This window comes from Mordavella massiliensis, from assembly GCF_016901695.1.
Lineage (GTDB): Bacteria > Bacillota > Clostridia > Lachnospirales > Lachnospiraceae > Claveliimonas > Claveliimonas massiliensis_A.
Genome location: NZ_JACJKS010000001.1, coordinates 113701 through 170814 on the forward strand (window position 1 = coordinate 113701; position 57114 = coordinate 170814).

General features: G+C 58.7%; 53 protein-coding genes and 1 other annotated feature (2 of these 54 cut by a window edge). Of the genes, 8 read left to right on the top strand and 45 right to left on the bottom strand.

The genetic code is table 11. The annotated features are described in order from the left end of the window. From gnpA to proS, 14 genes are all read right to left on the bottom strand, one after another. Nucleotides 1-70, bottom strand: the 5' portion of a protein-coding gene (gene gnpA, locus H6A20_RS00600; RefSeq protein WP_204905215.1) for a 1,3-beta-galactosyl-N-acetylhexosamine phosphorylase. The gene continues 2138 nt to the left of window position 1, outside the view; the window shows 70 of its 2208 coding nt (coding positions 1-70); its start codon is at nucleotides 68-70; the stop codon falls past the left edge of the window. A gap of 156 nt (nucleotides 71-226) precedes the next feature. Beyond that, nucleotides 227-2269, bottom strand: coding sequence for a glycoside hydrolase family 13 protein (locus H6A20_RS00605; protein ID WP_204905216.1), 2043 nt, complete (start codon nucleotides 2267-2269; stop codon nucleotides 227-229). 17 nt (nucleotides 2270-2286) lie between these two features. Continuing rightward, nucleotides 2287-4089, bottom strand: a complete 1803-nt coding sequence (ftsH, locus tag H6A20_RS00610) for an ATP-dependent zinc metalloprotease FtsH (protein ID WP_338106536.1) — start codon at nucleotides 4087-4089, stop codon at nucleotides 2287-2289. 62 nt (nucleotides 4090-4151) lie between these two features. Continuing rightward, nucleotides 4152-4679, bottom strand: coding sequence for a hypoxanthine phosphoribosyltransferase (gene hpt, locus H6A20_RS00615; RefSeq protein ID WP_204905218.1), 528 nt, complete (start codon nucleotides 4677-4679; stop codon nucleotides 4152-4154). A 42-nt stretch (nucleotides 4680-4721) separates the two neighbouring features. After that, complete coding sequence (gene tilS / locus H6A20_RS00620; RefSeq protein ID WP_204905219.1) at nucleotides 4722-6092, bottom strand: tRNA lysidine(34) synthetase TilS; 1371 nt, start codon at nucleotides 6090-6092, stop codon at nucleotides 4722-4724. A gap of 77 nt (nucleotides 6093-6169) precedes the next feature. Continuing rightward, entirely contained in the window at nucleotides 6170-7576 is a 1407-nt protein-coding gene (locus H6A20_RS00625; RefSeq protein WP_243426070.1) for a SpoIIE family protein phosphatase, read from the bottom strand. Nucleotides 7577-7657: 81 nt separating this feature from the next. Beyond that, nucleotides 7658-7981, bottom strand: a complete 324-nt coding sequence (locus H6A20_RS00630; protein WP_204905220.1) for an FtsB family cell division protein — start codon at nucleotides 7979-7981, stop codon at nucleotides 7658-7660. 37 nt (nucleotides 7982-8018) lie between these two features. Continuing rightward, on the bottom strand, nucleotides 8019-8384 hold the full coding sequence (yabQ, locus tag H6A20_RS00635; RefSeq protein ID WP_204905221.1) for a spore cortex biosynthesis protein YabQ: 366 nt from the start codon (nucleotides 8382-8384) through the stop codon (nucleotides 8019-8021). 3 nt (nucleotides 8385-8387) lie between these two features. After that, nucleotides 8388-8678 (bottom strand): sporulation protein YabP, encoded by a 291-nt coding sequence (yabP, locus tag H6A20_RS00640; RefSeq protein ID WP_476739001.1) that lies wholly within the window; start codon nucleotides 8676-8678, stop codon nucleotides 8388-8390. 51 nt (nucleotides 8679-8729) lie between these two features. After that, nucleotides 8730-8969: an RNA-binding S4 domain-containing protein gene (locus H6A20_RS00645; protein ID WP_204905222.1), complete on the bottom strand. Its 240-nt coding sequence runs from the start codon at nucleotides 8967-8969 to the stop codon at nucleotides 8730-8732. 120 nt (nucleotides 8970-9089) lie between these two features. Further along, nucleotides 9090-9398 carry an HU family DNA-binding protein gene (locus H6A20_RS00650; protein WP_204905223.1) on the bottom strand — a complete coding sequence of 103 codons (309 nt, stop codon included), beginning with the start codon at nucleotides 9396-9398 and terminating at the stop codon, nucleotides 9090-9092. Nucleotides 9399-9588: 190 nt separating this feature from the next. Continuing rightward, on the bottom strand, nucleotides 9589-10653 hold the full coding sequence (locus H6A20_RS00655; protein WP_204905224.1) for a protein kinase family protein: 1065 nt from the start codon (nucleotides 10651-10653) through the stop codon (nucleotides 9589-9591). A 74-nt stretch (nucleotides 10654-10727) separates the two neighbouring features. Further along, a complete protein-coding gene (locus H6A20_RS00660; protein ID WP_204905225.1) occupies nucleotides 10728-12086 on the bottom strand; it encodes a CCA tRNA nucleotidyltransferase in 1359 nt (452 codons plus the stop codon). Between the two features lie 111 nt (nucleotides 12087-12197). Continuing rightward, nucleotides 12198-13640: a proline--tRNA ligase gene (gene proS, locus H6A20_RS00665; protein WP_204905226.1), complete on the bottom strand. Its 1443-nt coding sequence runs from the start codon at nucleotides 13638-13640 to the stop codon at nucleotides 12198-12200. A gap of 122 nt (nucleotides 13641-13762) precedes the next feature. Further along, nucleotides 13763-13975, bottom strand: a binding site (T-box leader). Nucleotides 13976-14132: 157 nt separating this feature from the next. On the opposite strand from proS, the gene H6A20_RS00670 reads away from it, so the two are divergent. Continuing rightward, nucleotides 14133-14831, top strand: coding sequence for an RluA family pseudouridine synthase (locus H6A20_RS00670; protein WP_204905227.1), 699 nt, complete (start codon nucleotides 14133-14135; stop codon nucleotides 14829-14831). Between the two features lie 10 nt (nucleotides 14832-14841). Here the strand turns inward: H6A20_RS00670 and H6A20_RS00675 are convergent, their stop codons facing one another. From H6A20_RS00675 to H6A20_RS00690, 4 genes are all read right to left on the bottom strand, one after another. Continuing rightward, the gene (locus H6A20_RS00675; protein WP_204905228.1) at nucleotides 14842-15135 is read right to left on the bottom strand and encodes a hypothetical protein; all 294 of its coding nucleotides are present in this window, start codon (nucleotides 15133-15135) and stop codon (nucleotides 14842-14844) included. 186 nt (nucleotides 15136-15321) lie between these two features. Further along, complete coding sequence (gene spoVG, locus H6A20_RS00680; RefSeq protein WP_204905229.1) at nucleotides 15322-15615, bottom strand: septation regulator SpoVG; 294 nt, start codon at nucleotides 15613-15615, stop codon at nucleotides 15322-15324. A gap of 48 nt (nucleotides 15616-15663) precedes the next feature. After that, entirely contained in the window at nucleotides 15664-16782 is a 1119-nt protein-coding gene (gene glgD, locus H6A20_RS00685; protein WP_204905230.1) for a glucose-1-phosphate adenylyltransferase subunit GlgD, read from the bottom strand. After that, a complete protein-coding gene (locus H6A20_RS00690) occupies nucleotides 16779-18053 on the bottom strand; it encodes a glucose-1-phosphate adenylyltransferase (RefSeq protein WP_204905231.1) in 1275 nt (424 codons plus the stop codon). The genes glgD and H6A20_RS00690 overlap by 4 nt, the downstream gene beginning before the upstream one ends. 208 nt (nucleotides 18054-18261) lie before the next feature. On the opposite strand from H6A20_RS00690, the gene murC reads away from it, so the two are divergent. The 4 genes from murC to H6A20_RS00710 all read left to right on the top strand — a co-directional run bounded on the left by murC (nucleotide 18262) and on the right by H6A20_RS00710 (nucleotide 23048). Then, complete coding sequence (murC, locus tag H6A20_RS00695) at nucleotides 18262-19641, top strand: UDP-N-acetylmuramate--L-alanine ligase (protein ID WP_204905232.1); 1380 nt, start codon at nucleotides 18262-18264, stop codon at nucleotides 19639-19641. Between the two features lie 144 nt (nucleotides 19642-19785). Continuing rightward, nucleotides 19786-20820: a DnaD domain protein gene (locus H6A20_RS00700; protein WP_204905233.1), complete on the top strand. Its 1035-nt coding sequence runs from the start codon at nucleotides 19786-19788 to the stop codon at nucleotides 20818-20820. Between the two features lie 15 nt (nucleotides 20821-20835). Beyond that, a complete protein-coding gene (locus H6A20_RS00705; RefSeq protein ID WP_204905234.1) occupies nucleotides 20836-21825 on the top strand; it encodes an ATP-binding protein in 990 nt (329 codons plus the stop codon). A gap of 41 nt (nucleotides 21826-21866) precedes the next feature. Then, nucleotides 21867-23048 (top strand): ribose-phosphate diphosphokinase, encoded by a 1182-nt coding sequence (locus H6A20_RS00710; protein ID WP_338106537.1) that lies wholly within the window; start codon nucleotides 21867-21869, stop codon nucleotides 23046-23048. 75 nt (nucleotides 23049-23123) lie between these two features. Here H6A20_RS00710 and H6A20_RS00715 read toward each other — a convergent pair whose 3' ends face one another. From H6A20_RS00715 to asnS, 5 genes are all read right to left on the bottom strand, one after another. Continuing rightward, entirely contained in the window at nucleotides 23124-24692 is a 1569-nt protein-coding gene (locus tag H6A20_RS00715; protein ID WP_204905236.1) for an ATP-binding protein, read from the bottom strand. Next, nucleotides 24689-25732: a metallophosphoesterase family protein gene (locus tag H6A20_RS00720; RefSeq protein WP_338106538.1), complete on the bottom strand. Its 1044-nt coding sequence runs from the start codon at nucleotides 25730-25732 to the stop codon at nucleotides 24689-24691. The genes H6A20_RS00715 and H6A20_RS00720 overlap by 4 nt, the downstream gene beginning before the upstream one ends. Next, nucleotides 25629-26864: a sensor histidine kinase gene (locus H6A20_RS00725; RefSeq protein WP_338106522.1), complete on the bottom strand. Its 1236-nt coding sequence runs from the start codon at nucleotides 26862-26864 to the stop codon at nucleotides 25629-25631. The genes H6A20_RS00720 and H6A20_RS00725 overlap by 104 nt, the downstream gene beginning before the upstream one ends. Nucleotides 26865-26889: 25 nt before the next feature. After that, nucleotides 26890-27579, bottom strand: a complete 690-nt coding sequence (gene vanR / locus H6A20_RS00730) for a VanR-ABDEGLN family response regulator transcription factor (protein WP_204905238.1) — start codon at nucleotides 27577-27579, stop codon at nucleotides 26890-26892. 87 nt (nucleotides 27580-27666) lie between these two features. Continuing rightward, nucleotides 27667-29058, bottom strand: coding sequence for an asparagine--tRNA ligase (asnS, locus tag H6A20_RS00735; protein ID WP_204905239.1), 1392 nt, complete (start codon nucleotides 29056-29058; stop codon nucleotides 27667-27669). Between the two features lie 178 nt (nucleotides 29059-29236). Here asnS and H6A20_RS00740 point away from each other — a divergent pair, with 178 nt between their 5' ends. After that, nucleotides 29237-29788: a DUF6512 family protein gene (locus tag H6A20_RS00740; protein ID WP_204905240.1), complete on the top strand. Its 552-nt coding sequence runs from the start codon at nucleotides 29237-29239 to the stop codon at nucleotides 29786-29788. 112 nt (nucleotides 29789-29900) lie between these two features. On the opposite strand, the gene H6A20_RS00745 is transcribed toward H6A20_RS00740, so the two are convergent. From H6A20_RS00745 to H6A20_RS00785, 9 genes are all read right to left on the bottom strand, one after another. Next, entirely contained in the window at nucleotides 29901-31154 is a 1254-nt protein-coding gene (locus tag H6A20_RS00745) for a DUF1002 domain-containing protein (RefSeq protein WP_243426072.1), read from the bottom strand. Nucleotides 31155-31321: 167 nt separating this feature from the next. Continuing rightward, nucleotides 31322-31636 (bottom strand): thioredoxin family protein, encoded by a 315-nt coding sequence (locus H6A20_RS00750; RefSeq protein ID WP_204905241.1) that lies wholly within the window; start codon nucleotides 31634-31636, stop codon nucleotides 31322-31324. A 4-nt stretch (nucleotides 31637-31640) separates the two neighbouring features. After that, nucleotides 31641-31790 (bottom strand): hypothetical protein, encoded by a 150-nt coding sequence (locus H6A20_RS00755; protein ID WP_204905242.1) that lies wholly within the window; start codon nucleotides 31788-31790, stop codon nucleotides 31641-31643. Nucleotides 31791-31826: 36 nt separating this feature from the next. Beyond that, the gene (gene trmB / locus H6A20_RS00760; RefSeq protein WP_204905243.1) at nucleotides 31827-32483 is read right to left on the bottom strand and encodes a tRNA (guanosine(46)-N7)-methyltransferase TrmB; all 657 of its coding nucleotides are present in this window, start codon (nucleotides 32481-32483) and stop codon (nucleotides 31827-31829) included. A gap of 169 nt (nucleotides 32484-32652) precedes the next feature. After that, on the bottom strand, nucleotides 32653-34572 hold the full coding sequence (gene glgB / locus H6A20_RS00765; protein ID WP_204905244.1) for a 1,4-alpha-glucan branching protein GlgB: 1920 nt from the start codon (nucleotides 34570-34572) through the stop codon (nucleotides 32653-32655). A gap of 124 nt (nucleotides 34573-34696) precedes the next feature. Next, nucleotides 34697-37570, bottom strand: coding sequence for a hypothetical protein (locus tag H6A20_RS00770; RefSeq protein ID WP_476739002.1), 2874 nt, complete (start codon nucleotides 37568-37570; stop codon nucleotides 34697-34699). Nucleotides 37571-38528: 958 nt separating this feature from the next. Beyond that, the gene (locus tag H6A20_RS00775; protein ID WP_204905246.1) at nucleotides 38529-40481 is read right to left on the bottom strand and encodes a beta-propeller domain-containing protein; all 1953 of its coding nucleotides are present in this window, start codon (nucleotides 40479-40481) and stop codon (nucleotides 38529-38531) included. Nucleotides 40482-40497: 16 nt separating this feature from the next. Then, nucleotides 40498-40977, bottom strand: a complete 480-nt coding sequence (locus H6A20_RS00780; RefSeq protein WP_204905247.1) for an RNA polymerase sigma factor — start codon at nucleotides 40975-40977, stop codon at nucleotides 40498-40500. A 188-nt stretch (nucleotides 40978-41165) separates the two neighbouring features. Next, a complete protein-coding gene (locus tag H6A20_RS00785) occupies nucleotides 41166-43445 on the bottom strand; it encodes a hydratase (RefSeq protein ID WP_204905248.1) in 2280 nt (759 codons plus the stop codon). 241 nt (nucleotides 43446-43686) lie between these two features. On the opposite strand from H6A20_RS00785, the gene H6A20_RS13470 reads away from it, so the two are divergent. Continuing rightward, nucleotides 43687-43782, top strand: a complete 96-nt coding sequence (locus H6A20_RS13470; RefSeq protein WP_243426073.1) for a putative holin-like toxin — start codon at nucleotides 43687-43689, stop codon at nucleotides 43780-43782. A gap of 159 nt (nucleotides 43783-43941) precedes the next feature. Here the strand turns inward: H6A20_RS13470 and H6A20_RS00790 are convergent, their stop codons facing one another. From H6A20_RS00790 to H6A20_RS00850, 13 genes are all read right to left on the bottom strand, one after another. Beyond that, nucleotides 43942-45036: a PucR family transcriptional regulator gene (locus tag H6A20_RS00790; protein WP_204905249.1), complete on the bottom strand. Its 1095-nt coding sequence runs from the start codon at nucleotides 45034-45036 to the stop codon at nucleotides 43942-43944. Nucleotides 45037-45040: 4 nt separating this feature from the next. Beyond that, nucleotides 45041-45199 carry a hypothetical protein gene (locus tag H6A20_RS00795; protein WP_204905250.1) on the bottom strand — a complete coding sequence of 53 codons (159 nt, stop codon included), beginning with the start codon at nucleotides 45197-45199 and terminating at the stop codon, nucleotides 45041-45043. A gap of 83 nt (nucleotides 45200-45282) precedes the next feature. Next, nucleotides 45283-45705, bottom strand: coding sequence for a sigma factor-like helix-turn-helix DNA-binding protein (locus H6A20_RS00800; protein ID WP_204905251.1), 423 nt, complete (start codon nucleotides 45703-45705; stop codon nucleotides 45283-45285). A 172-nt stretch (nucleotides 45706-45877) separates the two neighbouring features. Beyond that, complete coding sequence (locus H6A20_RS00805; protein ID WP_204905252.1) at nucleotides 45878-46990, bottom strand: ABC transporter ATP-binding protein; 1113 nt, start codon at nucleotides 46988-46990, stop codon at nucleotides 45878-45880. A 153-nt stretch (nucleotides 46991-47143) separates the two neighbouring features. Then, nucleotides 47144-47986 carry a 16S rRNA (cytidine(1402)-2'-O)-methyltransferase gene (gene rsmI, locus H6A20_RS00810; protein WP_204905253.1) on the bottom strand — a complete coding sequence of 281 codons (843 nt, stop codon included), beginning with the start codon at nucleotides 47984-47986 and terminating at the stop codon, nucleotides 47144-47146. A gap of 3 nt (nucleotides 47987-47989) precedes the next feature. Next, nucleotides 47990-48748, bottom strand: a complete 759-nt coding sequence (locus H6A20_RS00815; protein ID WP_204905254.1) for a tRNA1(Val) (adenine(37)-N6)-methyltransferase — start codon at nucleotides 48746-48748, stop codon at nucleotides 47990-47992. Then, nucleotides 48738-49646: a PSP1 domain-containing protein gene (locus H6A20_RS00820; protein WP_204905255.1), complete on the bottom strand. Its 909-nt coding sequence runs from the start codon at nucleotides 49644-49646 to the stop codon at nucleotides 48738-48740. The genes H6A20_RS00815 and H6A20_RS00820 overlap by 11 nt, the downstream gene beginning before the upstream one ends. Before the next feature lie 3 nt (nucleotides 49647-49649). Further along, complete coding sequence (holB, locus tag H6A20_RS00825) at nucleotides 49650-50639, bottom strand: DNA polymerase III subunit delta' (RefSeq protein ID WP_204905256.1); 990 nt, start codon at nucleotides 50637-50639, stop codon at nucleotides 49650-49652. After that, nucleotides 50626-51213, bottom strand: coding sequence for a guanylate kinase (locus H6A20_RS00830; RefSeq protein ID WP_204905257.1), 588 nt, complete (start codon nucleotides 51211-51213; stop codon nucleotides 50626-50628). The genes holB and H6A20_RS00830 overlap by 14 nt, the downstream gene beginning before the upstream one ends. Continuing rightward, nucleotides 51206-52624, bottom strand: a complete 1419-nt coding sequence (locus tag H6A20_RS00835; RefSeq protein ID WP_204905258.1) for an aminotransferase class I/II-fold pyridoxal phosphate-dependent enzyme — start codon at nucleotides 52622-52624, stop codon at nucleotides 51206-51208. Before H6A20_RS00835 ends, H6A20_RS00830 begins: the two co-directional genes overlap by 8 nt. 15 nt (nucleotides 52625-52639) lie before the next feature. Then, a complete protein-coding gene (locus H6A20_RS00840) occupies nucleotides 52640-53989 on the bottom strand; it encodes a glucose-6-phosphate isomerase (protein ID WP_204905259.1) in 1350 nt (449 codons plus the stop codon). An 87-nt stretch (nucleotides 53990-54076) separates the two neighbouring features. Next, on the bottom strand, nucleotides 54077-55111 hold the full coding sequence (locus H6A20_RS00845) for a hypothetical protein (RefSeq protein WP_204905260.1): 1035 nt from the start codon (nucleotides 55109-55111) through the stop codon (nucleotides 54077-54079). Nucleotides 55112-55239: 128 nt separating this feature from the next. Further along, entirely contained in the window at nucleotides 55240-55947 is a 708-nt protein-coding gene (locus tag H6A20_RS00850) for a 5'-methylthioadenosine/adenosylhomocysteine nucleosidase (RefSeq protein ID WP_204905261.1), read from the bottom strand. A gap of 370 nt (nucleotides 55948-56317) precedes the next feature. Between H6A20_RS00850 and H6A20_RS00855 the strand changes: the two genes are divergently transcribed. Continuing rightward, on the top strand, nucleotides 56318-57114 hold the 5' portion of the coding sequence (locus tag H6A20_RS00855) for a hypothetical protein (RefSeq protein WP_204905262.1). It continues 16 nt past the right edge of the window; only the first 797 of its 813 coding nucleotides appear in the window; it begins with the start codon at nucleotides 56318-56320; its stop codon lies beyond the right edge, outside the window.

The following is a 57114-nucleotide window of genomic DNA, read 5'->3' on the forward strand; positions in this document are numbered from 1 at the left end:
CCCTTCCCTTTGTGTTCTCTTTCACGTCTGTTCTCCTTTCTTCCGGTTCAGTCTTGCTTTTCTTTCCCATGCACATATTTGTACATTTTTCTTAAAACAAGCATAGGCGAAAAGAGGATAACCGTCAATTTGCATATTGCTCACATTTTTAGGATTCTTGCTTTTGTGCGACAAAGTTAATTTTTTCACTAAAAAAGAAGTCCCCGCAGGAGACTTCTCTTTCCTCTTAAAATTCCTTATTCTTCGCGATCAGGACGGAATGGCTTCCCATGTTCACCACGATCTCCCCGTCGATCACGTGGATCTCGTCGTACTCAGTCGTGTACCCCTCCTCGTAGGAGTACATGACCCGGCGCATCCGGCTGTCCATGGGCAGGCCCAGCACCCACACCGGCACCCGCACCTCCGCCAGCTCGCTGCCATGGTTGACCACGATGACGAACTGGTCCTCGTCGTTGAACCGCCCGTAGGCCAGGATATTTTCCCTCTTTACAAGCCACTGCAGGGAACCGGTGCGGAACACCTCGTAGTTTTTGTGTATCCGGATGAGCTCCCGGTGGTAGGCGATGAGCTCCCGGTTCTCCCTTCCCCACGGGTACGTCCGCCTGTTGTCCGGATCCGTAAACCCGCACAGGCCGGCCTCGTCGCCGTAGTAGATGGTGGGCGCGCCCACCCAGGTCATCTGGATGGCCACCGCCTCCCGCATCACGGGAAGGCTGACATACTCCTCCGCCTTCTCCGGCCCCAGGTCCTTCGCCCGCCCCACCATGTGGTTCGTCCTCGTGAGGAACCGGGAATGGTCGTGGTTGGACAGCTCGTTCATGGCCACCTGCTGGGACGGTGTGAGCATATGCGACGCGTGGTGGAAGATGGACCGCAGGAAGCTGTCCGTGTTGCCGTGAAGCTCCTCCCGGTCCTCCTCGCTGTGCTTCTCCATGCCGGTGAGGAACCAGGTGACCGGCTCCATGAACGCGTCATAGTTCATGACAGAATCCCACTCGTCCCCCTGCATCCACTCCTTGGGATCCCCGTAGTGTTCTGCCAGGATGAGGGCGTCCGGGTTCGCCTTTTTCACCTCCCGGCGGAACTTCTTCCAGAATTCATGGTTGTACTCTGTGCTGTGGCCCAGGTCCGCCGCCACATCCAGGCGCCACCCGTCCACATTGTAGGGCGGGGACACCCACTTGCGGCCGATGGCCAGGATGTACTCCTCCAGCTCCTTTGATCCCTCGTAGTTGAGCTTCGGCAGGGTGTCGTGCCCCCACCAGCCGTCGTAGCTTCCGTTGTAGGGCCAGCATTCGTCCCTGTTTTCAAAAAACTCAAAGAAATCCCGGTAGGGACTGTCCGCGCTGACAAAAGCCCCCTTCTCATATCCGGCCTGGTTCTCATAGATCCGCTCCCGGTCCATCCATTTGTTGAAGGACCCGCAGTGGTTGAACACGCCGTCCAGGATCACCTTCATCCCCCGCCGGTGAAGCTCCTCCACCAGCTCGATGAACAGCTGGTTGCTGGCCTCCAGGTTCCGTTTGTCCGCCACGCGCTTCTGGTACTTTGCAGCGTGGGCATTGTCCGTGTCGCCCGCCGCCAGCGGCTCGCCGCCGTCCTCCAGGATCACCCCGAAGTGAGGGTCGATGTAGTCGTAGTCCTGGGTGTCGTACTTGTGGTTGGAGGGGGAGACGAACAGCGGGTTGAAATAGATCACTTCCACCCCCAGGTCCTGCAGATAATCCAGCTTCTCCATGACGCCCTTCAGGTCGCCGCCGTAGAAGGACCGCACATCCATGGCGGAGGGGTATTTCCCCCAGTCCTTCACCTGGACGGTGGGCTCCCCGATGTAGGCGTACTCGCCGTCCACCACGTCGTTGGAGGGATCCCCGTTGCAGAACCGGTCCACAAAGATCTGGTACATGACCGCGCCCTTGGCCCAGTCCGGCGTGGAGAACCCGGGCGCCAGCTGGAATTCGTACTCCTCCACCCGCCATCTGCTGACGCCGAACTGGTTGTAGTACCAGACCTCGGTGCCGGAGCTGATCCGGAAGCTGTAGCGCAGGTTCTCATTCCCAAGCGTAAAGGTCACCGCATAGAAATCAAAGATCCCCGCCGTGCCCCGCTTCTCCATCTCGTACTCCCTGCCGCCCGCCAGCAGGCAGACGCTGTCCACGTCGTCCGCCGCGGTCCGGAACTGCAGCGTGACCTGCTGCCCCGGAAGCGGTTCAGGCGGGAAGACATAGTTTCCCGTCCCGTCACAAAATAATGCAAGTAAATTCATTCTATCGCCGCCTGCCTTTATATTTCCGAGACTTCGATCCCCTCAAACAGGGATTCGAACTCCTCTCGCGTAATCTTTTCCTTCTCAAGCAGAAGCTGCGCGCACCCGTCCAGAACGCCCTGGTACTTGCGGATGATATGCTTCGCACGCCTGTAGCAGACGTCGATGATATCCTTGACCTCCTGGTCGATGGCGCTCGCCACCTGCTCGCCGTAGCCTCTGGTCGTGTGCGCCAGATCCCGCCCGATGAACACTTCGTCGCTGTCGTTGTCGTAGTTCACAAGGCCCAGCTTCTCGGACATGCCGAACTTCGTGACCATGGACTTGGCCAGGCTGGTCGCCTGCTTGATATCCTGGGACGCTCCCGTGGTAATATCGTTGAAGATCTCCTCCTCCGCCACGCGGCCGCCCAGGGCCACCGTGATATCCTGGAGCATCTTGCCCTTTGTGTTGAACATCTCATCCCGCTCCGGCAGAGGCATGGTGTAGCCCGCCGCCCCGGCTCCCGTGGGGATGATGGACACACTGTACACCGGCCCCACATCCGGCAGGACGTGGAACAGGATGGCATGCCCCGCCTCGTGGTAGGCCGTGATCTTCTTCTCCTTCTCCGAGATCACGCGGCTCTTCTTCTCCGCGCCGATGCCCACCTTCACGAAGGCCTTGCGTATGTCTGTCTGCTGCAGGTAGACCCTGCCCTCCTTGGCCGCCAGGATCGCCGCCTCGTTGAGGAGGTTCTCCAGGTCGGCGCCGGTAAATCCGGCTGTCGTCTGGGCGATCTGTTTCAGGTCCACATCGTCGCCGAGAGGTTTGCCCTTGGCGTGCACCTTCAGGATCTCCTCCCTGCCCTTCACATCCGGGCGTCCCACCACGACCTTGCGGTCGAAGCGGCCCGGGCGCAGGATGGCCGGATCCAGGATATCCACCCGGTTCGTGGCCGCCATGACGATGATGCCCTCGTTGACGCCGAAGCCGTCCATCTCCACCAGAAGCTGGTTCAGCGTCTGCTCCCTCTCATCGTGGCCGCCGCCCATGCCGGTGCCTCTTCTTCTGGCCACCGCGTCGATCTCATCGATAAAAATGATGCAGGGCGCGTTTTTCTTGGCGTCCTCAAACAGATCCCGGACGCGGGACGCGCCCACGCCGACGAACATCTCCACGAAATCCGAGCCGGATATGCTGAAGAACGGCACGCCCGCCTCGCCGGCCACCGCCTTCGCCAGCAGCGTCTTGCCGGTTCCCGGAGGGCCCACCAGAAGGACGCCCTTGGGGATCCTGGCCCCCACCTGGATATACTTTCTGGGGGATTTCAGGAAATCCACGATCTCCTCCAGCTCTTCCTTCTCTTCCATGAGGCCCGCCACCTGGGCGAACGTGATCTTCTTATCCTGGTCCGTGCTCATCCTGGCCCGGCTCTTCCCGAAGCTCATGGCCTTGGCGTTTGCACCGGCCCCCTGCCGGTTCATCATATAGAAGAACAGGAGGCAGGCCGCCAGCACGAGGAGCGTCGGGAGCAGGCTCGTCATGAACCAGTTCTCCTGGGGCACGTCCTCCAGCGTGTACGCCACGCCCCTCTCATCCAGATCATCCTGCACCTCGTTCACGTCCGAGACATAGACGGTCTTCACGCCCCCGTCCTCCTCTGTCCCGGATGTGATCTCCAGCCGCCCGGTCGGAACGTCCCGGTTCTGAATGATATCCACCTCCGTCACGTCCCCGCTCTCCACCAGGCTCTCAAATTCCTGATACGTGATCTGCTTATCCCGCTGGTCGATCTGGTTGGTAAACCAGAGCGCCACGAAAAGCAATGCCACAAACATGAGCAGCGTCACGCCGCTCAGTCCTCTTCCCCGTCTGTCGTTCAAATCTTTGCTGCTCCTTTCTACTGGGCTCCTTCCACTACACCGATGTAGGGAAGGTTTCTGTATTTCTGCGCATAGTCGAGTCCGTATCCCACGACAAATTCATCCGGGATGTTAAAGCCCACATAGTCTACCTTCACCGGCTTTACCCTGCGCTCCGGCTTGTCAAGGAGCGTGCACAGGCGAATGCTCGCCGGCCCTCTCTTCTCCAGGATCTGGATCAGGTAGGACAGCGTGCGCCCGGAGTCGATGATGTCCTCCACGATGAGCACGTCCCTGCCCTCCAGGGGCTCATCGAGATCCTTCGCGATCTTCACCACGCCGCTGGACGAGGTGCCGTCCCCGTAACTGCTGACGCTCATGAAATCCATGGATACCGGGACCGTGATCCGCTTCGCCAGCTCGCACATGAAGAACACGCCTCCCTTGAGCACGCAGATGAGATGCACATGCTTCCCCGCGTAATCCTCGCTGATCTGCCGTCCCAGCTCACACACTCTCTTTTCCACTTCCTCTTCTGACACAAGCTCTCTGATCGTCTCTGCCATGTCTGATTTCCTCCCTTGTCTTCCGTTTCTTATATCTGCCCTCTACATGCCGGGCTCTTCCACCGTAATCTCCAGGATCCGCTCTGTCTGTGCCGTCACCTCGTACCCGCAGCCCTGCCGGTACCCGATGACCCACATGATGTGGTTCCCGTCCGCCGCCAGAAGGATCTGCCCCCGCCGGCCGGCCGGGATCTTCTCGTCGATAAAATACCGGTTCAGCTTCTTCGTACCGCCGCTTCTGCTGACGGTGATATAGTCCCCGGGGCGGTATGTCCGGATGATAACACTGTCTTTTATTATATCATAGTCAAACCATTTCGTGTAGGGGGTTTTGGGAATTGACGCCTCCAGAGGCCCCCGGATCCCGGACGCCTCCAGCACGCGCATCCGCACCCGGTCCGCACCCGGTCCGTCCGGCTCCTCAAAGTCCGCGTCCTGCAGCTGCACCCCCGCGTAGGTGCGCCGCGCCGTCATGCCGCAGGGGAGGGCGCTCCTGCGCCCCACCTGCCTGCCAAAGAGGGCGTCCACCTGCTCCAGATGTACGGTCTCCAGGTCCTTCGCGCGGCCGCACGTCTGTTCCAGCGCCCAGGAAAGGAGATAGGGGCGGACCGCCGGGTCCGTGCGCCTGTATGCATCCCCGTCGATCTCCAGCGCCCGGCCGCTCTTTCCGGGCAGGAAGCGGACCGCCTCCTTTGCAGCCTGCGCCCGCTGTCTGTCCATGTAGTCCCAGAGCAGGGACATCTGCCGGGCCGTCTCACACACATGGTCCACGACCTTTGTGTTGACCGCCTCCTCCATATAGGGAATTATATGATTGCGGATGCGGTTCCGTGTATAAGTATCCTCCGAATTTGTGCTGTCCATACAGTAGGTTCTGTTTTTTTCCGCCAGGAACTGCTCGATCTCCTCCCTGGACACAGCCAGAAGGGGCCGGATGTAGCGGCCCGTCACCGGCCGGATCCCGCCCAGTCCCCGCAGGCCGGTCCCCCTCGCAAGATGCAGGAGCACCGTCTCCGCGTTGTCGTTCCTGTGATGGGCCAGGGCGATCTTGCCCGCGCCGTGCCGGCTGGCCGCCTCCTCGAAGGCGCGCCGCCGCGCGAGCCGGCCGGCCTCCTCCCCGGAGAGCCCCTCCTCCCTGGCCAGGCGGGCCACATCCACGCGGACCACATCCAGGGGGACGTTCTCCCTCCGGCACAGCTCCTCCACAAACGCCTCGTCCGCATCGGCCTCCTCCCCCCGGAGGCCGTGATTGACATGGATCGCAAAGAGCCGCAGGCCGTATTCCCGCTTCAGCATAAGAAGCACGCAAAGCAGGCATACGGAGTCCGCGCCTCCCGATATGCCTGCGATCACAGTATCCTGTTCCTCCAGCATCCCATGCTCCCTCACATAGGCCCTTATCTTTTCATACATGTTCTTCTCTCCCTCTTCCGGGCAGGTAGTCTTATCGTACTAACTATATAGAATCTGCGTGCAAAAAGCAAGTTTTCCTATACGCGCCAGATGGCCGCCGCCAGAATGGTCATGTCGTCCGCCGGCTCCCCGCCCGACAGTTCCAGCACCTGCTCCAGCAGATAGTGGGCCAGCTCCTGGGGGTTGCGGATCGCCGTCCCGCCGATGAGCGCCGCGAGCATGGCCTCCTGGTTGCCCACAGGCAGCGCGTCCAGCACGCCGTCCGTCACAAGGACGACGAAGTCCCCGTCCTCCAGCTGGCGGTGCACACGCATCAGCTCCAGCTCCTGCACCACGCCCACCGGCAGGGTGGCGGAACTGATCTTCTCCACCCCGTCCTGTCTCCGGATAAAGGTGGTGGACGCCCCCGCTTTCAAGAGATCGCAGGTCCCACGGTAGAGATCAAAGACGCACAGGTCCACGGTGGAGAAAAACAGCTCCTCCCGCCCGGCCACCAGCGCCGTGTTGATCATCTGCACCGCCGTCTGGGGCGGGAACCCCGCTTCCAGGAGCTCCTCCAGCATCTCCACCACCATGGCGCTCTCCTGGAAGGCCGCCTCCCCGGAGCCCATGCCGTCCGAGAGCACCACGGCCTGGCAGCCTCCCGGCAGCCTCGTCATGGCAAAGGTATCCCCCGAGATCTTCTGACACCCTTTCCCGATCTTCGCCACCCCCTGCAACGTCTGGAAGGCCGGCCCTTCCATGAATACAAGGGTGCTGTACTGCTCCGTGACGACCGGGCTCTCCCCTGCCACGAGCAGCATGCTGCGCCCCATGGCCTCCGAGAGCGCCCCGGCGGCCTCCCGGGATGCCACGCACTCCCCCCGCGGGGCCTTCACGGTCAGATGCACCTCATACCGCCCCTGCTTGGTCATAAAGAACACGCCGGATAAAAGTTTCAGACCCGACCGCTTCAGCCTCGCCTTCACCTTCTTCTGCAGGCGGGCGTCCACGCAGATCCCGGCGTCCAGCTCCCTGGCCGCATGCTGCACCAGCTCGGCGAACGCGTTCATGGAAGCGGCGCACCCCTCCCGGTTCATCACCATCTTCCGGCTCCAGACCATCTTCTGCTTCTCCATCTGGAAGACCTCCAGCGTCTCCCGCAGGAACCGGGGCGCCATGACGCACTTCTTCTGCAGCCCCCGCTTCAGTTCAATGTTCAGCTCCGCTCCGTACTCCTCCGCGGCGGCGATGATCTCGTAGACCATCCGGGCCGCCTTCTGCGGGTCCTCCTTTCCGCAGGCATCCCGCCTCTCACAGCCCGCGCACACCTTCTCCGACACGCCGGCAGCCATGCCGTCGATCTCCTCCCCCGTGAAGGTCCGCCTCTTTTTCTCCAGACCGAGAAACACGTCGGACAGATGCTTCAGCGATCCGGCGAACCTGTCCATCTGTGCAACATACGGGTTGACAAACAGATCTTTCCCAGCAGCAGTCTCTCCCATGCAACGCTCCCCTCCCGCGCAGAATCCAAAGTAATAAAAAAGCTTCGGGATGCCTGCTCCCAAAGCTCTTCTTCTGCATGATTATTTCGCTTTAAAAATGATCTCGTTCTCGTGGACGAGCCCCAGCCTGTCCTTGGCCTGCTGCTCCACGTACTCATCCGTACCTACGTACTCTTCCAGATCACTGATCTCCTCTGCGCGTTCCTTCTCCGCCTGGATGTCCGCCTCCAGCTCCTGCTCCTGCTCTATGTAGGCATTGTTCTTTGCCCGCAGCTCCACGCTGCTCACAGTGACCATGACAGCCAGAAGCAGGATCACCGCGCTGATGCCCAGCATGCTTCTCCTGTGCTGCTGCACCTGCTTCTTCCGGCGTCTCGCCCTGCTCTTTTGTCTGATGCTTCCCATATTAATTACTCACCCATCTGCCAGCTGCGGCTGGTTATTATTTTTTATCATAGCTTTTTTCTCCTCTTTCTTCAACAGTTTTTGACGAATTTCTCTTCCGCTTCCCGTATAATTTTTCAAGCAGTTTTTTCGGAATTTTCGACACAAAAGAGAAAAAAGCGCTTCCCAGCACAACACCTAGTATAAAATACCACCGGATACTACCATTAGTGGTATGGTGAATTTGCACAAAGACATAAACGGCTGCCCCCGGCCAGAACAGAAGATCCTCCGCGGCAATGGCGGCCGGAGTATGCCGGACGGCCCGGCGCAGCAGGCACAGGCATGCATAGGCGCAGCAGACGGTCATCCCGGTCAGCAGCGCCTCCAGGAAGGAGAGCCCCTCCACGCGGATCCCCTGCATGCGCTACCGGAACAGCCTGCTCAGGATCGTCTCCCCCGTCTTTGCCGCGGGGTGTACTTCCGAGTAGGCCACGCTGTCGATGGTGCCCGACAGGTCCACCTCCCCCTTCTCCAGACTCAGCCTGTTCACATGCAGGTCAGACCCCTTCACCATGAGCATACCCTGCTCCGTCTCCAGCAGGATCTCATTCAGGTCAAACGAGAGCACATCCAGCACGCCCGTCACCGTGCCTGTCTTCCGGTTATTGAGCACCAGCCTGTGGGCCCGCGGCGTCTGCTTTTCTTCCATTGCCATCACAACCTTTCTTGATAATCATATGAAAGGCCGGCTTATTTTATTACAGGATCACAGATATTTGAAGAGATCCTTTGCCTCCTCCTTCTTTGTCGTGTCCCGGATATCCAGCACTTCCACCTTCACGGCCTTTGTGCCGAACTGTATCTCTATGACGTCCCCGGGCTTCACCTTCACGGACGCCTTGGCCACCGCGCCGTTCACCAGGACCCGGCCCGCGTCGCACGCCTCGTTAGCCACGGTCCGCCTTTTGATCAGGCGCGAAACCTTCAGGAATTTGTCCAGTCTCATCTTCTCACCTCCCGGCTTTCTTCCCGGCGCTCCCGCCAGGGCGCGCCAATGGAAAAACGGCGCTGCAGCCATCCGGCCGCAGCGCCGCTTCTATCATCCCGTATGAATTCCAAACGAAACTTATGCGTTTACAGCATCCTTTAAAGCTTTTCCGGCTTTGAACTTCGGAGCCTTGCAGGCTGCGATCTTCATTGTCTTGCCTGTCTGAGGATTTCTTCCCTCTCTTGCGGATCTCTTGCTCACCTCGAATGTGCCGAAGCCAACAAGCTGTACCTTCTCCTCTTTCTTCAGCTCATCTGTCACAACATCGACAAATGCCTTTAAAGCCTTCTCTGTATCCTTCTTGGATAACTCTGCCTTCTCAGCGATTGCTGCTACTAACTCTGTTTTGTTCATGGATAATTCCTCCTTAGACTTCCGATAGAACATCCTGTTCTATTCTATTCGTTGATTATGTGGCCTTACCTCCCCACCGGGATCAGGCGCATCTTTCAATAACGTTATACAGGGTTTCCCACTGTTTGTCAAGTAGAAACGCCCGAAAAACAGGGGTTTGCACGCTTTTTTGGAGGGATTTTCCATTTTTTGCCGGATCCGGGCCCTGCGCCCCGTCTTTCTCTCACATGCGGACCCGGAAGATCTGCTCCAGGAAGCGCCCCTTCTCCTCCGTCTGCATGACCGCCGTCCGCAGCTTCTCCACGCTCTTGACCGGGATCCACGCCTTGCCGGACCGGTAGTAGGCGTCCGCCAGCTTCCAGAATTTTTCCGGGTAGATGAGCCGGACCTTCAGGTAGTCCGTCTCCGCCGCCGAGAGGGGCCGGATGGCGCTGTACGCATCCAGCATATGGTCCGCGCACCGCACGTTCCAGCCGTGCTTTTCCATGGCCTTGCGCAGGAAATAGTACAGGTCCTCCGCCTGCACGCCCGGCCGGCACCGGTCAAAATTCGTGGTGGCGCAGCCCGCGTCCGTCAGAAGGATGTTGTGGTAGTTGTAGTCCCCGTGGAGCATGGTGTTCTCCTGCCGGCTCTTCCGGTCCAGTTCCCCGCAGTCCGTCCGCTCCAGTTCCTCCATGGCCCGCCGGGCCCAGGCGAACATGCTGTCAAAGCAGCCAAGGAACGCCAGCTCGAACTCGCCCCTGGACGGTTTCTCCCGGATGAACCGGCGGATCTTCCGAAGCTCCCGGTTGTGGCTTTCATACTCCTTCCCAAGGCTCCTCCTTGGCGGCTCCTCCACGGGCCCTCTCTCCTTCTGCGCCTCCCTGTCTTCCCCCGGTCCCGGCTCTTCCGGCTCCGGCTCTTCCGGCGCAGGGCAGGGCGGGACACGCTCCATGAACCGGTGCAGGTGGGCGAGGTTGGCCGTCCCCTCCAGGAGCTCGCGGGTCCTGCGGACATCGCACTCCCTGCCGGCGTACCACTCCTTCAGGATATAGCTCCTTCCGTCCGGGGAGACTGTGACATACTCCCCGTCCCGGTTGGCCACGGGCAGGTCCGTCCGCAGGCCGCCCTCCCGGAGCAGATGAAGGCCCACATGCCGCATCAGGAGCACGCGCCGCCTGGACACGCCCGCCTCCCGGAGCAGAAAAAGCCCCTGGTCTGTATCGCAAAAAAATGCACCCCTCATCTTGCGGGTGCTTTTCACAGTGACTGGATACTGCTCCAGTATACTCAGTTCGTAGTCCTGCATATTACCGTCCCCTGCACTTTTCCGTTATCCTGTTCTGTTCAATGTATGATGCCGGAAACGGTAATATGACAGTCTCACTGTCCCTGTATCCTCTTTCCCTCTGCCAGGGCGAGAAGCTGCTCCTTCGTGTTGAGGGCCGGCTCCTCGATCACGGCGTCCAGAAGCTCCCGCAGAAGCTCCCCCATCTCCTTTCCGGGGGCGAACCCGGCCTCCATCAGGTCCCTGCCGTTCACTGCCAGGTCCTTCTGGGTCACGCACTCCGCCCGGTCCAGGATCTCCCGGTACAGCCGCGCGGCCCCCTCGATGTCGGCCAGCTTCTCCTCCCGCATGTAGAGGCTCTGGGCCAGCACATCCGCCCGCCGCACTTCCAGGTAGAGGGGGAACAGATCCGGCCCGATCCGGTGCATGGCCCTGCGCACGCTGGCAGGGCGGACCGGCATCCGGTAGTCGTGGTAGTACACGAGGGTAGTCACCTTCCGGAGCGTGTCATTGTCGAATTTCAGGCGGCGCAGGACCGCCCGGGCGATCTCTTCGCTGCGGACCGCGTGCTTCTTAAAGTGGGCCACCCCGTCCGCGTCCACGGTCTTCAGGTCCGGCTTCCCCATATCGTGCAGCAGCATGGCAAGGCGGAGCACCCGGTCCGGGCGGATGTGGAGGAGCGCCTGGAGCGTATGCTCCCCCACCGTGTACATGTGGTGGGGCGTCTCCTGGGTGGTCTCCATAATCCGGTCAAACTCGGGGAGGAACCACTTTGTGATCCCCAGCTCCCAGGCGGTGCGCAGCAGGTCCGGCCGGTCGGACAAGAGGGTCTTCACAAGCTCCGTCTGGATCCGCTCCGCGCTGATCTTCTGCAGGGTGGGCGCGAGGGCCCGCATCCCCTCCCGGGTCTTATCCTCCAGCGCGAACCCGAGCTGAGCTGCGAACCGGATCCCCCGCAGGATCCGCAGGGCGTCCTCCGAGAAGCGGGCGCGCGCGTCCCCCACGCAGCGGATCACGTGGTCCGCAAGATCCGCAAGCCCGCCGAAGAGGTCCACCAGCCCTTCCTCGTCGCTGTAGGCCATGGCGTTGATGGTGAAGTCCCGGCGCAGCAGGTCCTCCCGCAGGCTGCGTGTGAAGGTCACTTCCCGCGGGTGCCTGCCGTCCTCATACACCCCGTCGATGCGGTAGGTCGTCACCTCAAAGCCTTCCCCGTCCAGGAGCACCGTCACCGTGCCATGCTCGATCCCCGTGTCAAACGTCCGGTCAAAGAGCGCCTTCGTCTGCTCCGGCATGGCCGAGGTGGTGATATCCCAGTCCTCCGGCGTCCGCCCGAGCAGGCTGTCGCGGACGCAGCCTCCCACGGCCCAGGCCTCAAAGCCTGCGCCACGCAGTGTTCCGATGATCTGTTTTACCCTGTCCGGCATGGCAATGTACAGCCGCCCGCTCTTACTCATACTCTGTCCTGTCCTTTCCCTGTGTTTCTTCTATCATAGTCCAGCCCCCGGCGCAAATGCAAGAAAAAAGGGAGCAGAAGTCTTCCTTCTGCCCCCTTTTGCCTCTGCGTTTTAGTAGGATTTGCCCCAGTAAGCCATGTGCTGGGCCGGCTTGCCGCACCAGATACACTTGTCGGAGATGAACTCCTCATCCTCGATCAGGCATCTCGTGGCCGCGCCGCCTGTGGCGTACTTCACTTCGCCCTCGCACTCCGGATCTCCGCACCAGCATGCCTTTACAAAGCCTCTGTTCGCCTTGAACTTCTCCACCATCTCATCCATGTTTGTGGCTGTGTCGATGTGGTCGTTCAGGAACTTCTCCGCCTTGTTGTACATATCCTGCTGGATCGTCTCCAGGATGTCACGCAGCCTGCCTGCGATCTCGTCCAGGGATACGACGATCTTCTCTCGGGTATCGCGGCGGACGACTACGACCTGGTTCTTCTCGATATCCTTGGGGCCGATCTCGATACGGGTGGGGATGCCCAGCATCTCCTGCTCGGAGAACTTCCAGCCTGTGCTCTTCTCGGAGTCGTCGATCTTCACCCGGTAGCCGGCCTTCTTCAGCTCGTCAAGCAGCGCGCACGCTCTGTCCAGGACACCCTCCTTGTGCTGCGCGATGGGGATGATGCGGCACTCTACAGGAGCTACGTGAGGCGGGAGCACAAGTCCGCTGTCGTCTCCGTGCACCATGATGATGGCGCCGATGCTACGCGTGGACCATCCCCAGGATGTCTCGTACACGCTCTGGAGCTGGTTGTTCTTATCCAGGTACTTGATGCCGAAAGCGTCCGGGAATCCGCTGCCGAAGAAATGGCTGGTAGCGGACTGCAGCGCCTTGCCATCGTGCATCAGCGCCTCGATGGTGTAGGTGTCCTGCGCGCCGGCAAACTTCTCATGCTCCGCTTTCCTTCCGGATACAAACGGGATCGCCAGCGTCTCGCGGTAGCAGTCCTCATATACATGGAACATCTGGATCGTGCGGGCCTCGGCCTCCTCGTAGGTGGCGTGGATCGTGTGTCCCTCCTGCCACAGGAACTCTCTGGAGCGGAGGAAGGGGCGCGTCGTCTTCTCCCAGCGCAGCACGGAGTTCCACTGGTTCCATACCTTGGGAAGGTCGCGGTAGGATTTGACTGTCTTGGACCAGAGGTCGCAGAACAGCGTCTCAGATGTGGGACGGATGCAGAGCCTCTCCTGGAGTCTCTCCATGCCGCCGTGGGTCACCCAGGCCACCTCGGGGGCGAATCCCTCGATGTGGTCCGCCTCCTTCTCCAGAAGGCTCTCCGGGATCAGCATGGGCAGGCATACATTCTCCACGCCCGTCTCCTTGAAACGTCTGTCCAGATCCGCCTGGATCAGCTCCCAGATCGCGTAGCCGTTGGGAAGGTAGTTCAGGCAGCCCTTTACGCTTGAGTAGTCGCACAGCTCCGCCTCGCGGACCACATCCGTGTACCACTGGGCAAAGTTCTCATCACGGGAGGTGATGTTTTTTACTAATTTCTTTTCGTTAGCCATGATTTCTTTTCTCCTTTTTCCTGAATTTTCTCCGAAGCACCGTGCTCCGTGTGTCTGTGGGAAAGAATACTCCGGACGACTTTTTTATCTCATAAAAAAATCGCCGGACTTTCGTCTCCCCGAAAAGGGACCGAAAAGTTCGGCGGTACCACCCTAATTAACTGCAGCCCATCTGCAGTTCTCTCTTAGCCATTAACGCTGACACCACGCTGCGCTTTCGCGCAGAGGCTCCAAGGTGGGTTCGTGAAAGCCGATACGCAGGGACCTTTCAGCCGGTGAGTCCCCTCTCTGCGCGCGCCGTGCGAATCAGTACTATTCCTCTTCACTGCCAGTCCCGCCTTCCGCAGCCATCACTGCCGGCAGGTATGCTTTTGTCTGAATATATCAGTTAACCGTAATTGTAGCGAATACACTTCCATTTGTCAAGGCCGAATGTGATAAAATGTGGTATAATGATTACCATACACCTTTCACGAAAGCGAGGAGCACCCCATGCAGCAGGATCCCTTTACTATATTATATGAGGACAGAGACATCATCGTGTGCACCAAGCCCCACGGGCTTCCTGTGCAGAGCCGCCGGCACGGCACGCCGGACCTGGAGAGCATGCTGAAGACATACCTGGCCCATCAAAACGCCGGAGCAGGCACAGGCGGCCGGGAACCCTACCTGGCCGTCATCCACCGGCTGGACCAGCCCGTGTCCGGCATCCTCGTCTTCGCCAGGACAAAGAAAAGCGCCGCCTCCCTGAACGCGCAGCTTCAGACAGACGGCTTCGGCAAGTACTACCGCGCCCTTGTAGACGGGACGCCACCTGCGCCCGCAGGCACATGCACGGACTATCTTGTCAGGGACGGCCGCACGAACACCTCCCGCGTCTGCAGCCCGGATACGCCCGGGGCCAGAAAGGCCCTGCTGGAGTACCGCGCCGTCGCAGGGGAAGCTCCCTTCTTTCCCGGAGCCGGGGAGGGACAGACCGAACTGGAAGTCCATCTGCGGACCGGACGCCACCACCAGATCCGGGTGCAGCTTGCCCACATGGGCTGCCCCATCAGCGGGGACACAAAGTACGGCCGCCAGGCCCCGGCAGGCGGATGGCAGACGCTGAAGCTGTGCGCCTGCCGGCTGTCCTTCTCACATCCTGCGACAGGCAAGCCCATGGCCTTCCATCTGACAGAGGATATCTGTTAGGCGCCCGCGGCTACTTCTCTTCCTCCAGCGCGGCAAAGAACAGCTCATAGGCGTCATCCTGCCCCTCCAGCAGCGGGGAGTTCTCCCCGCCGCCGTTGGTGCTCCGCTTGATCTGCGCATAGAATTCCTCCCCCGCACTCACCAGCTCCATCTCGTATATCTCATATCCCAGCTCCCGGCACGCCCGGCAGAAGCTGCCAAGCGGGTCGGCGCTTTTCTTTGTGTCCAGAAGCCTGCGCCGCAGCCGCGGGTCACGCAGCGCCCGGTCCCGGAGCTCTTCCAGTATTTCCATTGTTGAAGCCATATATCTTCCTCCTTCTTCTGTCCGCCGCCTTTCCTGCAGGACGGCGCGCCGGGCAAGCCCGGACTTTGGCTCGTCGCCAGTACAAAAACGTCAGGGACGCCGTAGGCACACCCTCTCCCGGGCTTCCCTCACGACGTCCCTGCCGCTTACGGTTTTCCTTTTACTTTGCGTGGATCCTGTCAGTTCCTAGTTCAGATACGTATCTGTCTCCGCCTCCAGCTCCTGTGCCAGCGCCTCCTCGTACTTCTCAAGGATGATGTTCTGGATCCTCTCTCTTGTGGAAGAGTTGATCGGATGGGCGATATCACGGTACTCTCCGTCCAGCGCCTTCTTGCTGGGCATAGCGATAAAGAGTCCCTTCTCCCCTTCGATGACTTTGATATCATGTACAACGAACTCCTCGTCCATGGTGATGGACACTACCGCCTTCAGTTTCCCTTCCTTCGCAACTTTCCGCACGCGTACATCTGTGATCTGCATGTTCCTAGCCCCTTTCTTCTCCGTCACTGTATCTCTTTACTCTTACGCTTACAGTGCATACCTCTCATTTTTTTCGACTACTATCTTGATGCCGTTCTCGCCTACGTGGCGCGTATTAGCCCGGATCGTGTCCCTGCTCTCCACGATGCAGTTCTCAATGTACGTGTTGTCTCCAAGATACACGTCATTGAGGATGATGGAGTTCCGGATGACACAGTTATTCCCCACGAAGGTCTTCTTGAACAGCACCGAGTTCTCCACCGTTCCGTTGATGATGGATCCGCTGGCGATCAGGCTGTTCTTCACCGATGCTCCCGGATTGTACTTGGCCGGGGGCAGGTCGCTGACCTTGGAATAAACGCCCGGATATTCCTTGAAGAAGTAATTTCTTACTTCCGGTCTCAGGAAATCCATGTTGGTCTTGTAATACGCGTCAACTGTAGCGATATTGCTCCAGTAGTCTTTGATCTTGTAGCCGTATATCTTTTTCAGATTCTTGTATCTGATCAGGATATCGGTGACGAAGTCATGCCGCTCCTCCTCTGCGCAGTGCTCGATCAGGTCGATGAGCTGGCGTCTTCTTATAATGTAGATGCCGGTGGAGATCGTATTGTAGGCAGCCATCATGGGCTTCTCCTCGAACTCCTCCACGCGCATGGTCTCATCCATCTTCAGGGTGCCGAAGCGGGTGGCGTCCTCTCCCGGCTGCAGGTCCCTGCACACCACCGTGATGTCCGCCTTCTTCGCGATGTGGTACTCAAGCACCTTGTTGTAGTCCATCTTGTAGACCGCGTCGCCGGATGTGATGATCACATAGGGCTCGTGGCATTTCTTCAGGAAATCCAGATTCTGGTAGATAGCGTCCGCCGTCCCCCTGTACCAGTAGCCGTTGTCCGCGGTGATGGTGGGGGTGAACACGTAGAGCCCTCCCTGCTTTCTTCCGAAATCCCACCACTTGGAGGAATTCAGATGCTCATTTAAGGAGCGGGCGTTGTACTGGGTCAGCACGGCCACCTTCTGGATGTGAGAGTTGGTCATGTTGCTGAGGGCGAAATCAATGGCCCTGTAGCTGCCCGCGATGGGCATGGCCGCCACGGCTCTCTTCTGGGTCAGTTCCCGCATCTTGTTGCTGTTCCCGCCTGCTAAGATAATTCCTACTGCTCTCATACTCTCTCACCCGCCTTTATCAATGTCTCTCCGCTCTCCAGCATGCCGCCCGGGTAGTCCTCCTTCACGGTGACGCCGCTGATGGCGGTGTTCTTTCCGATCTGCACACCCGCCGGGATGACGGAATTCTCCCCGATCGTCACAAGGCCGAAGGAATAGATATTCGGCTTGATCCGGTTGGGGATGTCCGCTCCCGTGCCAAGCGTCGCGCTGTCATGGATCTGCACGCCCTCCGCGATGATCGCCTTGTCGATGACGCAGCCCTTTCCGATCTCCACGTCCTTCATGATGATGGAGTCCCGGACCACGCTGCCCGCGCCGATGGTCACGCCGGAGCCGATCACGCAGTTGTGGACCTCCCCGTATATCTCAGCCCCGTCGCCAATGATGCTCCGGTCGATGATGGCCGTGTCCGCTATGTACTGGGGCGGGATGATGTCGCTGTTCGTGTAGATCTTCCAGAACTCCTCGTAGAGGTTGAACTCCGGAATGATGTCGATGAGCTCCATGTTGGCCTCCCAGTAGGAGCCCAGGGTGCCCACATCCTTCCAGTATCCGTTGTACTCGTAGGCGAAGAGCCTCTTGCCGTTCTCGTGGCAGTAGGGGATGATATGCTTGCCGAAATCGCAGCCCGGCACATCTTTGAGATCCATCAGCGCCTTTTTGAGCACCGGCCAGCTGAAGATGTAGATCCCCATAGACGCCAGGTTGCTCTTTGGCTGCGGCGGCTTCTCCTGGAATTCCGTGATGCGCCCCTCGTCGTCCGCCACCACGATGCCGAAACGGCTCGCCTCCTCCATGGGCACAGGCATGGCCGCGATGGTCACATCCGCCTCGTGCTCCTTGTGGTAATCCAGCATCACTTCATAGTCCATCTTGTAAATGTGGTCGCCCGACAGGATCAGCACATAGTCCGGGTTGAACGTGCTCATGTAATCCAGGTTCTGATAGATCGCGTTCGCCGTCCCGGTGTACCACTCGCTGTTTGAACTCTTCTCATATGGCGGAAGGATCGATACGCCTCCGATATTGCGGTCCAGATCCCACGGAATGCCGATCCCGATGTGCGTGTTGAGCCTCAGAGGCTGATACTGCGTCAGAACGCCCACCGTGTCGATCCCTGAGTTGATGCAGTTACTGAGCGGAAAGTCTATAATTCTGTATTTCCCCCCGAATGCAACGGCCGGCTTGGCGACTTTCGCCGTGAGGACTCCAAGTCTGCTGCCCTGTCCTCCTGCCAGCAGCATTGCTATCATTTCTTTCTTAATCATGCCATCACCCCTTCTCAGCAATTTTAATGTATACCATTATACCATACTTCCGTATCTAAGTGAACATATTTTACAAAAAAAGTGTAATTTCTCTCATTTTTTTATCAAATTATCACAAAAAATTGTTTCTTGGCTTTTCCCGTATATCTGTTTATAATAAGATAGACAGGATAAAGGCTGTATTTTTACACAGAAAGGTATGTCTATCATGTATAAAATCAATTTTGAAAAACCGGTACATGTGCATTTCATCGGGATCGGCGGCATCAGCATGAGCGGCCTGGCCGAGATCCTTCTCAAGGAGGGCTTTACCGTGTCCGGCTCCGACGCGAAGGAGTCGGCCCTGACGGACCATCTCGCCTCCCTGGGCGCGCAGGTCTTCTACGGGCAGAAGGCATCCAACGTCGTCCCGGGGATCGACGTGGTCGTCTACACGGCCGCCATCCACGAGGACAATGAGGAGTACGCCGCGTGCGTGAGCCGCGGGCTCCCCATGCTCAGCCGCGCAGAGCTCCTGGGCCAGCTGATGCTCAATTACCGGACGCCGGTGGCCATCTCCGGCACCCACGGCAAGACGACCACCACGTCCATGCTGTCCCACATCCTCCTGGCAGGCGAAAAGGATCCGACTATCTCGGTGGGCGGCATCCTCAAGGCCATCGGCGGGAACATCCGCGTGGGCAGCTCCGACGTCTTCGTCACCGAGGCGTGCGAGTACACGAACAGCTTCCTGCACTTCTTCCCGAAGATCTCCGTGATCCTCAACATCGACGCGGATCACCTGGACTTTTTCAAGGATCTGCAGGATATCCGCAGTTCGTTCCGCAGGTTCGCGCAGCTTCTGCCAAAGGACGGGGTTCTTATTATTAATAAGGAAATCGAGCATCTGGAGGAGATCACGGACGGGCTTGCCTGCCGCGTCATCACCTTCGGCCTGGATCCGTCCGCGGACTACAGCGCGGCCGGCGTGTCCCACGACGACAAGGGGGACGCCTCTTTCGACCTGATCCGCCGCGGGGAGAACTGCGGCCGCATCCGCCTCTCCGTGAAGGGCGACCACAACATCTGCAACGCCCTGTCCGTCATCGCTGTGGCGGATCTGCTCGGCGTCTCCCTGGAGGATACGCAGAAAGGCCTCGCCTCCTTCACAGGCACGGACCGGCGGTTCGAGCTCAAAGGGGACTGGAACGGGGTCACGGTCATCGACGACTACGCCCACCATCCCACGGAGATCCGGGCAACCCTCCGGGCGGCGAAGGCCTACCCCCACCGGGAGGTCTGGTGCGTCTTCCAGCCCCACACCTACACCCGCACAAAGGCTCTCTTCGACGACTTCGCAGAGGTGCTGACCCTGGCGGATCACGTGGTGCTGGCGGATATCTATGCCGCCCGCGAGACGGACACCCTGGGCATCTCCTCCTCCCTTCTTGCTGACGCCGTGAAGGAGAGAGGCGGCGACTCCTACTACCTGCCCTCCTTTGAGGCCATCGAGGAATTCCTCGCCTCCCACTGTGAAAAGGGGGACCTGTTGATAACTATGGGCGCCGGAAATGTTGTAAACATTGGGGAAGATCTTCTGAAAGGCTAGTTATCCACAATTTCCACAGGATTTTATCCACGAAAAAGATGGATTTTGCCTCAAAAAGTTCTTTGTGTGCGTCCCGGCCGGTGCTATAATAGGTCTGCGATTAAACGTGTACGACAGATTACGACGAGTGAGGGCGGACGGAACATGAAGAAGCTGACACTGAAAAACTGCCGGCAGGCGGATGCGCTCCTGCTGGATCATACATTCATCGACCAATATATGCCGGAGGCGAACGGGGAGTACGTGAAGGTGTACCTCCTCCTTCTGCGCCTTCAGGCGGATCCGGACCGTGTCCTCACGGTGTCTGCCATCGCCGACATCCTGGACGACACGGAGAAGGACGTGGTCCGCGCGCTGAAATACTGGAAGAAGCAGGGCCTCCTCGACTACGATCTGACGGAGGAGGACAGCCCTGCCGCCGGTTCTGCGCCTGCCCAGGAGCCTCCGGCGCAGCCGGATCCCGCGCCGGGATCGCAGGCGGATGCACCGCCCGCCCAGGCGGGGAAGGCGGATCCCGGAAGCCGGGAGGAGCTCCGGGAGCTTCTGTTCATCGCGGAGCAGTATCTCGGCAAGACGCTGTCCGCCACGGAGATGAAGGCCATTACCTATTTCTATGATGAGCTCGGCATGTCCGCGGACCTCATCGAATACCTCATCGGCTACTGCGTGGAGAACGGGCACAAGAGCATGCACTACATACAGAAAGTCGCCCTCTCCTGGGCTGACCGGAAGATCACGACGCCCGCCCAGGCCCGGCAGAGCGCGGCTTTTTACAGCAAATGCTGCTTCGGCGTCCTGAAGGCCTACGGCATCACCGGCCGGGCACCGGCCGCCCCGGAGCTTGACTACATCCGGCGGTGGACCGGGGAGTACGGATTTTCGGACGAGATGATCCTGGAAGCCTGCAGGCGGACCATGAGCAGCATCCACCAGCCCAGCTTCGACTACACGGAGTCGATCCTGAAGAGCTGGCTTGAAAGCAGCGCCAGGAGCCTGAAGGACGTGGAGGCTCTGGACCTGGCCCACGAGAAAAAGAAGCAGGCCCGCAGCAGCTCTTCCCGCAGCCGCAGGACCGCGGCCGACACACAGAAGGCCGGCCGGAACCGCTTCAACAATTTCGAAGGCCGGAACTACGAGGACATGGATGACCTGACGCGGCGCCTCATCCAGAACCAGTAAGAAGGGAGAACATTCGTGGCTCTTACCAATTCCCAATACGACCAGATCATGCGCGTCTACGAGCAGCGCCGCCTGGACAACGAGCACCGGCGGCGCAGGCGCTATGAAGAAATATACGAAGAGATCCCGCAGATCCGCGAGCTGGAGAACGAGATCTCCAGCCTGTCCCTCAGGGAGGCCCGACGCCTTCTGGGGGGCGATCCTTCTGCCCTCGGCAGCCTGCGCGGGGAGATCCGCGCCCTCTCTGAGAAGAAGCTCGCCCTCCTTGCAGAGCACGGGTATCCCGCGGATTATCTGGAGCTCCACTACACCTGTTCGGACTGCCGGGACACCGGCTACATCGACGGCCGGAAATGCCACTGCTTCCGGCGGGCGGTCATCGACCTGCTCTACACCCAGTCGGGCCTACAGGAGATCCTGGAGCGGGAGAACTTTGACACCTTTTCCCTGGATTACTATTCCCCCGGCCACATCGACCGGCTGACCGGGCGCTCCTCCAGGGAGGCCATCGAGATCGCGCTCAAGTCCTGCCGGGAGTTCACGGACACCTTCGGCAGCGAGTTCCGCAACCTGCTCCTCTACGGGGACACGGGGGTGGGCAAGACCTTCCTCTCCCACTGCATCGCCCGGGAGCTGCTGGATAAGTCCTTCTCCGTGATCTACCTGACGGCGGCCCGGCTCTTTGATATCTTCGCGCAAAACACGTTCCACCGGGACGAGGAGCCCGGTTTTGACCAGGATCACATTTACGGCTGCGACCTGCTCATCATCGACGACCTGGGGACAGAGATGAGCAACAGCTTCACCAACTCCCAGCTCTTCATCTGCCTGAATGAGCGGATCCTGCGCCGGAAGGCGACCCTGATCTCCACCAACCTCTCCCTGGAAGACCTCAAGAACGTCTACTCGGAGAGAGTCTTCTCCCGGATCACCAGCGCTTACACCGTGCTGCGGATCACAGGCGACGACATACGGATCCAGAAGAAACTGATGAACAGAATCTAACATAAAAACAATCAAAACCACAGGAGGTACTTTATCACATGCTGCGCCGAAATGAACGTATTTTAGACAACATTCCCATTGGAGCCCTCGGGATCATCGCCCTGGACGGATGCCAGGAGATGGGAAAACGCGTCAACGACTATCTCGTAAAATGGAGAAAGGAAGACGGACATGTTCACAAGGACGACGTGGCGTTCAGCGGGTACGAGAGAGACAACTACCTGATCGACGCGAGAGTACCGCGCTTCGGCTCCGGCGAAGCCAAGGGCATCATCAAGGAGTCCGTCCGCGGCAGGGACCTCTACCTGATGGTTGACGTCTGCAACTACAGCCTGACCTACTCCCTGTCCGGCCACATCAACCACATGTCCCCTGACGATCATTTCCAGAACCTGAAGCGCATCATCGCCGCCATCGGCGGCAAGGGACGGCGCATCAATGTGATCATGCCCTTCCTCTACGAGAGCCGCCAGCACAAGCGCAGCAGCCGGGAGTCCCTGGACTGCGCCCTGGCCCTGCAGGAGCTGGTGCGACTGGGCGTGGACAACATCATCACCTTCGACGCCCATGACCCCCGCGTGCAGAACGCGATCCCCTTAAGCGGGTTTGAGACCGTGCGTCCCACCTACCAGTTTGTGAAGGGGCTGCTCCGCACCGTGAAGGACCTCCAGATCGACAGCGACCACATGATGGCCATCAGCCCGGACGAGGGCGCCACGGAGCGGGCCGTCTACCTGGCCAACGTGCTGAACCTGGATATGGGCATGTTCTACAAGCGCCGCGACTACACGCGGATTGTGAACGGCCGCAACCCCATCGTGGCCCACGAGTTCCTCGGCTCCTCCGTGGAGGGCAAGGACGTGATCATCCTGGACGACATGATCTCCTCCGGAGACAGCATCCTGGATGTGGCGCGCCAGCTCAAGCAGCGCAAGGCAAAGCGGATCTATGCGGCCGCCACCTTCGGCCTGTTCACCAACGGCATGGAGAAGTTCGACAAGGCCTACGAGGAGGGGATCATCGACGGCATCCTCACCACCAACCTGATCTACCAGACGCCGGAACTTCTCTCCAGGCCCTACTATATCAACTGCGACATGAGCAAGTACATCGCCCTCATGATCGACACACTGAATCACGACGGATCCATCAGCAGCATCTTAAGTCCTGACGCCAGGATCCAGCACATCGTAGAGAAATACCGCAGGGGCGAGGAGATCTAAAAGCGCCCCTGCCAAACAAAAAAGGTGTATCCCGCGGATATCGCTCCGCAGGGATACACCTTTTTTTGCTGTCTGTCACGACAGGTCCACCAAAGAGAAGGGGATCCCCTCCCGGCGCATGACCTCCGCCTCCCGGTTCTGGCACGTGAACAGGAGGATCTGCTCCCGGTTTTCACAGAGCCAGTCCAGCGTGCGGGCCAGACGCCTGTCGTCATAGCAGGCGAAGGTGTCGTCCAGGATCAGCGGGTACGGCTCCTCATAGAGAAGATCCGACGCCGCCAGCCTGAGGGCCAGGTAGGCCTGCTCCATCGTGCCCCGGCTCACCCGGTCCGCCGGGATCCGCCGGCCCTCCTTGAGGAAGACAAGGCGGGCCCCCTCGTCCAGATACAGCCTGTCATACCTGCCGCCGGTCATCTGCCCGATCATCCCGGACACCGCCCGGTTCAGCTCCAGCCGCACCTGCCCCTGCATGTCCAGGGCCACATCCCCCAGCCTCTGAAAGGCCAGGGACAGGGCAGCCCGCTGCCGCTCCTGCTCCCGGTACACATCATCCAGCTCGCTCATATCCGCCAGCTCCTCCTGCAGGTTGTCATACTGGATCTGCTTCTCCTTCTTCTCCGCCTCAAGATGCTGCTGCTCCCAGAGAAGCTTCTCCCTGGAGGCCAGCTCCTCCTCCGGCGTGATCTCCTCCAGGATCAGCTCCGGTGGCGTCTTCTTATGCTTCTTCTCCACCTTCATGCGGTTCCAGACATAGATGCCGCCGCCAAGCGCAGCCACCACAGAGAGCAGGTAGTTCCAGGGCCGCGGCACGAGGGCAAAGAGAATGACGACCGCCAGGATGATGCCCGCCACCTCGAGGGGATGGACCCGCCACTTGGCCGGGCGCATCTCATCGATCATGCGGGTCTCGCTCTCCCGTCTCTCCCGCTCCTTCTGCTCCTTTTCCTCCCGGATCCGCTTCAGCTCCAGGCCTTCCCGCACCCGGTCCAGCTCCTCCTCCAGGCGGTGGATATCCCGCCACACGTAGCCGGCCTCCTGCTCTGTCTTCTCCCGCTTCCGCTGGCGCTCCTCCAGGTGCTTCCTCGCCTGCCGGTCCAGCTCCTTCTCCTTCTGCCGCAGCATTTCCCGGGCTGCTGTCAGGTCGATCTGGCTGTCACCGGAAACAGAAAAGTTTGCAGCATAATTTTTTAATTTCTCTGAGAGCTTCTCTCCCGTCACAGCGCCGGACTGGGGGATGTACAGCGTATCCAGGTAGCTGTCCGCGTCCAGACCGGGGAGGAGCATCTCCAGATCCCCGTCCTCCAGGCTGAGCTGTTCGCCGTCATCCAGGCAGATCAGCTCCGCCCTTCTGGCCAGCTTCCCGAAGCTCCGCTCCAGCCGGAAGGTCTTGCCCCCGCACACGAACTCCATGGCGCCCGCATAGCTCTCCGGCCCGTCCCAGGGCTCATAGCGGCTGTAGGTATCATGGGCCGCCGCGCGCCCCCGGCCCCGCTCCAGGCCGAACAGCATGCAGCGGACGAAGGTGTGGATGGTCGTCTTCCCCGCCTCGTTCTCCCCGTAGAAGAGCTGGATCCCGTCTCCCAGCCGTATGGTCCTGTCCCTGAATTTTCCGAAATGTGTAAGCTCCAGCTTGCGAATCTTCATGCCTCTCCCCTTCTTGTCTCCATGAGGGCCGCGATGCCCTCGCACAGAGCCCCGTACTCCACGCTGTCCGCCTCCGCGCCTGAGAAGCTCTCGATGTACTTCCCGATCAGATTGTTCCGGTTGTTCCGGTACAGCTTCTCCATGTCGTAGGCCGGCCTGGTCTCATCCGAGATGGCGATGATATTGCCCTGCCGGCCGAGCGCATCCAGGTCAAACGCGATATCCGGGTCACGGTATCCTTTCAAAAGAAACTTATATATATTCTCCTTGCCATTCTGGCGGATCTTCTCCTCCACCAGTTCCCGCAGGCGCATGCCCGTCGTGCGCCGGTCCACCTCCACCTCGCAATGGATGTACGACCGGGAGGCAAAGGGCACGAAGGAAAACCGGCATCCCCCTTCGTCCGGGGAGATCTCCCCTTCTATGTACCCGTGAGGCCCTGTGTCGTTCCGGTCCGTCGGCTCCAGCGCTCCCGCATAGGCCGCCAGAGACGGCACCAGCACATGAGGCCTGTGGATGTGCCCCAGGGCAATGTAGCTGTAGCCCAGGCCCGCAAGGCGCTCCCTGTCTATGGGAATGTGCGCCCCGTCGCCGCCGTGGGCCAGCAGGATCTCCGTCCGCTGCCTGCCCTGCGCCCGGGCTTCATCGTAGAGGGGCGCGCTGATCTGCCTGGCGTGATAACTCAGGCCGTACACCGCGCAGGAGAGCCGGGGCAGCTCCACCGCCTCCAGCTTCTCTCCCGCCAGCATGTGCACATTGCTGCTCCAGCGGAACGTGCGGTAGTAGGAATCCCGCCTGATATAGTCATGGTTGCCCGCGATCAGGACCACCTGCGTCCCCGGGATCGAGGCGAAGAGACTGTCCGCCTCCTTCAGTTCCCGCAGGAGGGGCTGCCTGTGAAAGAGGTCCCCCGCCACAAGCAGAAGGTCCGCCCGCTCATCTGCGCAGACCTGTATCACCCTGCGGAAGGTCTCCCATATCTCCGCGCTTCGGCTTTCGCTGCAGGCCCTTCCTGCCTCTGGCTGCACCCCCAAATGCACGTCTGCGATGTGTATGAACTTCATGCTCTTCCTTCTCCTCCTGTTCTTCGCCCGACGGGAGCGTCACAATAAACTGCGTCTTCTCGTCATCACTCTTCGCCATGATCCGTCCGCCGTGGAGCTCCACGATCTCCTTGGCAATGGCAAGCCCCAGGCCGGCGCCTCCCGTCTCGCTGGATCTGGAATCGTCAAGCCTGTAGAACTTCTCGAAGATGGTCTGCAGCTTCGTGCCCGGGATCTTCTTCCCCTGGTTGGCGAAGGTGATCTCCACATCCCCGTTCTTCTGGCAGGCGCTGATCCGGATCGTCGTCCCGCTGTAACAGTAGGCGATGGCGTTCCGGAGTATGTTGTCAAACACCCGGGCCAGCTTGTCCGGGTCGCCACGGATGACCAGGTCGTCTTCCGTCTCCACCTCGCAGGAGAGCTTCTTCTCCTGGAGGACGCCGTACAGCTCGTCCGCGATCTGCTCCAGCATCATGGACAGGTTGAGCTCCACCGGCTCCAGCTCAATGTCCTGCAGGTTGAATTTGGTAATATCAAAGAACTCGTTGATCAGCTCCCCCAGCCGGATCGCCTTCTCCAGCGAGATGTGGACGTACTTGGCCCGCTCCGCCTCCGGCATGTCCGGGTGGGCGTCCAGCATGGCAAGGTAGGCCACCACGGAAGTGAGGGGCGTCTTCAGGTCGTGGGCCAGGAAGAGCACCAGGTCGTTCTTCTTTTTCTCGCTCTCAATGGCCTCCAGGTCCTGCCGCTTCAGCGTGGCCTTGATCTCGTTGAGCCGGATCTCGATGGGCTTGAGCTCCGTGATCAGATGGATGGGCTCCGTGGACTCAGAGATGATGTTCTCGATGCCGTCCCCCACCTGGTCCAGATACCGGGTCATCTTGGAGAGGGCCACGTAGAAAAAGAGGGCAAAAAGAAGCAGGAAGCCGACGATCATAAAGAAGACCTTGTTGTCCCCGATCAGCTTCCAGTATAAATCAATGGCGGTCTGTTCTTCCACGTGAAACGACTCCAGGATCCGCACAAACGCCGCCGCAAAGGTGTCGTTGTACACACCGTCGATCACGAAATTCAGAAGAAAGCCGCCAACCAATACAGTCAGCGCTGTCACCAGCACTGTCTGGAGCAATATGCTGAATTTCAGTTTTCTGTAATTACTCTTCAACCTTATACCCCACTCCCCATACGGTCTTGATGAAATCCGAGGACCCGGTGGGCGCGCTCATCTTCTCCCGGAGATGGCGGATGTGCACCATGACCGTGTTGTTGCTGTTCTTGTAGTACTTCTCATGCCACACCTTCTCGAAGAGCTCCTCGGAGCTGATGACCTTGCCCCGGTTCTCGCAGAGAAGCCAGAGAATGTCAAATTCGATGGGCGTCAGGGTCAGCGGCACCTCGTTGTAGATGCACTCGTGGGATGTGCGGTTCAGGAAAAGCCCGCCGAAGTCGATGATCTCCCCCGGATCCTTCCCGCCGTCGTTGTACTGGGTATACCGGCGCAACTGCGCCTTCACCCGGGCCACCAGCTCCAGCGGGTTGAAGGGCTTGGGGATGTAGTCGTCCGCCCCCATCGTAAGGCCCGTGATCTTGTCCATGTACTCCGTCTTCGCCGTCAGCATGATGACCGGGAAGGTGTACTTCTCCCGGATCTTCTTCAGGATCTGGAACCCGTCGATGTCCGGCAGCATCACATCCAGGATGGCCAGGTCGATCTTCTTCTCAAAGATGCAGTCCAGCGCCTCCTGTCCGGTGTAAAACTTATAGACCGTATACTGGTCATTCTGCAGATACAGCTCGATGACGTCCGCGATCTCCCGCTCGTCATCCACTACTACGATATTCATACTCCTCAGAACCTCCTTCTTGTGAGCCGGCCCCCTTCAGAGGCCGGCTGCAAAAGTGATTCCCCCTGCTCTCTCTTTCCCTGTATCCTACAGCTCGCAGTTGTTGACTGTCCGCGGGAACGGGATCACGTCGCGGATGTTGCCCATGCCGGTGAGGTACATGATGCACCGCTCGAACCCGAGCCCGAAACCGGAGTGGCGCGTGGAGCCGTACTTGCGCAGATCCATGTAGAAGCCGTAGTCCGCCTCATCAAGGCCCAGCTCCTGCATGCGCGCCGCCAGTTTCCCGTAGTCGTCCTCCCTCTGGCTGCCGCCGATGATCTCGCCGATGCCGGGCACCAGGCAGTCCACAGCCGCCACGGTCCTGCCGTCGTCGTTCTGCTTCATGTAGAATGCCTTGATCTCCTTCGGGTAGTCCGTCACGAAGACAGGGCGCCTGAACACCTGCTCTGTCAGGTAGCGCTCGTGCTCTGTCTGCAGGTCCGTACCCCAGGATACTTTATACTCAAACTTGTCGTTGTTCTTCTGAAGGAGCTCCACCGCCTCTGTGTAGGTCACGCGGGCGAACTGCGAGCTCACCACGTTGTGGAGGCGGTCCAGCAGGCCCTTGTCCACGAAGGAATTGAAGAAGTTCATCTCCTCCGGCGCGTTCTCCAGCACGTAGCTGATCACATATTTCAGCATGGCCTCCGCCAGATCCATGTTGTCCTCCAGGTCCGCGAACGCCATCTCCGGCTCGATCATCCAGAACTCCGCCGCATGCCGCGTGGTGTTGGAGTTCTCCGCCCGGAAGGTGGGTCCGAAGGTGTAGATGTTGCGGAACGCCTGGGCGAACGTCTCGCCGTTGAGCTGGCCGCTCACCGTCAGGTTCGTCTCCTTGCCGAAGAAATCCTGCCCGTAGTCCACGGTCCCGTCTTCCTTCTTCGGCACGTTTGCAAGGTCCAGCGTCGTCACCTGGAACATCTCGCCCGCGCCCTCGCAGTCGCTTCCCGTGATAAGGGGCGTGTGCACATAGACGAACCCTCTCTCCTGGAAGAACTTGTGGATCGCGTAAGCCGTGAGGGAGCGGATCCGGAATACAGCCTGGAAGGTGTTGGTCCTGGGCCGCAGATGGGCGATGGTCCGCAGGTACTCGAAACTGTGCCGCTTCTTCTGCAGCGGGTAGTCCGGCGCGGAAGCGCCCTCCACCTCCACGGACACAGCCTGGATCTCAAAGGGCTGCTTCGCCTGGGGCGTGGCCACAAGCGTACCTTTCACGATGATGGCAGCTCCCACGTTCAGTTTGGAGATCTCCGCGAAGTTCTCCATGCTGTCGTGGTACACCACCTGCAGCGTCTCAAAGAAGGATCCGTCGTTCACTACGATGAACCCGAATGTCTTAGAGTCGCGGATGCTGCGCACCCAGCCTCCCACAGTCACTTCCTGATCCAGGTAGCTCTCTGTGTTCTTATATAATTCTCTGACTGTCGTAAGTTTCATGATCGTCTACTCCTTCTGATATCTTTTTTCAGCACTTTCATGTATTATAACACACTCCGGACGGACCTGCCACACCGGAAAAGGCAAGGTTGTTCTTTTTCCCCGCTTCCCCGCATATATATGTTAAAAAGCCGGCGCAAAAAGCGCCGGCCCCGTACAACCGGAAGGAGGAATGGACATGCTCCGGCTTTGCAGGCGCAGAGACTTCTTTTACATGCTTTCCGCGGCCCTCCTTGGGACCGCCTTTCACTTTCTGTACGATCTCACCGGCCAGAACCCCCTCGCCGCCCTGATCGCCCCGGTCAACGAATCCACCTGGGAGCACTTAAAGCTCCTCTTTTTTCCCGTGCTCTTCCTGACCATCGCGGAATACTTCATCCGCCGGCCATTGCCCCAGTCCCTGTTCGGCGCGCGCCTCGCCGGCGTCACCGCGGGGATGCTGCTCATCACCGGCCTCTTCTATCTGTACACCTTCCTTATCGGGCGCAGCTTCCTCATCGCGGACATCCTGCTCTTCCTGCTGGGCGTCTGCTTTACCTACGTCCTGTCCGGCCACCTGCTGCGGAGCTGCCGCAGGGCGGACCCTCTTGTAGTCTTCCTGGGGTGGTTCCTCTACGTCCTTCTCTTTTTCTCCTTTACCTGCTTCCCGCCGGATCTCTTCCTTTTCTATCTTCCGGCAGAACCAGTCATGGATCTTGCAAAAGCTGACGCATTTTTTCAAACAATATAAATAATTACACGGGACATACTACACAAAAACACACCAGTAAATGCAAAACCGGACGTAACACTTTTGAAAAGCATTACGTCCGGTTTCACACTTTTTTCAAATTTTCTCTATTTTACTCACCTGAGAAAAAATTCTTGATCCTGGTGATCAGTCCGTCCTTGAACCCGCCTTCATTGACTGTGCTGTCAGTGATGACATCTGCTCCAAGTGCCTCGTCGTTGGTGTCGTTTAAAATGCCGTCATCGGAACCCACGAAGAATGTCTTGACGGAGTTCCAGATATTGGAGAGAACGCCGGCCTCGCCGGTCAGATTGTCCAGCGTGTCCTTCAGCGCGTTCACATCATAGTCGTACTGGGAGATCTTCTGCATCAGGGATACAACCTGATCCCTCTGCTCGTCTGTGAGTGTGATCTCGTTGTCCTCGGCGATCGTGTCCACCGCCTCGCCGATCTCCTCCGGGTCTGTCAGGCCCTCGTCGATGACCTCTGTCTTCACATCCTTGATCACTTCCGTGGCCTTCTCCTGCCCTACGCTGTCCGCAATGTCGCCTGTCGTCATCAGCTCTTCCATGGCTGCTTCCTTCTGGCCCTCGTCCAGGCTGTCGCCGCTGGCTGTCTCGTAGGCCATGATGATGCCGGTCAGGGCTCCTGTTCCGGACACCTCAAAGGGGCAGGCCGCGATGACGTTGCAGTTCTCCATGCCCGCGGTCGTCAGTGTACTGGCGATCATGGCGCTTGTCACAAAGTTCAGGTTGGCTGTCTTCACCTTGATCCCGCCGGACTCCGTCGGCTCCACGTACGCGCAACTGTTCGTTGAAGGACCAATCTGCTCTGCCGTGGCAATCCCCTCCATATATTTAACTTCATCTGCATGAGTCACAATAATAGTCTCCACCTCGTCCGCAGACGTGCCGAAGTACTCATACATGGAAGCCCTCTGTTCCTCGCTTAAGTTCTCTCCGAGCGTGACGACTTTGCCGTCCTCCACCTCGGCGCCTTCCCCGATCTTGGAATCGTCCTCCACGGTGGCTCCCTCGCCGATCTGCGTCTCGTCCTCTACAGCAGCTCCCTCGCCGATCTGCGCATCGTCCTCCACGGTGGCTCCCCCGCCGATCTGTGTTTCGTCCTCTACGGTGGCTCCACCGCCGATCTGCGTCTCATCCTCTACGGCGGCTCCACCGCCGATCTGCGTCTCACCCTCTGCCGTAGCTCCCTCGCCAATCTGCGCGCCTGCTTCGCTGTCAGCCGCCGGGGCTGCGCCCTCGCCGACCGTTCCCTGTGCATCTGTGGCTCCCGCTGTCAGCGGAACCCCTGCTGTCACCATGACTGCCGCCATAAGAAGCGGTAAAATTCTCGTTCTTTTCATAGTCTGTTCGGTTTTAAAACCTTGTCTCCCTTTTTAATTATTTTTCCGGCCGGCGGGCGCTCCCACGCCCCTCCGTCCTTCACCGTACCCAATCATAACACATTTTCGCGGGATTGTACACGAAACATTCCTTAAAAAACAATGAAGAAACGCGAAAGGAGCCGCCCTCACAGCAGCTCCCTGATCCTTTTTTCCAGCGTTCCCTCCCCGACGGCCCCCTTCATGAAGCCCCGGATCCTGCCGTCCCTCGCAAAGAGAAAGGCCGGGACGATGTCCGCCCCGCACCTGGCGGCCAGGGCCGGTTCCTCGGAGATCTCCGCTTCAAAGAAACGGATCTTTTTCTTATATTTCTTTTCAATTTCTTCTACAAAGGGTCTTGTCATGGCGCACTTCGGACACAGCCGCTCATAAAACCAGACGGCCGCCGCCCCCGGCGTCTGCAGGATCTCCCGCTCAAACATCTCCTCTGTCAGCCGGCGCATACCGCTATCCTTTCCGGAGCCGGCACCGGGGAGCAAGCATGCGCCGCACCTCGCCCATGGACCTGCAGAATCTTCCCAGCAGGCGGCTGCGGCGTTTCAGGCGGTACACGGCGCACTGCCACCTGCACGCGCCGCGCGGCCTTCCCTGTCCCATATGCAGCTCTCCTTCGCAAACTCTTCTCCTTTTATCCTATGCGGGAAGATGCCTTGCTGCGATAAGTTTGCAGATCGGATTTCCCTTTGCGGAAAATTTCTCTTCGTACTCTGTCATCACATTGCCCTGGTTCATCTGCGGGTCCCGGTGCAGATCCCGCGTCCGGGCGAGCACGCGCCATCCGGCCTCGTCCGCCTGCTCCAGGGAGAAGGTGAAGAGCTCCTGGTTGTCTGTCTTGAATTCCACGGTCCCCTCTGCGGCCAGCACGGCGTCATATCTGGCGAAGAATTCCTTCGAGGTGAGCCTGCGCCTGGCATGCCGCTTCTTCGGCCACGGGTCTGAGAAGTTGAGATAGATGCCCGCCACCTCTCCGGGGCCGAACACCTCGCTGATCTGCGCCGCGTCCATGCAGATGAACCGGATGTTCTCCGGCGGCTCCTCCATCCGGTCCAGCCGCTCCACCGCCCGCAGAAGGACGCTGGAGTAGCGCTCGATCCCGATGAAGTTCCTGTCCGGAAACCGCTTTGCCATGGCGGTGAGGAACTGCCCCTTCCCCATGCCGATCTCGATGTAGACAGGCCTGTCGTTTCCAAAGACCCCGGCCCAGTTCCCCCGGTGCCCGGTCTCCTCCTTGATCACTTTCTCATGGGCCTGAAGTACACCTTCTGCCCTTGGTATGTTTCTAAGACGCATGTTCGTTCTCCTTTATCTGATGATCACCGGATGTTTCAAAAGACGCATTCCGGGACTGTAAGCGGTTGCCGTGGTCTCGGGCAAGCCCGGACTTTGGCTCGTCGCCAGCACAAAAAATGCAGGCGGAAGGATCGGATCCTCCGCCTGCACTATTCTATCACAACTTGTACTAAAATTCAAAGATCGCCACGCCGTAGGGGGGCAGCTTGTACGCGAAGGAGTAGGGCCTTCCGTCGCACTCGGACTTCACGGCCTTGTAGACCTTCGGCCTCACCTCGCCCTTGCCGCCGTACTGCAGGTCGTCGCTGTTCATGATGAGCTTGTACTGCTTTCTCCTTGGCACGCCCACCCGGTAGTCGTCCCGGGCCATGGGGGTGAAGTTGATGACAAAAAGCAGGTTCTTCTTACCGCCTTTTCCGTGGCGCATGAAGCTGTAGATGCTCCGGTCCCTGTCGTCCGCGTTGATCCACTCGAATCCCTCCCAGGTGCTGTCCTGGTCGTAGAGAGCCCGGTTCCTCTTATACAGGTGGAGCAGGTCCCGCATCCAGTTCTGAACGGCCTGGTGCTCCGGCTCCGCCAGAAGGAACCAGTCCACCTCCCGCTTCTCGCTCCACTCCCTGAGCTGCGCGAACTCCTGCCCCATGAAAAGGAGCTTCTTGCCGGCATGTCCCATCATGAAGGCGTAGCCCGCTTTCAGGTTGGCGTACTTGTCAAACCCGAGCCCCGGCATCTTGTTGAGCATAGAGCACTTCAGGTGCACCACCTCGTCGTGGGAGAGGACAAGAATATATTTCTCGCTGTAGGCATAGCTCATGGCAAACGTCATCAGGTTGTGGGCCCCCTTGCGGAAGTAGGGGTCCAGCTTCATGTATTCGGTGAAATCGTGCATCCAGCCCATATTCCACTTCAGGCTGAAGCCCAGGCCGTCGTCCTCCACATCCCCCGTCACTTTCGGCCAGGCCGTGGACTCCTCCGCGATCATCACCGCGCCCGGGTTCCTGCCCAGCACCACGGAGTTCAGATGCTTGAAGAACTCGATGGCCTCCAGGTTCTTGTTGCCGCCGTACTTGTTGGCCACCCACTGGCCGTCCTGCTTGCCGTAGTCCAGGTAGAGCATGGAGGCCACGGCGTCCACCCGCAGGCCGTCCACATGGAAGTCCTCGATCCAGAAGAGGGCGTTGGAGATGAGGAAGTTGCGCACCTCGTTCTTGCCGTAATCAAAGATCTTCGTACCCCAGTCCGGATGCTCCCCCTTCCTTGGATCCGCGTACTCGAAAGTGGGCGTCCCGTCAAAGTCCGCGAGCCCGTGGGCATCCCGCGGGAAATGGGCCGGTACCCAGTCCAGGATGACACCGATCTTGTTCCGGTGCAGGTAGTTGATCATCCAGGCAAAGTCCTCCGGCGTGCCGTATCTGGATGTGGGCGCGAAGTACCCGGTCACCTGGTAGCCCCAGGAGCCGTCGAAGGGATGCTCCGCAATGCCCATGATCTCCACATGAGTGTAGCCCATATATTTGACGTACTTTACAATTTCTTTTGCAAACTCCCGGTAATTGTAGAAGCCGTCCTCATCGTGTTCCGAGAGGGGGTGCTTCTTCCAGGATCCGATATGGACCTCGTAGATCGACATAGGCTCCACCGTGTGATCCCATGTCCTGCGGTTCTCCATCCACGCATCGTCCGTCCAGGAGATGCGGGAGAGATCCACAACCCTGGAAGCTGTCCCCGGACGCACCTCCGCATAGTTGGCAAAGGGATCCGCCTTCAGGATATACTCGCCGCGGTATGTCCGGATGCAGTATTTGTAGAGGGACATCTCCGGCAGATCCGGCACGAAGCAGGTGTAAATGCCAAGCGGCTCCGTCCGCTCCATGGGGTTGGCCTCCCGGTCCCACCCGTTGAAATCCCCGACAACGGAGACGCCCTGGGCATGGGGCGCCCAGACTGCAAAATAAACGCCCTCCTGATCTTTGTCCTTTACCCGGTGGGCGCCAAGCTTTCTGTATATCTCATAATGGTTCCCCTGCCCGAAGAGATAGTGGTCAAGCTCTCCTATCTCATAAGGTTTCATGTTCTTTTTTTCCGCCATGATCTCACCCTCTCATGTTCAATTTCTAATACATCCATTATACTTTATAGCCATATAAAAAGAAAGAGTTTTGAACAATGAATTTTGTCAAAACTCTTTCTTTTTTATACATTTTATACAGTTTTTAGATCCGGAAATCGTCTTCCTTCAGGATGATCCGGTCGGAATCGTCTGTGCTCTTGCGGAACATCCGGCGCGCCAGATGCTTCACATTGGCCTTCTGGGAATGCTCGATGGCCGCGTCCATGATCTCCTTGACCTCGGCTACGGACACTGCGTGATCCTCTCTCTGCATCACGTCGATCCTGCTGTAGAGGGCCAGGATGCCCATCTCGTCCAGTTTGTAGCCGTTCTCCTTGGCGTAGGTCTGACCGAATGTCACCAGCTCGTCATTAATGAATACCGGCAGCTCCAGTCTGGATGTAAATTTCTTCTTGAAGTCCGGGTTGGCTGTAAACAGTCTCTCCAGCGCTTTCTTCTGATCCTCCAGCACAAAAAGCAGCTCGCCTGTCTTCTTCTCCATGCACAGGTTCAGATCCCGCACGGTCCTGGCGTTCAGCTTGCCGGCCTTCTCGATGATGATGGCGCCGCCGCGCAGCTTCTGTACGATACTCGGGATATCCTTCTTGTTCAGGGACTCGCCTGTCACGATGGCCACCTTGCCCTGCTTCAGGTTCCGCTGCTTCTGGATGGCTTTCACCATATCTACTGCGAGCACTGTCTTGCCGGAGCCCTTGTGTCCGATGACAAGGATGTTGCCTGTCCGGGATGTGCCGCCTCTTCTCTCCCTGCGGTCATTGTCCAGTACTTCCACGATCTGCTCGCTCATGCCGCGGACCGGGACGAAGTAGGAGAAGAGCTGCTTCTGCTCCTCTGTGAGTCCGGCCTTCAGGCCGATCTCGCTGGTCGCGCTCAAGTCGTATCTGCCTGTCACGACAAAGCCTGTGTCAAACGGCACGCCGCCTTTTCCCTTCTGGATCCGCCTCTGGATCTCCTCCTCCGTTGGCTCCTCGATCTCCAGGTCGTCCAGACGGCTCGTCTGCCTTGCGGCTTCCTTCTCGGCCTTCTTCTGGGCGCGGCGCTCCTTCCGGGTCAGCTTGCGCTCCGGCTCCTCGGGAATCTCTTCCTCCTTCGGCACTTCCTCGTAGTCGTCTTCGTCGTAGTCCTCTTCCTCGTAATCCTCTTCTTCGCCGTCTTCCTCGTCGAAGAAGTCCTCGTCGAAGTCGTCTTCGTCTATGTCGTCATACTCCTCGTAATCGTCATCCTCATCAAAGGATTCTTCCTCGTAGTCGTCTTCCTCATCGAAGGATTCTTCCTCGTCAAGGAACTCTTCCTCCCCGTCAAACGCCCGCTGAAGATCCATGTCCAGATCAGCCGTCTCGGCTGCTTTAGCCGAAGCGGCCTCTTCCGCCTCCAGCTCAGCCATCAGATGTCTCAGATCTGCTGTCATACCGGTTGCCGCGTCTTCTTCGGGGAATTCTTCCGCCTCTTCCACGGCGTCCTCTTCCTCAACGATGCCGCCTGTCAGCTCCGTCTCAAGTTCTGTCTCCTCCGTCTCCACGATCTCCGGTGCAGGCTCTTCCGCCTCCCCGGTCTCCGGGATTGTCTCCGGGGCCTCTTCCTCTTCCGGCTCTCCGGAAGCGATGCGGTCAAGGAGGGCTTCCTCCTCCGCCTCTTTTAACTGTGCAAGGCGCTTCTCCTCGTCAGCCTGCTGCTTTGCCAGGATCCGCTCCTGCTCGGCCTGCTCCTCCGCCAGACGTCTCGCCTCCTCGGCAGCCTTCTGCTCGGCGATCTTCCTGGCTTCCTCGGCAGCTCTCTGCTGCTCCTCTATCCGTCTTGCCTCCTCCTCGCGGCGGCGCTGCGCCTCCCGCTTCTCCTCGGCAAGCTTTTTCTCATCCCGCTTCTTCTGTGCCTCGATGGCCTCGGCGTTGTCCTTCTGCTTCGCCTCCCAGGCTGCCAGGATCTCCTCGATCTTCATCTGCCCGGTGATCCGCATATCCTCGTCCCGCTTGCTGGCTTTCTTCTCGATCTCGCCGATATCCATGCCGCTGGCCACCTTGACGCCGTTCGCCAGGGCCTCCGCCAGTGTGGCTCCCTTGACCATCCTGCTGATGGAAGACGCCTTCCCGGCCGCACCGGCATCCGGCTTCACGCCGGCTTTCTCATCCGCGGCTTCCTCTTCTCCCGCCTCTTCCGGCAGGTCCTCTTCCTCAGCCTGTGTCTCTTCCTGGATGCTTCTTCGCTCGTCAAGGCGGATCTCCCTTGTCTCTGCATCCATCACAGAGGGTTCGTTCTGCCCGTTCGCAGCGCTCTCCTCTTCCGGTTCCGCCTGGTCCGCATCCTCCGCCTCGTCCGCGGGAGCTGCCGCAGACATATGGGAGGAAGCGTTCTTCATGCTGTCATACTTCTCCTGCTGCAGCGGCGTCAGGGGCTTGTACTTCATCTTCAGCTCCATGGCCTGGTACACATACCTGCCCTCACTGAACCAGAGGATCAGGTCATCGCACTCCTCCAGGCACTCGGTCGTCATGCCGGCCTCGTGGTAGAGCTTTGCCAGCTCGTACGCCCACTTCTCCACATACTCGGCTTTCTTAAAGTCCTCCAGGGCCTCGATCTGCTCGGAAAGCGGCGCGCGGCGTGCCTGCAGGATCTTGTATTTCAAAATAAACTGATTCGGGTCCTTGGGCGCCAGCTTGACAAATTCCTCATAGCAGTCGGACGCCTCGTCCGGATCGTTGATCTTCAGGGCAAGCGTCCCCAGCCTGTAGACGATCTTCCTGCTCCCCGGAGCCCTGTCGTAGGCCATGAACAGCACATCCCTGCTCTTCTGATATTCCCCGTTATTTTCGTAGATCTCACTTACATTATTGAGCATCGTGGCGTTCTTTACACGGCGCCAGTCGATCGTGTCCGCGATCTCCATGGCCTTTTTGTACTGCTTCTTCTCCATGTATTCCAGCATCTGCTCTGTTTTAACCCGATATTCATATTTATCCAATGTTCTCACCTCAACCAATACATTTCTACGCAATGTATCTATTTTAACTCCTATAGTGTATCATACAGGACTGTCAATGTCAAAATATCCCTGTCAAAACCGGCATAAAAATAGCCACTGCAAACATTTCCCTGCCTGCAGTGGCTATCTCATATTTAATTTTATCATATTTTGTATTGTATCGGAGGATCTCTGCCGATGTATTTCGAGTTCCCTGCCTTTGTTCTTTTATTCGAACATTTTATAACTCAAAGCCCGGATCACGGATCCGAAATCACTTATTTATATCGCCCTCATATCTCTGTATAAAATATATTCCGCAGTTATTATAATATCTATAACCGTTCCCGTTACAGCCTCACCCTTATCAAGATAACTATTGCCTGTAACCGTATTGAGCTATTCCTTCTATAACTTATATTTTATGCAGCTCCCCGATATAAATCCAGATCTATTGCGGATGCTTCTTTACGCATCAGCCAATATCTTTGAACTATCGTGGTATCTGTCCATTATGTCTGCAGCTTGTATCGACCTGTTAACTGGTACCGATATCTTTTACACTCCGATTCTTTTTTCCTTATAAATCTTTATCGGTCTCTCTATCAAAAAGGCTTACCCGGTGGGAACTGTCTGCTGCCATACCACTGACATATGGAGTATGAAATTCTGAATTGTCCAATGGATCAAGCCTCCTTCCGTTTATTTCCATATAAATATGATCCGTCTCACCAACATATGAAGCAAATCATATTTCATATAAGAGTTCCTTCCGTTTGACCGGTACTTCCTTTCTCGTCAGAAATCCGTTTTGGAAAGGATCTCTTTTGGATTGACCTTATAATAGCACTGCGGTTTTTATTTGTCAATACTATTTTATTTATTCTTTTAAGTTATTTTATAATTTTCTTTTTGTATGTATTAATTCTGATAATTTATACATTTAGAAAAGAATGTTCTACAGGATCAGATCGCCCGTCTTCTTGTAGTCCTCCATCCTGTACATCTCGATGATATTTCCTTTGACCACGTAGAGCACGTCCCCTATGTACAGCCCCCGGGCTGCGCTGTAGCCGGCGCCGCTGACCCGCGCCTCCATCCGGCAGGTAAACCCGCTCTCCCGGTCATAGGAGAAGACGTAGTACCGCTCCCGCGCCCCGTCGTAGGCGGAAAAGCCGATGAGGTTCCTCTTCGGATCCACAAGGGCCGCCCTGTAGTCGTAGAGCACATCCCCGCTGTACACATTTTCCATGACAAAAGTATCTTTTTCCTGCACATCCGCCGGATCGCTGACATCGAACATGCTCAGCTTCATGCCCCCCGTGGCTCCCGTCTCCTCGTCCGCGTCCATGCCGATGCCGAGAAGGAGGCCGTCCCCGTAGGGATGCAGGTACTCGGAGAAGCCCGGTATCTTCAGCTCGCCCAGGACCTGCGGGTCCTCCGGGTCGGACAGATCCACGGAAAAGAGGGGATCCGTATTGCGGAAGGTCACAAAGTAGCCCGTATCCCCCATCAGTCTGGCGGAGTAGACCTGCTCGTCTTTCGCCAGGTTCTCAATGCTGCCCAGCTCCTCCAGATCCGGTCCCAGGATATAGAGGCCGTTGTCCCTCTCATCGGTTGTCACGACCCGCAGGTTGCCCCCGTACTCGTCGATGGAGAAGGAGTCGTTGATGTAGCCGGGCACCGTGCCTTTGGCCAGGACTTTCAACTGCCCGTCCTGATAGGACACCTTGCGGATCTGCGTGTCTGTCACCCATCCAAAGCCTGTATTCCGGGAAATCGTCTCATACCAGTAAATATTTTCATCGCTGACGTAAACTTCTCCATATCCCGCAAAGAGCGCCTGGGAGTCCACAAGCTGACCCGGCGCCTGGATGTCCGTGGACGTCATGACCAGATACTGGCTCGGATCGCTGCGGTCCGGCAGCCAGATGGAGCTCTCCTTAAGAAGCTTCCCTCCCGCCTGGGGGATATAGGAGTCCCTGGCTTCGGGGCCGGCGTACATATCCGCGTAAAAGAGACTGAACACGTAGAGGTGATCCCCGACGAGCCTGGAGGACTGGTAATCCCCGCTCTGCGTCACCTCCCCGATCTTCTCCGGGTTCTCTCTGTCCGAGATATCGTAGGTGACAAGGGCCGTGCCGGATCCGTCCTCCCCGGCGGAGGCAAGGAGCATCAGCCTGTCGTCCTGCACGTAGAATTCCCGGATCTGCCGGTCCTCACAGATCACACCCGCCTCTGTAAGGCCGCCCTCCGTATCTGCGATGCCGATCTCACAGTCATCCGACAGGGTGTAGATCCACCGGCCGTCCGTCTTCACGATGTCCGCCTCGCCCACGCCCTCCTGGCGCACGTTGGTGTCGGAGTAGCTGCCTGCGTAGGCGCTGGCGCTGTCTGCGGCAGTGGACGCCGCGCTCTCCACGCCCCCGTCTGCGGCGGAAGCGCCCCGGGACGACACTTTAAAATCCCGGCTTTCCTGCTCCTGCTGGTACGCCTCCAGGTAGGCGTAGATCTCGTCATAGCTCCCCGCGGTGCGCAGCGCCTCCTCGTCCGCGCTTCCGGACGCCGCCTGTCCGCCTTCCCCGCGGGCGGTTTCCTCCCCTGCCGCAGGGAGTGCATCCGCGCTTCCTGCCCCGGACCGGCCGGCCAGCGTCCAGACCGCCCCTGCCAGGCATACGAGCGCAAGCCCCGCCGCTAGGACAGAGAGCTGACGGCCCCGCGCAGAGCGCAGGAAGAGACGCACTTTCCCTTCTTTGTCCTGCTTCGTCCTGCCTGTCTCCTCTTCTTTGCCTGCCGCGCCGGCCTCCTCCAGTTTCTTCCTGATCTGATCCGGCGCAAGCGCCTCCGGGACCTGGAGTCCGTCCGAAGCAGACCGTATCCGTTCCAGCATATCCTGCTCTCTTTTTTCCATACAGCTCTCTCCTTTCCTACTCCTTCAGTATCAGGCTCATCTTCCCGAGGGCCCGGCTCCTCCTGGAGCGGACCGTAGCCGCAGGCTTCCCCAGGAACGCGCCGATCTCACTGCTCGTGTAACCGCCGAACACGGAGAGCCCCACGATCAACTGCTCGTCCTCCTCCAGGACAAGAAAAGCGTCCCGCACGTCTGCGGCCTGCTCCCAGTCCGGGACCGCGGCGTCCTCTTCAAAGAAAGACATCTGCGCCTTTTTTTCATCCTGCTCCTGCTGCCGCCATTTTTTTCTGCACGTGTTGGCAAGGATCGTGAAGATCCAGCTTTTGAACGCGCCCTCCTCCCGCAGAGAACCTATATGTCCGTAGGCCTGCAGCACCGCCTCGCTGACGGCGTCCTCCGCGTCGTGGGGGTTCTTCATCATGCAGAGCGCGAACCGGTACATATCCACATACACGGCGCTGTACATAGCGGCGAATCCTTCCGCGTCACATTTCATAGCGTTTCCTCCCTCGTAACGGCCAGTGTCATCTTTTTCATATATTAGATGCATGTCACGGCCTGTCTGTTGCATGGAAAGATCTGTTTTTTTTACAAAATCCGTCACCGGCACAAAAAAGCCCCGCGCCAGATCTTATCCTGTCTGACACGGGGCTGTCTTGTCCCTGTATATCCGCGGGGACGTCTCTACCCTCTGTAGTAGTTGATCAGGCATCCTTTCAGGATGATCTCCCGCTCGGTGTCTGTCAGATCGCCCATGGCGAACTCCACTTCCGCAAGCTCATCGCCCACCACGTAGGCGCGGATCACATCCGTCTTCTCCTCCACAGCCCGGCGGATGCCCGGCACGAAGATGTAATCCCCGTTCTTAAAGGACAGGGCCTCGTGATCCTCCTTTGTGAGGAAGGGGAGCATGCCCCAGTTGATCAGGTTGGAGCGGTACCGCTTGGTGGCGTACTCGACGGCGATGTTCGCCCAGCCGCCCAGCACTTTCTGGCAGGATGCCGCCTGCTCCCTGGCGGAGCCGTCGCCCGGCTTCACGGCGAAAATGGTGCTGCCCACGCCGATGTTGCCCTCGCCGGCCTCCGGGAACTTCTCCCGGATCTTCGCCATCACAGGCCGCAGCTCCTCCAGCGCATCCAGCGGGCAGGTGCCTGCCTCGATGGCCTTCTGGGCTTTCTGCACTTCCTTGGCCCGGCCCACGTAAGCCGGGTCTTTTCTGGAAAGCGCGAATTCCGCCAGCCCGAGGGGGTTGGAGCGGTAGGAGGACGTCTCTCCGGACGGGATCAGCTCGTCCGTCGTGGTCACCGGATCGTGGATCTCGGACACCACCTTGAGGACCAGGTTCTCCGGCAGGGCCGGCATCTCGGGCCAGTCCTTGATGTTGGGGCCGAACTGGATCTCCACGCCGGGATCCGCCACGCCGTGGCTGTCAAACACGCGGTTCGCGTAAATATTTCTGTCAAAGTGATACTTGGGCCCTGTGTACTCCACATCCATGGCCGTGGCCGGTGTGAGGAAGCCCTTGTTGGCCGCTGTGGCCGCGATGGACCTGGCGTCCATGAGGGCCACGGAAGCGATCTGTCCGCTCTGCAGCTTGGAGCCCTCCCGGTTGGGGAAGTTCCTTGTGGAGTGGCGGATGGAGAACGCGTTGTTGGCCGGCGTGTCGCCTGCGCCGAAGCAGGGGCCGCAGAAGGCTGTCTTCATGACGGCGCCGGACTCCATGAGGGCTGCCGCCGCGCCGTTTTTCACAAGCTCCATGTAGATGGGCATGCTGGCCGGGTACACGCTGAAGGTAAAGGCGTCCGCGCCGATGTACTTCCCGCGGATGATGTCCGCCGCCGCGCAGATATTCTCAAAGCCGCCGCCCGCGCAGCCCGCGATGATGCCCTGGTCCACGTAGAGCCTGCCGTCCACGACCTTGCTCTGCAGGGAGTAGTCCACTGCCCCGTCCAGGCTCACGAGGGCCCGCTGCTCCACATCGTGGAGAACATCTTTCAGGTTGGCGTTTACCTCGTCAATGGTATATACGTTGGAGGGATGGAACGGCATGGCGATCATGGGACGGATCTCGCTCAGGTTCACGTACACCATACCGTCATAGTATGCGACCGCTCCCGGATTCAGCTCCCTGAAATCCTCCGGACGGCCGTGGATCTCGTAGAACTCGCGGATCGTCTCGTCCGTCTTCCAGATGGAGGACAGGCAGGTGGTCTCTGTCGTCATGACGTCGATGCCGATGCGGAAGTCCGCGCTCAGCTTCTCCACGCCGGGGCCGACGAACTCCATGACTTTGTTGTTCACATAGCCGCATCCGAAGGTGGCGCCGATAATGGCGAGCGCCACGTCCTGGGGACCTACGCCTTTGACCGGCTCGCCGTCCAGGTAGATGCCGATGACGCCCGGCATCCGGATGTCATAGGTCTTGCCCAGAAGCTGCTTGACAAGCTCCGGCCCGCCCTCGCCCATGGCCATGGTGCCAAGCGCGCCGTAGCGGGTATGGCTGTCGGACCCGAGGATCATCCGGCCGCCCCCTGCCAGCATCTCGCGGGCAAACTGGTGGATGACCGCCTGGTGGGGCGGAACATACACGCCGCCGTACTTCTTGGCGCAGGTGAGGCCGAACATGTGGTCATCTTCATTGATCGTTCCGCCCACCGCGCAGAGGGAGTTGTGGCAGTTGGTCAGCACGTAGGGGACCGGGAATTTCTCAAGTCCGGACGCCCTTGCCGTCTGGATGATGCCCACAAATGTGATGTCGTGGGACGTCAGTTTATCGAATTTGATCTGAAGGCGCTCCATATTGCCGGAGGTGTTGTGATCCTTCAGGATGTTGTAGGCCATTGTCTGGGCTGCCGCCTCTTCCTGCGTCACGGCGCGGCCGGTCATCTGCTGCACCTGGGCCGGATCTTCTATGATCTGCGTGCCGTTTACGAGGTAGACTCCTGTGTCATAGAGCTTTATCATCGTTCCAAAATCCTCCTGTATTTCTTTTTTTTCGTCAGTTTATTTTAGCCCGGTTCCGGGCAAAAGTCAATTTAAACGGCTGGATATATATGCGGTACACATGAAGGAAAAAATAAAGTTTAGTTAACTATAACGAGTATATTGTAAACCTCTTATCGTTATGTTATACTCTGCATACGGGACAACCGTGATACAAGGTGGTAGCCTCCCTATACTCATAAAAAGAGGGGAGGTGGTGCAAATGGATACATATGAAGTTTTAAGCCTGCTGTTTTTAGGCGGTTCATTTCTGATTGCACTGCTTGCCTATATTGATAGGAAAAACAAGCGGAAATAAATAAGCCTACCTTGTACTTGGCCGTCAGGTAGGCTTATGCCATTACTTGGAAGCTAACCACTTTGTGGGCGGTTGTTCCTTTCCTATGTCTACTATATCACACTGAAATAACAGATTCAATAATAGAACCCCAAAATTCTATGTGCTGATGCGCAGCTTTCAACTCTCCTTCTCCTTCATCGCCCGCATGTGCTTCTCCACCATCAGGGCGATCTTGAACGTCATGGCGTCCTCGAAGACCCGGACATCCAGCCCGGTCTTCTTCTGGATCTTCTCCAGCCGGTACACAAGGGTATTGCGGTGCACATAGAGCTTCCGCGCCGTCTCCGAGATGTTCAGGTTGTTCTCGAAAAAGGTGTAGACTGCCGCCAGTTCCTCCTCCTCGAAGTTCTCCATGGCGCTGCCCTCAAACACCTCCTCCAGGAACATCTCGCACAGGGATGCGGGAAGCTGGTGGATAAGCCGGCCGATCCCGAGCACTTTGTAGGACAGAACCCGCCTCTGGGAATAGAAGATGCGCCCCACTTCCATGGCCATATCCGCCTCCTTGTAGGAGCGGGACACGTCTTTTAATTCTTCCACGATCGTGCCGTAGGAGACGCGCACGCCGACCATGGCCTCCATCCCGAGGGTGTCCACCATCACGTCCGCCATGTGGTGGATCTCATAGTAGCCCTCCGTCGGCTCCAGCGCCTTCACCAGGATGATATGCCTCTCCTCGACGGAGGTGACGAAATCCTTGATGCCGGTGGCAAACAGCCCTTTCAGCGTCTCCAGGACAAGGCTGTCCTCCGCGTTCTTCGGCTCTACGAGAAACACGACGCGCCGCTGCGTCACCGGGATCTTCAGCCGCTTGGCCTGGTTGTAGATGTCCACAAGCAGGAGGTTGTCCAGGAGCAGGCTCTGGATGAAGCGGTTCTTGTCCATGCGGCTCCGGTTCATGGATGCCAGGCTGTCCAGGTGGCTGATGCCGAAGCGCCCGGCCATCAGGGCCTTCTCGTCATGCCCGTCCACGGCCAGGACATAGAGGCTCTCCCCGCTCTCCAGGAGGAAGAGGCTCTCCTCCCCGACCGCCTCCTCCCGGCCGCTGCTGTTATAGGCTTCCACCAGGTCCGCCACCTCGCCGGGCTGCGGTCTGGCCTTTATATTTGTCATTGCCAGGCATTCTGCTTTCTCGTTCCAGATGGAGCAGTCCATGCCGGCTATCTGCCTGATCTCCTGGATCAGCTTCTGCAATGTCTGATTGGGCAGCAATGTGTCACTTCCTTTCCGGGTCCCGCACCCGCTTCTTCCACTCGCTCATCTGGTAGTCAAACATGGTGATCTCCAGATCCGTGCAGTGTCTCTGCGCCAGATAGACGGATACAGCCGAAGACAGTACGGCGACGGCAAGGCACATAAGGTTTGTTCTTTTCATCGTTTTCCTCCTCTGAACTTCCTTCCCGTCAATGCCGCCCTCATACTGTAGCCGCCGGGCTGCGCTCTTTTTCCCCTCTGTCGTTAAAAATTTTTTATTTTCTCTCTGATCCGGTCCATCCGCCGGTATACGGCTTTCTCCGTAATTCCTATTATAGCAGATATCTCCCTTGTCTCATAACCTTTTATTTTCAAATCCAGGATCTTCTTCCCGGTTCCGTCCAGCCGGTCCAGCAGGCGGTCCATATCCTCCGAAAGATACGGGGCTTCCTCCCGCCAAAAATAGCTGCCAGGTTCCTCCCCCATCTCCCGCAGCCGTCCGCCCGTGCAGACCGGCCAGTCCGCCCGGTGCTCCTGAAAGCGGCGCTCGGCTTTAAAGAGATCCCAGTCGTACGCCCGCAGGTCCAGGATGCGCTCCTCGTCCATGCCCAGCCGGCGCAGGGTTTCCTCCTCCGCCTCTTTTCTCTGCCTCCAGATCTTTTCCGCAAGTGCTTTGTTGTACGCCATATAGCCCTCCTCTTCTGTATATCTTTCGGAATATTTGCCTATGCGCAGATATACGATGCACTAAGTATATCTTATGTAAATATACAGAACAATGAACTACAGACATACATAAAAGGAGGAACACCCACGGGGCGTCCCTCCTTCTTTATTGTGTTATTCCAGATCATCCTGACTAGTTTGTGATCGTCAGCTCTGTCTCTTTGTCAAAGATATGGATCTTCTCAGCATCCAGGGCAAACTTCACTGTGTCGCCGGATCTTGCTGTTGTTCTGGGATCAACTCTCGCTGTCATGCTGGATCCCTCATAGTCGAAGTACAGGAGAACTTCTGCGCCGAGCATCTCGTATACACGGATCTTCGCCTCGATCACTGTGTCAGGAGAAGCCTCGATGAACATCTGCTCATCGTGTACATCCTCGGGACGGATGCCAAGAACAACTGTCTTTCCGTTGTAGCCGCCTTCCTTGAGGGCTTTTGCCTTTGCGGGCGGAAGAACGATCGTATGAGGTCCTGTTACAAGGGAAACCTTGTCTCCCTCTACCTTGCATACAGCGTCGATGAAGTTCATCTGCGGGGATCCGATGAATCCTGCAACGAACATATTGCACGGATAATCGTACAGTGTCTGCGGTGTGTCTACCTGCTGTACAACGCCGGCGTTCATAACTACGATCCTTGTACCAAGAGTCATAGCCTCTGTCTGGTCATGTGTTACGTAGATGATCGTTGTGCCCAGTCTCTGGTGCAGCTTGGAGATCTCTACACGCATCTGTCCGCGAAGTTTTGCATCCAGGTTGGAGAGAGGCTCATCCATCAGGAATACCTTCGGGCTGCGGACGATGGCACGTCCCATGGCGACACGCTGTCTCTGACCACCGGAAAGAGCTTTCGGCTTACGGTCCAGGAGAGCTTCCAGATCCAGGATCTTGGCTGCCTCGCGGACCATCTTGTCGATCTGATCCTTCGGAACTTTTCTCAGCTTCAGGCCGAATGCCATGTTATCATATACTGTCATGTGCGGATACAGGGCGTAGTTCTGGAAAACCATGGCGATATCGCGGTCCTTCGGCTCTACGTCGTTCACAACTCTGTCACCGATCTTCAGCTCGCCGGATGTGATCTCCTCAAGTCCGGCTACCATACGCAGGGTCGTGGATTTTCCGCATCCGGACGGTCCTACGAAGATGATGAACTCCTTGTCCTCGATCTCGAGGTTGAAATCCTTAACGGCCTCAAATCCGTTTGGATATGTTTTATTAATGTGCTTTAATGATAAACTTGCCATTTTCTTCGTTCCTCCTGTGATTGCTTTGCGGCTGAAGCCGCACTGTTTTTATCTGGTTTCCAGTATATAAAAAAAGACGGGACTGCGCCATGCCCAAGTTGAACAATCTTTTTCCGGTTTTCTATGCAACTTGACCAACCGTCCCGTCTCTTCCTATTTTTTCAGCAGCGCCTGGTACACGTCCCGCCTGCTTACGCCCCTGTCTTTTGCCACCTGCTTCATGGCCTCTTTGCGGTCCATGCCCCCGCTCTCATAGTGCGCCATGTGCTCCTCCAGCGACAGTTCCTCCCACTGCCTGCGGGCCTCCTGCCGGATCTGGCTCCTTGGCTTTCCCTGGATGACAAGCACGCACTCCCCCCGCGGGTCGTTCGCTTCATACCAGGCGAGCGCCTCCGCGAGGGTCGTCCGGAAGACGGTCTCGTGCTTTTTGGTCAGCTCCCGGCACACGGACGCCTCCCGGTCCCCCAGCGCCTCCAAAAGCTCCCGCAGCGTCTTCACCAGGCGGTGGGGCGCCTCGTAGAGGACGAGGGTCCGCGTCTCGCCGGCCAGCTCCTCCAGGATCTCCCTGCGCTCCTTCTTATCCTGGGGCAGGAACGCCTCGAAGGCGAACCGCCTGGTGGGCAGGCCGGAGATCGTGAGGGCGGTGATGCAGGCCGCCGCGCCCGGCACGGCCGTCACTGTGATCCCCGCCTCCTGGCACATCCGCACCAGCTCTTCCCCGGGGTCGGAGATGCCGGGCGTCCCCGCGTCGGTGATGAGGGCGACATCCTTCCCCTCCAGGAGAAGCTGCGTCAGCTTCCGGCCCTTCTCGATCTTATTGTATTCATGATAGCTTGTCATGGGCGTGTGGATCTCAAAATGGTTCAGCAGCTTCACGCTGTTGCGTGTGTCCTCCGCCGCGATGAGATCCGCCTCCCGCAGCACGCGCACCGCCCGGAAGGTCATGTCCTCCAGATTCCCGATGGGGGTGGCGCACAGATATAATGTTCCTGCCATACCTTACTCCTGTCTGCCTGTCCCGGCCATGCCGTACAGTTCCAGCACTTCTTCCGTGTAGCTGCCGTCCTCCCGGTACACGATGAGGGGCGGCTCCACCGTCATCCGCGGGCGGGCGTCCCGCACGCCCTCCACCAGTACCATGTTCGGCTCCTTGTCCGCATAGGGGTGCACGAGGCGCATCCTCTTCGGCTCCAGCCGGTGCCGGCTCATGCCCGCCAGGATCTCCGCCAGGCGGAAGGGGCGGTGCACCATGTAGAAGCGCCCTTTCGATATCAGCAGCTTCTCGCTCTCCCGGAGCACATCCTCCAGCGTGCACAGCGCCTCGTGGCGGGCGATGTACTTGGCCGGATTGGCGTTGCGGATGCCGTGCTCCCCGATCATGTAGGGCGGGTTCACCGTGACAACATGAAAGGAGGCCGCGCCAAACAGGTCTGCCGCCTCCCGGATGTCTCCCGTCACGATATGGACCCTGTCCTCCAGGTGGTTCCAGCTGACGCTCCGCCTGGCCATGTCCGCGCTCTCCTCCTGGATCTCCAGGCCGGTGTAGGAGTCCCCCTCATATTTTGCCTCCAGAAGGATGGGGAGGATGCCCGTCCCCGTCCCCAGATCCAGCGCCCGCTCCCCCGCCTTCACTTTGGCAAAGGCGGACAGAAGCACCGCGTCCATGCCGAAGCAGAACCGGCCGGGGCTCTGTATGATCCGGTATCCCCTGATCTGCAGGTCGTCCAGGCGCTCGCCCGGCTTCAGATTACTTGTCATCTAACTTCGACGCTCCGTTCTTCTCCTCCAGCTCCTTAAGCCGGGCCATCTCTTCCTTCGAGACTTTCGCGTTCTTCTTCCGCCTCGGCTTGAAGCGGAGCTCCGCGGCTTTGTACTCCCGGATCTCCTTCTCATCATTGTCCAGAGTCACGACCACCTTCACAAGCTGGCGCAGCACATTGACGGACTGCACGTCCCCCTTCAGCTTCTCCGGGGTGGTCACCGTATCCCCGACAGAAGGCAGCCGGCCGTTCAGCTCCTCGTACGTCTGCTCCTCGTTCGTGAGGCAGCACATAAGGCGGCCGCACACGCCGGAGATCTTGCTCGGGTTGAGGGACAGGTTCTGCTCCTTGGCCATCTTGATAGACACCGGGGCAAATTCGGTCAGGTAGGTGCTGCAGCACAGCGGCCTGCCGCAGATGCCGATGCCGCCCCGGATCTTCGTCTCGTCCCGCACGCCGATCTGCCGCAGCTCGATCCTGGTGCGGAACACGCCCGCCAGGTCCTTGACCAGTTCGCGGAAGTCGATCCGCCCGTCCGCGGTAAAGTAAAACAGCACCTTATTGTTGTCAAATGTGTACTCCGTGTCGATGAGCTTCATCTCCAGGCCGTGCTTGCGGATCTTCTCCTGGCAGATGGCAAAGGCCTCCTTCTCCCTCTCCCGGTTCTTCTCCTCCCGCCGGTAGTCGTCCTTGTTGGCGATCCGGATAACGGATTTGAGGGGCTGCGTGATCTTTTCCTCCTCCACTTTTCTCGGGCCGGCCACCACGTGTCCGAATTCCACGCCCCGGGCCGTCTCCACGATCACGTTGTCCCCGCGGCGGATCTCCAGCTTGCCCGGCGAGAAGAAATAGACTTTCCCCGCCCTGCGGAATCTTACTCCAATTACATTCGTCATTGATCAGTTCTCCTTTATCGTCAGAAACAGAAGTTCCATGACAAGATCGAAATTCACGTTCGCCTTCAGCCGCGTCTTGGCCTTCTCCAGGCTCTCCAGGATCAGCTCGATCCCCTCGTAGGAGCTCTTCTTCGCGCGCTCCCGGATGGCGTCGATCTGGTCCCGGAACACGACCTTGTCCACTTCCTTTGTCGCTTTGTACAGCAGCACGTCCCGGTACCATATCATGATGATATCCAGGTAATCCGTGATCTCCAGCTTGTAGGCCGTGATCCGCTTCACGGCTTTGGCGATCTCGCTGATGTCCATCTCGTTGATATATTTCAGAAGCTGCACCGCTTCCTCCCGGATCTCGTTGAAGTGCTCGGAATTCGCCAGCATGATGGCCCGCCCCATATTGCCCTGGGCAAAAGCGGTGCACATGTCCGCCCGGTAGTCCGGCACGTGGAGCTGCTCCATCAGGTATTTGCGGATCAGCGTATCCTTGATGTTGCGCAGCTTCAGCATCACACATCTGGACGTGATCGTGGGGAGCAGCGCCTCCGCGTTCTCTGTGAGCAGGAAGATGACCGCATATGCCGGCGGCTCCTCGATCGTCTTGAGGAGCGCGTTCTGCGCCTGCACAGTCATCAGGTCCGCCTCCGCAATGATGTAGATCTTCCAGGGCCCCTGGTAGGGCTTGATCTGGATATCGTCGTTGACCTGCCGGCGGATGTCGTCCACGCTGATGGAGTTCGGCTTCTCGTGGGTCACCCGGATGATATCCGGATGGTTCCCGCTGTTCGCCTGGCGGCAGGAATGGCATTCGTTGCAGGGCTCGGGCCCCTGCTTCTCGCACAGCAGCGTCATGGCGAACAGGCTTGCCAGCATCTTCTTGCCCGCTCCCCTCTCCCCGTTCAGGATGTAGGCGTGGGAGACCCTGTTCTCCGTCACGGCGCTGCGTATATAATTGATGATATCCTTATGTCCCACTACGTCTTTAAAGCTTCCCATTGTATATTACCTCTGTGATCTCTTCCAAACAGTGTTTTGCGTCCCCGTTGCAGAACCGGCGGCTGATCCCCAGCCTGCGCAGGTTCTCCTCCGAGAAATCCTCCTCATCCGCGAGGAACCGGCGGCACATCTCTTTGTACTTCGGCTGTGCCTGCTGCCGCTCCCGCGCCAGCGCGCGGGACAGCCGCTCGCCGTCCTCCACTTCTATGTAAAGGGGCACGACATGCGCCGCCCCATAGTATTCCAGCATCTTTTCGTACGACTCCAGCGTCCCGATCATGAGGTAGTCGCCTGCCTCCAGGTCGATCTGCCCGTCGTCCGCCGTAAAATATTTCCAGACGCCGCAGGCCGTGTCGTAGGCGCGCAGTTCGATGATCCGCCCCGCGTCCGCCAGACGCTTCACGCCCGCCTCATCTGTAAAGCGATAATCCACGCCGTCCTGTTCCTGTTCCCGCATGGGCCGGGTGGTGTACGGCACCACGCGCCCGAGATCCGGGATGCGGGCCAGCAGCTCCTTAAAGAGCGTGTCCTTGCCCGATGCGCTTTTTCCTATTATATAGTATATCTTACCCATGGATCCAGACCTTCATGTTCCCTTCTTCCAGGCCTTCCAGGGAAAATCCCTGCCGCCTGCTGTCAAGCAGATGCCTGACCGTCTCCCGGCTTATCCGTTCCCCCGGCGCAGCCAGGGGGATGCCGGGCGGATACAGATAGACATACGAGGCCGCGATATGCCCGGCGCATGCCTCCAGGGGCACGCGGGCGATGCGCCCTCCCCGCCGGATTTCCTCCTCCATGCCGGCGATGGTAAACACCTGCTCATTGACCGGCAGCGCCCCCGCCGCCGGATCCGGCTCTTCCGTCCCGCCGCCGCGCGCTCCGGCACGGCTGTCGATCTCCCGCAGCGCCCGGCCGAGCCGCTCCAGGCCTTCCCTCGTATCTCCCACACTCGTCATGGCGAGGGCGTAGGAGCCGGCCGCCATCTCAAGCTGGAGATGGTAGTCCGCAAGGAGGCGCATGTACAGCGCCCGGCCGCTCATGCCCGCGCGGGCCGTCACGATGGCGAGCCTGGACCTGTCGTACCGCTTTGTCTGCGCCAGAAAGAGGTGCTCCATCCCTCCAAGCCCTGCCCGGAGTCGCTCCAGTTCCTCCACGTAGGATGCAAACAGTTCCTTACGCCTGTCCCGCAGCAGGCGGATGCACCGGTCGATCCCGGCCATCAGCACGTAGGAGGGGCTGCTGGACTGCAGCATGTCCAGGTACCGGAAGATCCGCTCCCGGTCCGCCAGATGTCCGCTCACGTGGAGGAGGGCTGTCTGAGTCAGGGCCGGCAGCGTCTTGTGCAGGCTGTGGATGACCACATCCGCCCCCAGCCGCACCGCGCTCTCCGGAAAGTACGGGTGGAACCCGAAGTGAGCGCCGTGGGCCTCGTCCACGATCAGCGGAATCCCCCTGTCGTGCGCGGCCTGCGCGATGCCCCGGATGTCCGAGACGACCCCGTCATAGGTGGGAGAGACAAGGATCACCGCCCGTATCCTGGAATGCTCATTAAGCGCAGCTTGCACTGCGCTTACGGATAGTTCCGTATTCAACTGGAGATCAGGCCGGAAGCCGGGGTACAGGTACACCGGCTCCAGCTCGTTCATATAGATGGCATGGTACACGGATTTGTGGCAGTTGCGCCCCACCAGCACCTGGTCCCCCTTCCGGGTGCAGCCCAGGATGGCGCTCAGGATCCCGGCCGTGCTGCCGTTCACCAGATACCTTGTCTCCTCCGCGCCGTAGAGGCGGGACGCCTCCTCCTGGCACTCCTTCAGGATCCCGGACGGGTGGTGGAGATCGTCGAACCCTTCGATCTCCGTAATGTCGATCCCGTAGGGAAGGCCGGCGCCGAAGCGCTGTGTGTTTCTCTTGTGCCCCGGCATGTGGAACCCGTAGTAATCGGACGCCTCATACCGGCGCAGTCTGTCGTAAAGTGTATCCATGCAGTATCCTCTGTCCTATAATCTCCGAAGGAGTTCCTCTCTCTCCTTCTCGTAGCCCGGCTTGCCAAGCAGGGCGAACATATTCTTCTTGTAGCTCTCCACGCCCGGCTGGTTGAAGGGGTTCACGCCGGACACGTAGCCGCTGACGCCGCAGGCGAACTCGAAGAAGTAGAAGAGCTCTCCGAGATAAAATTCGTTCTGCTCCGGAATGTTCACCATCAGGTTCGGCACATTGCCGTCCGTGTGGGCCAGAACCGTTCCGTTCATGGCGCTCTTGTTCACAAAGTCCATATTCTTTCCGGCCAGGTAGTTGAGGCCGTCCAGATCTACCGGCTCCTCGCCGATCAGCACTTCCTCCCTGGAAGTCTCCACGTTCAGCACCGTCTCATACATGATGCGGCTGCCGTCCTGGATGAACTGTCCCATGGAGTGCAGGTCCGTCGTCAGGTCTACGGACGCCGGGAAGATGCCCTTCTGGTCCTTGCCCTCGCTCTCGCCGTAGAGCTGCTTCCACCACTCGGATACATAGTGGAGGCTCGGCTCATAGTTGGCCAGCACTTCCACGGATTTGCCCTTTCTGTGGAGGATATTGCGGACCGCCGCGTACTGGAGCGCGTCGTTCTCCTCAAAGGCTTTCTGAAGCGCCAGCTCCCTTCCGGCCGCCGCGCCCTCCATGAGCTTCGCGATATCCGCGCCGCTGACTGCGATGGGCAGAAGTCCGACTGCCGTGAGAACGGAGAAACGTCCTCCCACATCATCCGGCACGACGAAGGTCTCGTAGCCTTCCTCTGTGGCCAGGTTCTTCAGCGCGCCGCGGGCCTTGTCCGTGGTGGCGTAGATACGCTTCGCAGCCTCGGCCTTGCCGTACTTCTTCTCCAGCATCTCCTTGAACACGCGGAATGCAATGGCCGGCTCGGTCGTGGTGCCGGACTTGGAGATGATATTGACAGAGAAATCACGGTCGCCGATCACGTCGATCAGGTCCCTGAGATAGGTGCTGCTGATGCTGTTTCCGGCATAGTAGATCTCAGGGGTCTTGCGGATCTCTTTGGAAACCATGTTGTAGAAGCTGTGGCGCAGGAACTCGATGGCAGCCCTTGCTCCCAGGTAGGAGCCGCCGATGCCGATGACGATCAGCACCTCGGAGTCGCTCTGGATCTTCTGCGCCGCCTTCTTTATGCGTGCGAATTCCTCCTTGTCGTAATCTACAGGAAGATTGACCCAGCCGATGTAATCGTTGCCGGCCCCGGTGCCGCTTACCAGCACGTTCTTCGCGTTCTCCACGATCCCTTTCATGGACTCGATCTCATGGTCCTTGATACATGTCATTGCTTTGGAATAGTCAAATGTCACTTTACTGCTCATGGTAGACCCTTCTTTCTCTTTTCGTTTTGCATGCCGTGGTAAAAAACCTCATAGCTAAATTTATTTTAACAGTATTGCCGGGCATAATCAAGCTAAAAACTCCTCCAGTATCTCCCGGATCCGCACCTCCCGGGATGCCTCCTCCTGATCCCTTCCCGCCTCCCGGCGGCGGGATGCGGCTGCGGCGGGACGCCGGCTCCTGTCCGGTTCCGCAGCTTCCTTCACAGGCACATCCGCCGGCGCGCTCTGCGCCTCCGTCCGCAGGTCTCCCCGAAAATCTTCCCGCGGCTCTTCCTGCAGGTCTCCCCAAAGATCTTCACGCACCTCTCCCCGGACAGGCGTCCCCGCCTGCCGGACAGGTTCGGCCCGGACGGCTGCCTTCGCCCCGGCGGCCGGTTCCATCCGGCTCTCCTGCCCTCTCTGGGCCGCGGCCTCCTCTATGGAAATCTCCCCTGGCGCAGCCTGCGAAGCAGACACACCTGGCAGGGGCCACCCCTCCTCCGGGCAGGGGATCGCCTGCTCCAGCTCCTGCCGGGCGGACTCCGCCTTCGCCTCCTGCGGCGGCGCCATGGCCTTCCATTCCTCTTTCACTTTGCCGGCCTGCATTTTCTCATAGCGGTGCGCGCAGACGTTTTCCAGATGATCCACCATATAGTTGCGGATCACCGTCATCTGATACCGCTCGTCCCCCGTCAGTTGGAAGAGGAAGACAAGGACCGCCGCCCCGGCCCCGCCGGCCGCGTACTGAAGCACCCCGTCGGACATGCCGTACACCCCGTACCAGGCGCCGGCCCCGGCCAGCCCGAAGAGAAGGCACAGCCACACGCCCGCCCGCTCCAGCCTCCGCCATGTGTGGAGCTTAAGTCCCGCCGTCCTGTATTCATGGAGGTATTTCTCCACGAACACCTCCACGTTCTGCACCCGGTCGCTCACCATGCAGGCGTGCTCAAACCGGGCTTTTACCAGGCGGATCAGGGGATGGCTGCTCTTGCCCATATTGCCTGCGGCGCGCACCAGCCGGCGCAGGGAGGCGCCCGCCAGGATCTTGCTCACCACGCCCACAACGGCGGCGCCTCCTATCAGGATCACTATCATATGTCTGTCCAGTACCATTTCCAACATGCTTTTACCCTCCTTCTATGGTTCTGATTATACTCAGATCCCGGAGGGACACCAGCAAAACCGTTCTGCACATTCCGACCTGCCGGCAGGGGGAACCGGTCGTTTTCCCGCGGATCCTGACGGCCGCCCTACAGGGACTCCTCCTGTATTTTCGGGAGAAGGGCCCTGACAAGCCTTACGTTGTGGACGATCGCCTTCTTCTCAAAGGCCGGATAGTCCTCCGTGGCGCTGTTGTCGGCTTTGTCCGAAATAGCCCGGATGATGACGCACGAAATATGGTTGAGGTACGCCGCGTGGGCGATGCCGGCCCCCTCCATCTCCGTGCAGAGGGGATCGAACAGCCGCTTGATCCGGCTCTTCACATCCGCATCCGAGATGAACTGGTCGCCCGACACGACCCGCCCCACAAAAGTGCGGATATCCGGGTTGGCCTCCTCGTTGGCCTCCCGCGCCAGTTCCACCAGGCCAGGATCCGCCGGGAAGGAGAACACGTCCATCCGGGGCACCTGCCCCGCCGGGTCGCCGAAGGTGGTGGCGTCCATGTCGTGGTAGAGGGCGTCCGTGGATATGACGATGTCCCCGATGTCGATCCGGGCGTCCAGCGATCCCGCGATCCCTGTGTTGATGAGCGCGTGCACACCGAACACAGACGCCAGGATCTGGGCGCACAGGGCCGCGTTCACCTTCCCGATGCCGCTTCGCACCACCACGGCCTCCTTCCCGCACAGCACGCCTTTCACAAAGGTCATGCCGGCGATCTCTTTTGTCTCCTGCACCTGCATCTCTTCTTTGAGCGCGGCGACTTCTTCTTCCATGGCTCCGATGATTCCGATCATTTGTATATCCTCCGTTTCACAGTCCTTTTTCAGCGTATCTATTATAGCGTGGACGGGAGGGGTTTGCAATGTGCGGGGATTGTTTTTCCCGCTGTTTTATGTTATGGTTACTGCAGATGGCAGACGCAGGGCGCTGTCCCCTATGTCCGCAGGTATTCATCCGGATCTTTCTATCCGTATCTACTGCTTATCTTTGCCCGGATCGGGCAGGTATCCAAGCGAAAAACATCTTACTGTAAACGAAAATAAAAAAGCATTCTGCCGTCTGTTATGTTACAATAAAAGTACGACAAGGAGACAGTTCCTGCACTTGCTGGAAAGGGAGGGCATATTGCAGGAAAAGGACAAAAGAAACCGCAGTCCGGGGCATTTGGAGGACCTTGCTCTCAAATCGGCCGCCGACTACTTTGGCGACGAGATGATCCACTGGCTTGGGATCCGGGAAAAGGCGCTCCGGAGCGCGCCGACAGAACTGGTGGAGCTGGAAACACGGCATATGTACGAGGATTTTCTCTACGAGATGGAAAACGGCCTCTGGTACCATTTTGAATTCGAGAGCGACTCCGTCTCCTCCGCGGACCTGAGACGTTTCCGCGAGTATGAGGCTTCCACCGCGCGGCGCATAGGCGCGCCGGTCATCACGTACGTTATCTGTTCTTCCGCCGTGAAACATCTGAAGGACAGCATCACGGAGGGGATCAACACATACCGGGTCCGCCTGATCCGCCTGAAGGACGACATCTCCGACAACGTCTTTGCACGGTTCGCAGGCGGGAATGCGCCCGCGCCGACACGGGAGGACATGATCCCGGTACTTCTCTCTCCTCTCATGGCCGGTAAAATGGCGCAGCCGGAGCGGATCCTGCAGGGCATCCGGATCCTGCGGTCCGCAGAATCCGCGTTTGATCCGTCAGAGATCCGGAAAATGGAAGCAATTCTCTATGCTTTCGCAGTCAAATTTCTGAACAACGAAGATCTGAGCAAAGTGAAGGAGGCGATCGTTATGACAAAACTCGGCCAGATGATATGGGAGGATGCCGTGAACCAGGGCAGGGAAGAGGGGACGCAGCGATACAGCCGTCTTATCCTCCTTCTGGATCAGGAGAAAAAGCCGGAGCTGATCATCAAAGCCGCCTCGGATCCCGAGTACCGGGAATCCCTCTACAG

What these genes read in the sequence shown, in the direction of transcription:
- H6A20_RS00605 (WP_204905216.1), bottom strand. Translation starts at nt 2,269, where the DNA reads ATGAATTTACTTGCATTATTTTGTGACGGGACGGGAAACTATGTCTTC.
- ftsH (WP_338106536.1), bottom strand. Translation starts at nt 4,089, where the DNA reads ATGTTTGTGGCATTGCTTTTCGTGGCGCTCTGGTTTACCAACCAGATC.
- hpt (WP_204905218.1), bottom strand. Translation starts at nt 4,679, where the DNA reads ATGGCAGAGACGATCAGAGAGCTTGTGTCAGAAGAGGAAGTGGAAAAG.
- tilS (WP_204905219.1), bottom strand. Translation starts at nt 6,092, where the DNA reads ATGTATGAAAAGATAAGGGCCTATGTGAGGGAGCATGGGATGCTGGAG.
- H6A20_RS00625 (WP_243426070.1), bottom strand. Translation starts at nt 7,576, where the DNA reads ATGGGAGAGACTGCTGCTGGGAAAGATCTGTTTGTCAACCCGTATGTT.
- H6A20_RS00630 (WP_204905220.1), bottom strand. Translation starts at nt 7,981, where the DNA reads ATGGGAAGCATCAGACAAAAGAGCAGGGCGAGACGCCGGAAGAAGCAG.
- yabQ (WP_204905221.1), bottom strand. Translation starts at nt 8,384, where the DNA reads ATGCAGGGGATCCGCGTGGAGGGGCTCTCCTTCCTGGAGGCGCTGCTG.
- yabP (WP_476739001.1), bottom strand. Translation starts at nt 8,678, where the DNA reads ATGGCAATGGAAGAAAAGCAGACGCCGCGGGCCCACAGGCTGGTGCTC.
- H6A20_RS00645 (WP_204905222.1), bottom strand. Translation starts at nt 8,969, where the DNA reads ATGAGACTGGACAAATTCCTGAAGGTTTCGCGCCTGATCAAAAGGCGG.
- H6A20_RS00650 (WP_204905223.1), bottom strand. Translation starts at nt 9,398, where the DNA reads ATGTTCTATCGGAAGTCTAAGGAGGAATTATCCATGAACAAAACAGAG.
- H6A20_RS00655 (WP_204905224.1), bottom strand. Translation starts at nt 10,653, where the DNA reads ATGCAGGACTACGAACTGAGTATACTGGAGCAGTATCCAGTCACTGTG.
- H6A20_RS00660 (WP_204905225.1), bottom strand. Translation starts at nt 12,086, where the DNA reads ATGAGTAAGAGCGGGCGGCTGTACATTGCCATGCCGGACAGGGTAAAA.
- proS (WP_204905226.1), bottom strand. Translation starts at nt 13,640, where the DNA reads ATGGCTAACGAAAAGAAATTAGTAAAAAACATCACCTCCCGTGATGAG.
- H6A20_RS00670 (WP_204905227.1), top strand. Translation starts at nt 14,133, where the DNA reads ATGCAGCAGGATCCCTTTACTATATTATATGAGGACAGAGACATCATC.
- H6A20_RS00675 (WP_204905228.1), bottom strand. Translation starts at nt 15,135, where the DNA reads ATGGCTTCAACAATGGAAATACTGGAAGAGCTCCGGGACCGGGCGCTG.
- spoVG (WP_204905229.1), bottom strand. Translation starts at nt 15,615, where the DNA reads ATGCAGATCACAGATGTACGCGTGCGGAAAGTTGCGAAGGAAGGGAAA.
- glgD (WP_204905230.1), bottom strand. Translation starts at nt 16,782, where the DNA reads ATGAGAGCAGTAGGAATTATCTTAGCAGGCGGGAACAGCAACAAGATG.
- H6A20_RS00690 (WP_204905231.1), bottom strand. Translation starts at nt 18,053, where the DNA reads ATGATTAAGAAAGAAATGATAGCAATGCTGCTGGCAGGAGGACAGGGC.
- murC (WP_204905232.1), top strand. Translation starts at nt 18,262, where the DNA reads ATGTATAAAATCAATTTTGAAAAACCGGTACATGTGCATTTCATCGGG.
- H6A20_RS00700 (WP_204905233.1), top strand. Translation starts at nt 19,786, where the DNA reads ATGAAGAAGCTGACACTGAAAAACTGCCGGCAGGCGGATGCGCTCCTG.
- H6A20_RS00715 (WP_204905236.1), bottom strand. Translation starts at nt 24,692, where the DNA reads ATGAAGATTCGCAAGCTGGAGCTTACACATTTCGGAAAATTCAGGGAC.
- vanR (WP_204905238.1), bottom strand. Translation starts at nt 27,579, where the DNA reads ATGAATATCGTAGTAGTGGATGACGAGCGGGAGATCGCGGACGTCATC.
- asnS (WP_204905239.1), bottom strand. Translation starts at nt 29,058, where the DNA reads ATGAAACTTACGACAGTCAGAGAATTATATAAGAACACAGAGAGCTAC.
- H6A20_RS00740 (WP_204905240.1), top strand. Translation starts at nt 29,237, where the DNA reads ATGCTCCGGCTTTGCAGGCGCAGAGACTTCTTTTACATGCTTTCCGCG.
- H6A20_RS00745 (WP_243426072.1), bottom strand. Translation starts at nt 31,154, where the DNA reads ATGAAAAGAACGAGAATTTTACCGCTTCTTATGGCGGCAGTCATGGTG.
- H6A20_RS00750 (WP_204905241.1), bottom strand. Translation starts at nt 31,636, where the DNA reads ATGCGCCGGCTGACAGAGGAGATGTTTGAGCGGGAGATCCTGCAGACG.
- H6A20_RS00755 (WP_204905242.1), bottom strand. Translation starts at nt 31,790, where the DNA reads ATGGGACAGGGAAGGCCGCGCGGCGCGTGCAGGTGGCAGTGCGCCGTG.
- trmB (WP_204905243.1), bottom strand. Translation starts at nt 32,483, where the DNA reads ATGCGTCTTAGAAACATACCAAGGGCAGAAGGTGTACTTCAGGCCCAT.
- glgB (WP_204905244.1), bottom strand. Translation starts at nt 34,572, where the DNA reads ATGGCGGAAAAAAAGAACATGAAACCTTATGAGATAGGAGAGCTTGAC.
- H6A20_RS00775 (WP_204905246.1), bottom strand. Translation starts at nt 40,481, where the DNA reads ATGGAAAAAAGAGAGCAGGATATGCTGGAACGGATACGGTCTGCTTCG.
- H6A20_RS00780 (WP_204905247.1), bottom strand. Translation starts at nt 40,977, where the DNA reads ATGAAATGTGACGCGGAAGGATTCGCCGCTATGTACAGCGCCGTGTAT.
- H6A20_RS00785 (WP_204905248.1), bottom strand. Translation starts at nt 43,445, where the DNA reads ATGATAAAGCTCTATGACACAGGAGTCTACCTCGTAAACGGCACGCAG.
- H6A20_RS13470 (WP_243426073.1), top strand. Translation starts at nt 43,687, where the DNA reads ATGGATACATATGAAGTTTTAAGCCTGCTGTTTTTAGGCGGTTCATTT.
- H6A20_RS00795 (WP_204905250.1), bottom strand. Translation starts at nt 45,199, where the DNA reads ATGAAAAGAACAAACCTTATGTGCCTTGCCGTCGCCGTACTGTCTTCG.
- H6A20_RS00800 (WP_204905251.1), bottom strand. Translation starts at nt 45,705, where the DNA reads ATGGCGTACAACAAAGCACTTGCGGAAAAGATCTGGAGGCAGAGAAAA.
- H6A20_RS00805 (WP_204905252.1), bottom strand. Translation starts at nt 46,990, where the DNA reads ATGGCAAGTTTATCATTAAAGCACATTAATAAAACATATCCAAACGGA.
- rsmI (WP_204905253.1), bottom strand. Translation starts at nt 47,986, where the DNA reads ATGGCAGGAACATTATATCTGTGCGCCACCCCCATCGGGAATCTGGAG.
- H6A20_RS00815 (WP_204905254.1), bottom strand. Translation starts at nt 48,748, where the DNA reads ATGACAAGTAATCTGAAGCCGGGCGAGCGCCTGGACGACCTGCAGATC.
- H6A20_RS00820 (WP_204905255.1), bottom strand. Translation starts at nt 49,646, where the DNA reads ATGACGAATGTAATTGGAGTAAGATTCCGCAGGGCGGGGAAAGTCTAT.
- holB (WP_204905256.1), bottom strand. Translation starts at nt 50,639, where the DNA reads ATGGGAAGCTTTAAAGACGTAGTGGGACATAAGGATATCATCAATTAT.
- H6A20_RS00830 (WP_204905257.1), bottom strand. Translation starts at nt 51,213, where the DNA reads ATGGGTAAGATATACTATATAATAGGAAAAAGCGCATCGGGCAAGGAC.
- H6A20_RS00835 (WP_204905258.1), bottom strand. Translation starts at nt 52,624, where the DNA reads ATGGATACACTTTACGACAGACTGCGCCGGTATGAGGCGTCCGATTAC.
- H6A20_RS00840 (WP_204905259.1), bottom strand. Translation starts at nt 53,989, where the DNA reads ATGAGCAGTAAAGTGACATTTGACTATTCCAAAGCAATGACATGTATC.
- H6A20_RS00845 (WP_204905260.1), bottom strand. Translation starts at nt 55,111, where the DNA reads ATGTTGGAAATGGTACTGGACAGACATATGATAGTGATCCTGATAGGA.
- H6A20_RS00850 (WP_204905261.1), bottom strand. Translation starts at nt 55,947, where the DNA reads ATGATCGGAATCATCGGAGCCATGGAAGAAGAAGTCGCCGCGCTCAAA.